Consider the following 56,968-nt stretch of genomic DNA (forward strand, 5'->3'; position numbering starts at 1 on the left):
CCCACCATGCCTTATCTAGCCATCCTGCTGTTTGCCATCCTGTATTTACTGGCCACTTTCTTTTTCCACATCCCCGTCCTCGTCGCCCTCGTGTATGGCGTGCTGAGCCTGTGCTGCTTCATCGCCTATGCGCTCGACAAGGCCGCCGCCAGGGAAGGACGCTGGCGCACGTCGGAGCGCACCTTGCTGCTGCTGGGATTATGCTGCGGCTGGCCGGGCGCCGTGCTGGCGCAGCAATGGCTGCGCCACAAGTCCGGCAAGCGCGCGTTCCGCGTGCTGTTCTGGCTCAGCGTCGCCATCAATATCGCGGCCTTCGTGTACTGCAGCATGCATTATGCGGCGCCCGATATCGGCACGGAAGTCGCCCCCATCGAGCTGTAAGGCCGCGTCCGGCCCCTTATTCGCCCAGCAGGCGCAACGATTCCAGCCAGTCGGCCTTCCACTCGCGCAGCAGGGGCTGCGTGGCGAACGCCTTCTTCAGGTGCGCCATCGGCACGCGGTGCACGTCGTGCAGGCCGAACGCCAGGGTGACGGGATGCCATACATGGCTGTTCTTGCCGCCGCGCGAATTCTTGCGCACGCGCGCGCCATCGTCGCCAAAGATGCCGACGCCACTGGCGAGCCCCTGCTCCAGATTCACTTTTCCCACGCCGGCAAAGGCAATCAGAATCTGTTCGCGGTCCAGGCCCTTCAAGGCGCTGGGCAAGACAAACGGCGCCTTGTCCGTTTCGGACTCGGCCGGCGGCGGCTGCAGCAGTTCCTTGACCAGACGCAACAGATCGCGCTCCTGGAAGTGCAAGCCGGCGTTGGACACGCGCATGCCCGGCGCCGGCAATTCGATGGCGATATTGCCGGAGTCGCGCGTCAGGCGCAGCCGCACGTCGTCGGCGCCCGACGCCAGGTGCCGCTTGTCCTCGATGAAGACGACGGGCGCCGCATAGCGCGTGACGCCGTCATGGAACAGCTGCGCCCACGCATCGCTGTAATCGAGCCAGACATAGGGCAAGCCGCCCTGCTCGAGCAGGCGTGCCAGGGTCCAAGGCGTGCCCGTCTGTTGCGCCAGCCAGGCGCAGGCTTCGGCAGCGGTGGCGCGGTATGGCAGGGATATGGTGGTCATGGCGGTTCCATCGATCAAAGTGGAGCGCAGTGTAGCAGACGCCGCCATGGCAGCCAAAGCCAGCGCATCGGGCGCGCCTTTTTCATGCGATGTGCTAGGCTGGATGCAGCTGCACATTTCTGCACGCGCCTGTGCCAGCCCGGCCGCATGGCGCACCATAGCGAGGGGAAGATCATGCAATCCAGTACCAACGCCGCCACCACGCCCACCCCGCCACCGGAACGCGATTCGCCCACGCCGGCCCGCGAAAGCCATGCCGAGGAAGCGCTCGATGAAGCACTGAAAGAAAGCTTTCCGGCCAGCGACCCGATCGCCATTGCCGTGCCGAAACCATCGAACAAGGCGCCGGCCTGACGGCCAGTCCTTCCAGCACCACACCAGCCACCGTTGCGGTGGCTTTTTTGTTGCTGGAGGAATCCGGCATCGAAGCAAAAAGCCCCGCCGGGCGGCGATGGTCTAGGCATCGCGCCGGGCGGGGCTCGTCAATCGCGAAGGCGATTAGTCGGACGTGTCGCGGTACTGCTCCGGCGTCGTGTCGCCGTCGGCTATTTCATACCACATCGCATTGAGCACGGCGAAGGTCGCCGCCAGAGGCAGGCCCAGTATCCAGGCGAAATACCACATAATTATTTCCTTTCGTTAATTCTTAGTAGGCGTGACCGCTGTCGTCTTCGATGGCCTTGCCGTCGACCTTGCCCCACAGCACTTTATATACCCAGGTCGTGTATGCCACGATCAGGGGAATGAAGATGGCCGTGACGACCAGCATGATGAACAGGGTCAGGTGGCTGGACGAGGAATCCCACACCGTCAGGCTGGCGCGCGGGTCGATCGACGAAGGCAGGATGAACGGGAACATGGCCGCACCCACGCCGAGGATGATGCCGGCGATGCCGGCCGCGCTGGCCAGCAGGGCGGGCACTTCGCGGCGCGCGCGCAGGAAGGCGAAGGCCAGCAAGGGGCCCAGCAAGCCCAGCGCAGGCGCGATCCAGATCCACGGATGGGCCGCGAAATTGTGGAACCAGGCGCCGACGTGCACTTCCGCCGTTTTCAGCAGCGGATTCGACGGTCCGTCGACAACGATGGCGCTGGTGATGCGGTAGCCATCGACCCACAGCCACAGGGCCACGCCGGCCAGCGCATACAGCGCCACGGTGGCAATGGCCGCCACACTGCCGTAGCGGCGCGCGCGCTCGGCCACGGCGCCATCGGTTTTCACCTGCAACCAGGTCGCGCCATGCAGCACCAGCATGGCGACCGACACCAGGCCGCACAGCAGCGCGAATGGGTTGAGCAAGGCAAAGAAGCTACCGTCATAGAAGATGTGCATGTCCGGCGAGAAGCGGAACGGCACGCCTTGCAGCACGTTGCCGATGGCCACGCCGCAGATCAGGGCCGGCACGAAACCGCCGACGAACAGGGCCGCGTCCCAGCGCGCGCGCCAGCGCGGATCTTCGCGCTTGCTGCGGAACTTGAAGGCCACGGGGCGCACGATCAGCGCCACGAGGATGACGAACATGGCCAGGTAAAAGCCCGAGAACGAGACGGCGTACAGCTGCGGCCAGGCGGCAAAGATGGCGCCGCCGCCGAGGATCAGCCATACCTGGTTGCCTTCCCATACGGGCCCGATGCTATTGATGACGACGCGGCGTTCGAGGTCCGTCTTGCCGACGAACGGCAGCAGGATGCCCGTGCCGAGGTCGAAGCCGTCCGTGATGGCAAAGCCCACCAGCAGCACGCCGATCAGCAGCCACCAGATCAGGCGCAGTGTTTCATACGAAATCATTTCATGCAAAATCATGGTCTGGCCCTCCTTAGGCGCGTTGAGTACGAGTGGCTGCGGCAGCTGGCGCGGGGGCCGGCGCATGCTCTTCCGGCCCCTTGCGTATGGCCTTGAGCAACAGCTTCATTTCGATAATCAACAGCACGGTGTAGATGGCGGCAAAGCCGGCGATCGTGATCAGCAAGGTCGTCGCACCCAGGTTGGAGACCGCCACGGCCGTCGGCAGCACGCCTTCGATGACCCACGGCTGGCGGCCCACTTCGGCCACGATCCAGCCAGCCTCAATGGCCACCCACGGCAGCGGGATGGCGAACACGGCCACTTTCAGCAGCCAGCGGTGCTTGTCTAGCGTGCGGCGCGTCGACAGCACGAAGAAAGTGCCAGTCAACAAGATAAAGAACATGCCCAGGCCCACCATCACGCGGAAGGACCAGAACAGGGGCGCCACGGGCGGCACGGTGTCGAGCGCGGCCTTGCGGATCTGCGCGTCCGTCGCCTGGCGCGGATCGTCCACGTAACGCTTCAGCAGCAAGGCATAGCCCATGGACTGGCCTTTCGACTCGAACATGTCCTTCGCCTCTTGCGGCACCGGGCCGCCCGGGGCCACGCCACGGATGGTTTGCAGCGCGTCATACGCCTTGATGCCGTCGCGTATCAGCAGTTCGCCGCGGTCGACCAGCTGCTCGATGCCGGGGATTTCCGTCGTCAGCGAACGCGTGCCGATCAAGCCCATGACCATCGGGATGTGCACGGCGTAGTGCGTCTCGCGCGCTTCCTGGTCGGGGAAGCCGATGGCCGTGAAGGCGGCGGGCGCCGGCTCCGTGGTCCACATGGCTTCGATGGCGGCCAGCTTCATCTTCTGGTGTTCGGACGACAGGTAGCCGCTTTCGTCACCGAGCACCACCACCGACAGCGAGGCGGCCAGGCCGAACGAGGCGGCCACCGTCATCGAGCGCTTGGCCAGCTGCACGTGGCGGCCCTTCAGCAGATACCAGGCAGAAATACCCAGCACGAAGATCGACGCTGCCGTATAGCCGGCCGACACCGTGTGCACGAATTTTGCCTGCGCCACGGGGTTGGTCAGCACGGCGCCGAAGTCGCTCACTTCCATGCGCATGGTTTGCGGATTGAAGGCGGCGCCGACGGGATTTTGCATCCAGCCGTTGGCGATCAGAATCCACAGGGCCGAGAAATTCGAGCCGATGGCCACCAGCCAGGTGGTGATCAGGTGTCCCCGCTTCGACAGCTTGTCCCAGCCGAAGAAGAACAGGCCGACGAAGGTCGCCTCCAGGAAGAAGGCCATCAACCCTTCGATGGCCAGCGGCGCGCCGAAGATATCGCCCACATAATGGCTGTAATAGCTCCAGTTCATGCCGAACTGAAATTCCATGACGATGCCGGTGGCCACGCCCATGGCGAAGTTGATGCCGAACAAGACACCCCAGAACTTGGTCATGTCGCGCCAGATGGGGCGGTTCGTCATCACGTACACGGTCTCCATGATGGCGAGGATGACTGACAGGCCGAGCGTCAGCGGAACGAATATAAAGTGGTACAGGGCTGTCAGCGCGAACTGCAGTCTGGATAAAGCGACAATATCGAAGTCCATATGATTTCCTTGGTGTTTCCCTACTGTAATTGTAAACTTGGTATCAACATGATGCTGTTTCGATTGGCATGCTTGTTGTAATGAAGTCAGCCGCTACGTCCGGCATCTGCATCAATCTCCGCGCAAGCCGGCCAGCGCCGCCGCGAAACCGTCCGTGCCCCGCTGCAGCTGCTCGACGATGCGCCCGTCGCGGATGCGGATCAGACGGTCGGCCAGCGCCGCTTCGCGCCGCAAGTGGGTTGCGATCAGCAAGCTGCGCCCTTCGCAGCGCGCGCGCAGGCGCTGCAGGACGTCGCCCGCCGTCTGCGCATTCAGGGCCTCGGTGGCCTCGTCCAGCAGCCACAAGGTCGACTCGTGCAGGAACAGCCGCGCCAGGGCCAGCCGGCGCGCCTGGCCGCCGGACAAGCCCAGTCCCCCTTCCCCCAGCATGGTGTCGAGGCCGCCCGCAAACGCGCGCACCTCGTCCTCCAGGCCGGCCGCCTGCAGCGCTTCCCACAGGCGCGCGTCGCTGGCGGACGGATCGGCCAGGCGCAGGTTGTCGCGCAGGCTGTCCTGGAACAGTTCCGTCTTCTGGGTAAACAGGCAGGCGCGCGGCGCATGCACCTTGCCCGACAGCGGCGCCAGTTCGCGCGCGGCGATGGCCAGCAAGGTGGACTTGCCGGCGCCGCTGGGGCCGATCAAGGCCACGCGTTCGCCGTCCGCGATATGCAGCGATACGTCATGCAAGATGGCAACATTGCTGCCCGCATGCGCGGCGCTGACGTGTTCCAGGCGCAAGCCCGGCGCCGTGCCAACAGGCGCCGCCGCCACATCGTGATGACCGAGGCGCGGCGCCAGGCGGCGCATGGCCAGCAGCATGCGCCCCGCTTCCAGCGCGCCGCGGCGCAGGCCGGCAAATGGCTCGACGGCCGTCAGCGCGACCAGCAGGGCCAGCGCCGCGGCCGGCATGCTCAGCGCCTGCTGCTCCACCAGCGCGGCCACGGCCAGCAGCATGCCGGCCAGGGTCAGGCTGCCTGCCACGCCGTAGGCGGCGCCGGCCGCCGTGTCCAGCTTCAGCAAGGCCACGTCGGCTTGCGCCAGCGACCGGTCGATCTGCGCCAGCGCCTGGCACTGGGCGTCGATACGGCCGGCCATCACCAGGTCCGTCTGCCCCGCCACCAGGTCGATGGCGCCCGAACGCAGCCTTTCGATGGCGCGCGAACGCACGATGGCGGGACGGCGCGCGCCGCGCACGACGCGCCAGCCGATGCCGCCGCCGGCGGCCAGCAGCCAGGCGGCCAGGCCGAGGCCCAGTTGCCACTGCATCACGCCCAGCGCCACGCCGGCCAGCAAGGCCGCGCACAGGGCGGAGAAAGCGGGTACCAGCAGGCGCAGGTACAGCGACTCGAGCGCGTCGATATCGGCCGTCAGGCGGAACAGCAGCTTGGCGGGCTGGCGCAGCAAACGGCTGGCCGCCTCGGGACGCGACCAGCCGCGAAACAGCTGCACCCGGATGCTGGCCAGCGCGGCGAACGTGGCGTCATGCGTGACGAGACGCTCCGCATAGCGCGAACCCGTGCGGCCGATGGCCAGCAGGCGGATGCCGGCCGACGGGCCGAACACATCGAACACGATGGCCGTCGAGGCATGCAGGCCGGCGACCGAGGTGGCCGTGATGAACCAGCCGGACAAGCCCAGCAACGCCATGCCGGCCACCACCGTCAGGGCCGCCAGCAAGGCGCCCCCGATCAGCTTGCCGGGCTGGGCCAGCAGCAATTGCCGCAGGACGGGATGCCATATGCGGGAAGTTGTCATGCGCGCGCCTCTGCCTTCTGCGCCAGGGAGCGGGCCGGCGCATCGACGCGCACCGTGCGCTGCAGCCGGCTGGCCAGCACGGGGTCATGCGTGGCGACGATCAGGGTCTTGCCCCTGGCCAGGAGCAGCAAGGCATCCGTGACGCGCGCCGCCGTTTCGCTGTCCAGGTGCGCCGTCGGTTCATCGACGAGCAGCAAGTCCGCATGCGGATGCAGGGCCACGCGGGCCAGCGCCAGGCGCACGGCTTCGCCACCCGACAGGCCCTGGCCGCCATCGCTGAGCATGACGGCCGGCTGCGCCTGCGCCACGGCGGCCAGGTCGGCCAGGTGCAGCGCCTGCGTCACTTTTGCCTGCGTCGCAACGGCGCTGGCATCGGTGCGGCCCAGCGTGACATTCTGGCTGACGGACGCGGCAAACACGTGCGGACGCTGGCCCATCCAGGCCATGCGCTGGCGCAAGGTATTGACGGTGCTGTCGTTCAGGCGCACGCCGCCGATGCGGATCTCGCCGCCGCTGGCGGGCAGCAGGCCGGCCAGCAGCGACAGCAAGGTGGTCTTGCCGGCGCCGCTGGCGCCCAGCAGGGCCACGTGCTCGCCGGCGCGCACGCTCAAGTCGAACTGCGCGAACACGGGCGCTTCGCCCGGGTGGGCAAAGCGCAGCTGATGGATGTCCACGGCGGGCGGCGCGGCCACCGCCATGGCGGCGGCGGAAACGGCGGCAACCGCCACGTCGGCGCCGGGCAAGGGCACGCCGCCCTCGGCCAGGTCGTGCAAGCCGGCCAGGCCCGCCTCGCCGGCCGCCTTGTCGTGCCAGACGGCGGCCAGTTCGCGCAGCGGCTCGAAAAAGGCGGGCGCCAGCAAGAGGATGAACATGCCCTGCGCCAGGCTCAGCTCCCTGCCCCAGGTGCCGAAATGGATGCTGCCCAGCAGCGAAAAACCGATGAAGGCGGCCACCATGGCCACGCCCAGCGCGGAAAACAGTTCCAGCACGGCGGACGACAGGAAGGCGATGCGCAGTACCACCATCGTGCGGCGGCGCACGGATTGCGACGATGCTTCCAGCCGTTCGGCGGTGGCGTCGACGGCATCGAGCGCGCGCAGGGTGGCCAGGCCGCGCAGGCGGTCCAGCAGGAAAGCGTTCATGCCGCCCATTTCCACCATCTGCGCGCGGCTGGCCGCCTGCGCGCCCATGCCCACCAGGGCCATGAAGACGGGAATCAGTGGCGCGGCGATCACGAGGATCAGCGCGGCGATCCACGACAGGGGCGCCACCACGGCCAGGATCACGAGCGGCACGAGCATCACTTTCCAGCGCGCGGGTTTGTAGCGCACCAGGTAGGGCACGATCGCTTCGGCCTGCTCGGCGATGACGCTGGCCGCCTGGCCCGACTGGGCCCGCTGGCGGTCCAGCGGCGAGCGCCGCGCCAGCGCCAGCGCCACCTGCGCGCGCAGGGCCGACAGGTGTGCGCGCGCCGCCGCATACATGCGCCGCGCGCCCCACGCTTCGCCCCAGGCCCGCAACACGCCCAGCAGCAGCACGCCGGCCGCCGGCGCCAGCGCGGCGCGCCAGCCGGCGCCGTCGAGCATGGCTTGCAGGGCCCAGGCCAGCAAGGCCGATTGCGGCAACCACAGCAAGGCGGCGCCGCCTTGCACCAGGCTGGCGACACGGGGAAGGATAAAGCGGGGCAAGGACAGTGGCGTGATAGGCATCTCTATACTTTTTGAGTTTTCAGAATTTTCTGTAAATTCGATTTTTTGTATAATACTGCGAAACATGACATATATCAATTGACCCTGCGGGTGTGGCGTGAAAAAATTCAGATAATTATGAAAACTCAAAATATCCACATGACGCCGCTGATCCTGACCTTCGTCAGCCATTTTGGCGAGATGGGCAGCCGCTGGGGCTTTAACCGCACGGTGGGTCAAGTGTACGCCTTGTTGTTTGTCGCAGAGCATCCTTTGCACGCGGACGAAATCGCGGAACACCTGAGTTTTTCGCGCTCGAACGTCAGTATCGGCCTGAAGGAATTGCAGGGCTGGGGCCTGATCCGCCAGTCGCGCATTCCCGGCGACAGGCGCGAATATTTTTCCTCGCTGGGCGACGTGTGGCAAATCTTCCGCGTGGTTGCCGCCGAGCGCCGCCGCCGCGAAGTGGCGCCCACCCTGACGGTGCTGCGCGAATCGCTGCTGGCGCCGGCCACGGAACCCGTGGACCAGTACGCGCAGGAACGCATGCGCGAAATGTATGAACTGGTCGACCTGGCCAACACCTGGTTCGACGACTTGCAGCGCCTGTCGCCCGAATCGATGGCGCAACTGATGAAAATGGGCGCCAAGGTACAGAAGCTGCTCAATGCCAAGGATCGCCTGTTTGGCGTCAGCAACAGCAGCGATTAACCCCCGCCATCCCTCCTCTCCCCTTCGCCCGGCACGCCATCGCGCCCGCCGCGGCGCCCCGTCACGCCAGCCTCGTCCGGCCCAGCGCCCTCCGTATCCTGGCGTACATAGCCGCACGCGATATTATCAACTTGACCAATAGTATTATTTAAATTGTATTAATTTAGATCAAGCCTAAGCTGGCATATGCGTACTCACGCACAGGGCAACCGGGCGACAGGATGAACTCCTCGACAGGAAGGAGCGCGCCTGGCGACGGTGAAATGACTGCAACAAAAAAAGGGGATTTTCATGAAAAGCATAAAGAGCATTGCCATCCGGGCATCCATGCTGGCCGCCGTGACGGCGCTGGCTGGCGCGGCACAGGCTGCCACATGGGTGGACGTGGGACCGGCCAGCGGTTTCGTCATCGGCGGCAGCACCGTCACCTACACGCCGTCGCCGGCGCTGATGGTGAAATACTATGACGACAATCTCACGCCGCAAAGCCCGTCCGATATCCAGGGCTATATCAACGGCGTCTTTGGCACCAGCCTGGGCGCCGCCGTTTCGTATTGCGACAATGCCACATCGGGCTGCACGGCCGGCACCACGGCGGGCCTGAGCGGCGGCGTCAATTCCTATACGAGCGCGGCCGCCTACGACTACCTGGCCATCCATTTCGGCCAGGGCGAGCTGGTGTTCCACTGGGCCGCCCCTGTCGCCGCCGGCACCACCTTCACGGTAGCGGGCCTGCCGAAAGACCTGAGCAATTACCGCGCCTACGTTTCCGCCATTCCGGAACCGGAAACCTATGCCATGCTGCTGGCAGGTCTGGGCCTGCTGGGCTTCCTGGCGCGCCGTCGCCAGGGGCAATAAGTATGCGCAACGCGGCAACGGCGCACTCGCGCCGGCTGCCGCCTTCGCGCCGCCCGCGCCCGTTGTTTACGCCCCGTTTGCGGCACGCACGCGACTCTTTACACCGTGTTTAGACCAGGCTCGCTATGCTCGATGGCATCGACCATCTCGCAGGGGAGCAAGCATGCACGAACCACCATTCCAGCCACGCGCACGCGGCGCGCTCCGCCAGCACTTGCCCATACGCGAACGGCTGCGCCTGGCGCGCCTGGCCAGCAGGAAAATGCTGTCGCTGGGCTCCGCGCTGCTGTGCGCGCTGCCGCTGCTGTATTTACTGAGTGAGGTATTGTGTGCGCAGCCATGAACCGGTGCGCAGAGAAAGGGCCAGTATGGAACTGGTCCGCCCAGAGGGAATCGAACCCCCATTCACGGTTTAGAAGACCGTTGTCCTATCCGTTGAACGATGGGCGGAAAGGTGCAGTATTTTAATGCATGCGCGCCAGCAATGAAATAGCGGCGCGGAATAGAAAACGGGCTGTCATTTCTGACAGCCCGCTTATGACTTTGGTCGGAGTACAAGGATTCGAACCTTGGACCCCCTGGTCCCAAACCAGGTGCGCTACCGGGCTGCGCCACACTCCGAAGACAAGATAATAACGCCCCTACCCAATTTCGTCAATTGCCATAGGCAAATTAGATGGAAATAACTATCGCTCCCGCTTGGGACGCTTGCCGAGAATGTTCGGGGCGAGGCGCGCGGCCGAAGACAGTACGCCAGTACGGCAAGGCCGTGCAACGCCGCCCCGGGCGTTTTCAGCTGGCGACCTTGTCGGCGATGCGGCGCGCCATGCTCTCCGCCTTGGCCGCATCCTTGGCTTCCACCATCACGCGGATCAGCGGCTCCGTGCCCGAAGCGCGGATCAGCACGCGGCCCGTGTCGCCCAGCTCCGCTTCCACCAGCTCCTTCTCGGCCACCATGGCGGCGTTCTTTTGCCAGTCGAAGCCTGGGGCCACGCGCAGGTTGATCAGGGTTTGCGGGAACAGCACCAGTTCGGCCAGGCATTGCTGCAGGCTCTGGCCGCTGCGCTTGAGCGCGGACAACACTTGCAGCGAAGATACGATACCGTCGCCCGTCGTGTGCTTGTCCAGGCACAGCAGATGTCCCGAACCTTCGCCGCCGAGCAGCCAACCCTTTTCCTTCATGATTTCCAGCACATAGCGGTCGCCCACCTTGGCGCGCGCAAAACCGATGCCCTGTTCCTTGAACAGCACTTCCAGCGCCATATTGGTCATCAACGTACCCACGGCGCCAGCCACGGGGCCCGTCGCCAGGCGGTCCTTGACCATCACATACAACAACTCGTCGCCGTTATACAAACGGCCCGTGGCGTCGCACATGATCAGGCGGTCCGCGTCGCCGTCGAGCGCGATGCCCAGGTCGGCGCCATGCTCGATGACGGCTTCGGTCATGGCTTTCGTTGCCGTGGCGCCAAAGCCCGCATTGATGTTGAAGCCATCGGGCTTGTTGCCGATGGAAATGACTTCCGCACCCAGTTCATGGAAGACGTGCGGCGCGATATGGTAGGCGGCACCGTGCGCGCAATCGACGACGATCTTCAAGCCGCGCAAGTCCAGTTCGTTCGGGAAGGTGCTCTTGCAAAACTCGATGTAGCGCCCCTGGGCGTCGTCGAGGCGCTTGGCGCGGCCCAGCTTGTCCGAGGGCACGCAAGCCATGGGGGCGTCGAGCGCCGCTTCGATTTCCAGCTCCACGCTGTCGGGCAGCTTGGTGCCCTGGCCGGAAAAGAACTTGATGCCATTGTCCTGATACGGATTGTGCGAAGCGGAAATGACCACGCCAGCCGCCAGGCGCAGCGCGCGCGTCAGGTAGGCAATCGCCGGGGTCGGCATGGGACCGGCCAGCATCACATCCACGCCGGCCGCCGACAGGCCCGCCTCCAGCGCCGCTTCCAGCATGTAGCCGGAAATACGCGTATCCTTGCCGATCAGCACGGTTGGACGCACCTTGCTGCCCTGCGACTTGGCCAGCACCGTCCCGGCCGCGTAACCGAGGCGCATGACAAAGTCGGGCGTGATCGGAGCAACACCTACCAGGCCACGGATGCCATCGGTACCAAAATATTTACGCGTCATAGTATTTCTCTTCTTGTTGTTTATAATAAAATTTTACAGGCTCACTGGGCCATGTGCCACACTTTCAGTGCATCGGTGGTTTCAGCCACATCATGCACACGGATAATTTCTGCGCCTTGCGCTACCGCAGCAAGCGCCCCGGCGAGGCTGCCGGCCAGGCGTTGCTCGACGGCACGGCCCGTGACGGCGCCTATCATCGACTTGCGCGACAGGCCAGCCAGCACAGGCAAGCCCAGCTCGCTGCGCAACTGGCGCGTGGCGCGCAGCAAGGCATAATTCTGCTCCACCGTCTTGCCGAAACCGAAGCCGGGATCGATGCACAGGCGCTCGCGTTCGATGCCGGCCGCCGTCATCGTCTCGACGCGCTCGTGCAGGAAGGCGATGACTTCGCGCACCACGTCCTCATACTGCGGCTGGATTTGCATGGTTTCCGGCACGCTTTGCATGTGCATGATGCACAGCGCGCAATCGCTATCCTTCACGGCTTCGATGGCGCCAGGCGCGCGAAAACCGTTGATATCGTTGATCATGTCGGCGCCGGCCAGGATGGCTTCGCGCATCACTTCCGGCTTGTAGGTATCGACGGAGAGCGGCTTGCCGCAGTCGCGCAAGGCATACAGCACCGGCATGACGCGCTGCAATTCCTCCTGCAGCGGCAGCGGCGGCGCGCCGGGACGACTCGATTCGCCGCCGATATCGATGATGTCTGCACCGTCAAGTATCATCTGCTCGGCGCGCGACAGGGCGAATTCCAGGTGTTGATACTGGCCCGCGTCGGAAAACGAGTCGGGCGTGACGTTCAGGATGCCCATCACCAGCGCTTGCGTGCCCTGCAGGTTGAAGCCGAAACGGCCGAATTGCAAATAGTGTCGCATGTAACTCTTTTTTATCATCAGGAAAAAACTGCTGCGGCAACGAAAAAGGGCAAGGATTGCTCCTTACCCTTCTTATTGCATGCCACCGATGAGGAGGCTGCAGCTATCAGGCTGGCGCCGTCGCGTTCGGCGAGATGCCGCCCGCGCCATTGTCGCCCGCATTGCGGCGTGGCGGAATGACTTTTGGCGGACGCGGCTCGAGGCCGGCCATGATGTCATTGATTTGCTCTGCGTCAATGGTTTCCCATTCCAGCAAGGCCTTGGTCATCACTTCCACCTTGTCACGGTTCTCTTCCAACAACTTGCGCGACAGCGCATATTGTTTGTCGAGAATGTTGCGGATTTCAGCATCGACCTTTTGCTGGGTCGCTTCCGAGATCGTCTTGGTGGCGCCACCGAAGAAACCTTCGTTTTCGCTGTCTTCGTAGACCATCACGCCCATGCTGTCGGACATGCCGAAGCGGGTCACCATGGAACGGGCCAGCTTGGTGGCGCGCGAGAAGTCGTTCGATGCACCGGTGGACATCTGTCCCACGAAAATCTCTTCGGCGATACGGCCGCCGAACAGGATGGAAATTTCTTCCAGCATCTTGTCCTTGTAGGCGGACAAGTTGTCGTGTTCCGGCAGCTGCCACGTCAGGCCCAGGGCCCAGCCGCGCGGCATGATCGTCACTTTATGCACGGGATCGGCTTTCGGCAGCAATTTGGCGACGACTGCGTGGCCGGACTCATGGTAAGCCGTATTGCGACGCTCTTCCTCGCGGATGATCATCGATTTACGCTCTGGACCCATGTAGATCTTGTCTTTCGCATCTTCGAAGTCGGCCATTTCCACCAGGCGCTTGCTGCGGCGGGCGGCAAACAGGGCTGCCTCGTTGACCAGGTTGGCCAGGTCGGCGCCCGAGAAACCGGGGGTGCCGCGGGCCAGGATATCGGCTTTCACGTCGGTGCCGATAGGCACTTTACGCATGTGCACGTTCAAGATCTGTTCGCGGCCGCGGATATCGGGCAAGCCGACGGAGACCTGGCGGTCGAAACGGCCTGGACGTAGCAGCGCTTTATCGAGCACGTCGGCACGGTTGGTGGCGGCCACGACGATGACGCCGGAGTTCGCTTCAAAACCGTCCATCTCGACCAGCAACTGGTTCAAGGTCTGTTCGCGCTCGTCATTGCCGCCGCCCATGCCGGCGCCACGGTGACGGCCGACAGCGTCGATCTCGTCGATGAAGATGATGCACGGCGAGTGTTTCTTGGCGTTTTCAAACATGTCGCGCACGCGGGACGCGCCCACGCCGACGAACATTTCCACGAAGTCGGAACCGGAAATCGAGAAGAACGGCACCTTGGCTTCGCCGGCGATGGCGCGCGCCAGCAGGGTTTTACCCGTGCCCGGAGGACCGACCATCAGCACGCCGCGCGGAATGCGGCCGCCCAGTTTCTGGAATTTGCTTGGATCCTTGAGGAAGTCGACCACTTCGTTGACTTCTTCTTTCGCTTCGTCGCAACCGGCGACGTCGGCGAAGGTGACGGTGTTGCTGGCTTCATCCATCATGCGCGCCTTCGACTTGCCGAACGAGAATGCCCCGCCCTTGCCGCCGCCTTGCATCTGACGCATGAAGAATACCCAGACGCCGATCAACAGCAGCATGGGGAACCAGGAAACGAAAATTTGTTGCAGGAACGACGCTTCCTCAGGCGGACGCACGTCGAAATGCACGCCATTGTCGCGCAAGTCGCCGATCAGGCCCTTGTCGAGGCTGGTGGCGGTGGTACGCACCTTGGTGTCGTCCATCAGCTTGGCGGTGATCGACGAACCTTCGATCACGACATCCTTGACGCGCTTGGCTTTGACTTCATCCAGCAAATCGGAATAAGCGATGGCCTTGCTGCCGCCTGTGGCGCCATGACTGTCGAATTGCTTGAACAGCATGAACAACAGCAGCAATACGACTACCCAGATGGCAGATTTGGAAAACATGTTATTCACGAAGACTCCTTGGATGCAGTGCGCATCTCTTTACCTATAGCTAGAAACACGATTTTACTCGCAATAAGCGGGCCGTGCCAAAGCCCGCCGATCCGTGCGCGCGAAAAAAATCGCGTTCACGCAAAAAAATGCAGTATAAACAATTTAGGCTTTTATACCACTGCCCACTACCGCACTTCTCGTTCCCATGTGCGGATCACGCCTTAAATATCAAGAGCGGAATCATCTTCTTCAACGGCATTTTTCAGCGGATTCTTGATCCCACGCCCCATCAGGAAGATTTCCGACGATTTATCGCGGCTAGCCTTGGGCTTTTTCTGCACCACGACCTTGAATTCGGCGCGGAATTTCTCCACGATCTGGCTGAAACCCATGTCTTTAAAGCATTTCACCAGCAGCACGCCGGACGGCTTCAAATGCAATTGCGAAAATTCGATGGCCAGGTCGATCAGATGTTCCATGCGCGCGGCGTCCGCCGTGGCGATGCCCGACAGGTTGGGCGCCATATCGGACAGCACCAGATCCACCTTGCGGCCCTGCAATACCACTTCCAGCTGGCGCAGCACGCGCGCTTCGCGGAAGTCGCCCTGGATGAAGTGGAAATCGGCAATCGGCTCCATTTCCAGCATGTCCAGGCCAATCAGGGTACCATTGACCCCGCCGCCGTCCTTGCCGGCCAGCTTGCGCCGCGTGTACTGGGCCCAGCTGCCAGGAGTGCAGCCCAGGTCGACAATTACCTGACCAGGTTTGATCAGTTTCTCGTCTTCATCGATTTCTTTGAGCTTGTATGCTGCCCGGGCACGGTAGCCCTCTTTTTGCGCCAACTTCACATAAGGATCATTTATGTGGTCGTGCAACCAGTTTTTGTTTAATTTCTTCTTTGCCATTCGCGTAGAATACTGCTTTTAAGGGAATTACTAAATATTATTATGCTAAAACTTACACCCGTAGAGCGCAGCGCACTGCGCGCCGAAGCACACGCGCTGAAGCCTATCGTCATCATTGGCGAAGCGGGCTTGACACCTGCTGTCCTCAAAGAGATCGACCTTGGCCTGGATTCGCACGGCCTGATTAAAGTCCGCGTGTTCGGCGACGACCGCGAAGCCCGCGTCGGAATGTACGATACGATTTGCGGCAATCTCGGCGCCGCCCCGGTACAACATATTGGCAAACTGCTGGTAATTTACCGTCCGAAAAAAGAAGTGGTTAAGGAGAAGGTCAGCGCCGGCAAAGGCATGCGCGAAGTGACCATCGTCAAGGCCAGCGCCAGCGGCACCAAGCGCCCGAGCGTGACGAAAGTCATGATCAAAGGCAATGAGCGCGTCACCGAAGGCGGTTCCATCAAGCGTGCCAAGCCACGTCAGAAGAGCGCCAAGAAAAGCGCACTGGGCAGCAAGTAAGCCTCTCTCGGCAGCCGCAAGGCTGTTGAAACAAGAAGCGGAGCACGGGATCTTCCCTGCTCCGCTTTTTTATTGCTATTACGGCATTGTCGGATTACGCGCCAGGCGCTAATCCGACCTGCCAGCAGCACCGCAGGTCGGATGAGCGTGGCCGCAGGCCACGCGTAATCCGACAACACGGCCCACGCTTACTGCTGTTTCCAGATCAAGACGCCCGCCAGCAAGCTCTGCACGGCAAAGATCACGGTCGACACGCCATGCAGCATGCCGAAACGGCTGCGCATGGCCTCGTCCATCACGCCGGCCGGCGCTTGCGCCTTCAGCTCGGCCATCAGGGGCGAAATGCCGAAATGGCTGACCAGCGCGCACACGAGCATGGACAGCACCAGCGCGCCCAGGAGGCGCCGGCGCTTCAGCGCCACGGCGCCAGCACCCCATTGCAGCAAGGCCAGCAGCACCAGGGCACAGGCGATGGACAGCCACGCCTCGGCGCGGAACATGCTGCCGGCGATATTACCTGCCAGCACGCGGTCGCTCAAGGTCGCGAACAAGGTCGGCGCCACGATGAAGCCGATGGTCCACAGGCTGCCGGCCCACAGGGTGGCGACGAGGAAGCGCAGGCGGCTCAGCATCAGATGTACAGCACTTCCAGGATTTCGTATTCGCGCGGGCCGGACGGCGCCTGCACTTCCACCACGTCGCCGGCATACTTGCCGATCAGCGCGCGGGCGATCGGCGACGTGACGGAAACCTTGTTCATTTTCAGGTCGGCTTCATCGAGGCCGACGATCTGGTACGTGACTTTCTGGCCCGATTCCAGGTCTTCCAGGTTCACGGTCGAGGCAAACACCACGCGGCCTTCCGCGTCGAGCGCGGTCGGGTCGATGATTTGCGCAGCGCCCAGCTTGCCTTCGAGTTCGGCGATGCGGCCTTCCACGAACGCCTGGCGCTCCTTGGCGGCGTCGTACTCGGCGTTTTCCGACAGGTCGCCGTGCGAACGCGCTTCGGCGATCGCATCGATGACGATGCGGCGTTCCTTGGTCTTCAAATGATGCAGCTCTTCTTTCAAGAGTTCTGCGCCGTATTTGGTCAATGGGACTGAGGTCATGTTATCTCTACTATCTGCTAGTTATCGGCGCCGTTGCCAGTGTTTTATCAAGGTTAACGGACTTACCAAGTGAAAACCACAGAGGCCGCGCGCTGCTCTGCACGGAACTCTGTGGTTGATAAGCATGCAGTGTACCGCCTAACGGCGGCCACTGCAAATAACACGCGGACTACTAAGCTTGTTGCAGGGTCTTGTGCAGGCCTTGCAGATCGTACACGCGCAACTCATCGAGGTGACGGATGCCTTCGACGGCCGCTTCCGCGCCGGCGATGGTCGTGTAGGTCGTCACGCGCGAGGCCAGGGCCGACGTGCGGATGGCCCGCGAATCGACGATGGCGCTGCGTTTTTCTTCCACGGTGTTGATCACCAGCACGATTTCATGGTTCTTGATCATGTCGACCACGTGCGGACGGCCTTCGATCACCTTATTCACTGGCGTGACGGCGATGCCGGCAGCAGCGATCACGGCGGCCGTGCCCTTGGTGGCGACGACGGTGAAACCGGAGTCGACCAGGTCGCGCGCCACTTGCACGGCACGCGGCTTGTCCGACGCTTTCACGCTGATGAAGACCTTGCCCGATTTTGGCAGGTTCACGCCGGCGCCCAGTTGCGATTTCACAAACGCTTCGCCGAACGTCAGGCCCACGCCCATGACTTCGCCCGTCGATTTCATTTCAGGGCCCAGGATGGTGTCCACGCCAGGGAACTTGACGAACGGGAACACGGCTTCCTTGACGCTGAAGTATGGCGGCACGACTTCCTGCGTGATGCCTTGCGAGGCCAGCGACTGGCCGACCATGCAGCGCGCGGCGATCTTCGCCAGTTGCAGGCCCGTGGCTTTCGAGACGAAAGGCACGGTGCGCGAAGCGCGCGGATTGACTTCCAGCACGAAGACGACGTCTTTCATCTGGCCGTCGATCTCTTGCTTCTGGATCGCGAACTGCACGTTCATCAGGCCGACCACGTTCAGGCCCTTGGCCATCAGCGCCGTCTGGCGTTTCAGTTCTTCAATGGTTTCCGGTGCCAGCGAATACGGCGGCAGCGAGCAAGCCGAATCGCCCGAGTGGACGCCAGCCTGCTCGATGTGTTCCATCACGCCGCCGATGAAGGTGGTTTCGCCGTCGGAGATGCAATCGACGTCGCACTCGATGGCGTCGTTCAGGAAGCGGTCCAGCAGCACGGGCGAATCGTGCGAGACCTTGACGGCTTCGCGCATGTAGCGCTCGAGGTCGCGTTGCTCGTGGACGATTTCCATGGCGCGGCCACCGAGCACGTACGATGGACGCACGACCAGCGGGTAGCCGATTTCCTGCGCCAGCGCCAGGGCGTCGGCTTCCGTGCGCGCCGTGCGGTTAGGCGGCTGGCGCAACTCCAGGGTATGCAGCATTTGCTGGAAGCGCTCGCGGTCTTCGGCCGCGTCGATCATGTCGGGCGAGGTGCCGATGATGGGCACGCCATTGGCTTCCAGGTCCAGCGCCAGTTTCAATGGCGTCTGGCCGCCGTACTGCACGATCACGCCCACCGGTTTTTCGATGGCGACGATTTCCAGCACGTCTTCCAGGGTCAGCGATTCGAAGTACAGGCGGTCCGAGGTATCGTAGTCGGTCGAAACGGTTTCTGGGTTGCAATTGACCATGATGGTTTCGTAGCCGTCTTCGCGCATGGCGAGGGCAGCGTGGACGCAGCAATAGTCAAACTCGATACCCTGGCCGATACGGTTCGGGCCACCGCCCAGCACCATGATCTTTTTCTTGTCGGTCGGGTTCGATTCGCACTCTTCGTCGTACGTGGAATACATGTACGCCGTGTCGGTCGAGAACTCGGCCGCGCACGTGTCGACGCGCTTGTAGACGGGACGGATGTTCAGCGCATGGCGCTGCTGGCGCACGGCCGTGTCGGTCGTCTGCAGCAGGAAGCCCAGTCGACGGTCCGAGAAGCCCTTCTGTTTCAACTTGTACAGGGTGTTCTTGTCCAGGTTTTCCAGCTTCTGCGTGTCGAGCCACAGTTCCAGGTCGACGATTTCCTTGATCTGGATCAGGAACCATGGGTCGATCTTCGTCAGGTTGTGCACTTCTTCCAGGGTGAAACCCTGGGCAAACGCATCGCCCACGTACCAGATGCGCTCGGGACCAGGCTCACCCAGTTCCTCTTCGATCTTTTCGCGGTCCTTGGTCTTTTCGTTCATGCCGTCCACGCCCACTTCCAGGCCGCGCAAGGCTTTCTGGAACGATTCCTGGAAGGTACGGCCGATCGCCATCACTTCGCCGACGGATTTCATCTGCGTCGTCAGGTGGTGGTCGGCGGTCGGGAATTTCTCGAACGTGAAACGGGGGATCTTCGTGACGACGTAATCGATCGACGGCTCGAACGATGCCGGCGTGGCGCCGCCCGTGATTTCATTGCGCAGCTCGTCCAGGGTGAAACCGACGGCCAGCTTGGCGGCGATCTTGGCGATCGGGAAACCCGTCGCTTTCGATGCCAGGGCCGACGAACGCGACACGCGCGGGTTCATCTCGATGACGATCATGCGGCCATCGACGGGGTTGATCGAGAATTGCACGTTCGAGCCACCGGTGTCGACGCCGATCTCGCGCAGCACTGCCAGACTGGCATTGCGCATGATCTGGTATTCCTTGTCCGTCAGGGTTTGCGCTGGCGCAACCGTGATGGAGTCGCCCGTGTGCACGCCCATCGGGTCCAGGTTTTCGATCGAGCAGATGATGATGCAGTTGTCCGCCTTGTCGCGCACCACTTCCATCTCGTACTCTTTCCAGCCCAGCAACGATTCTTCGATCAGCAGCTCTTTCGTCGGCGACGCTTCCAGGCCGCGCTTGCAGATGGTTTCGAATTCTTCTTCGTTGTAGGCGATGCCGCCGCCGGAACCGCCCATGGTGAACGATGGACGGATGATGGTCGGGAAACCCAGGGTGCGCTGCACGGCCCACGATTCTTCCATCGAGTGCGCCACGCCGGAGCGTGCCGAACCGAGGCCGATCTTGGTCATCGCGTCCTTGAACTTGGAACGGTCTTCGGCCTTGTCGATGGCTTCCGGCGACGCGCCGATCAGCTCGACGTTGTATTTTGCCAGCACGCCATTGTTGAACAGGTCCAGCGCGCAGTTCAGCGCCGTCTGGCCGCCCATCGTCGGCAGGATGGCGTCAGGACGCTCCTTGGCGATGATGCGTTCGACGACCGACCAGGTGATCGGTTCGATGTACGTCACATCGGCCATTTCCGGATCCGTCATGATGGTCGCAGGATTGCTGTTGACCAGGATGACCTTATAGCCCTCTTCGCGCAGGGCCTTGCACGCTTGCGCGCCGGAATAGTCGAATTCGCAGGCCTGGCCGATCACGATCGGGCCAGCGCCAATAATCAGAATACTTTTAATATCTAAACGTTTAGGCATTTTTCTTTTTCTCCTCCGCAGCCATCAGGTTGATGAAGCGGTCAAACAGGTAAGCAACATCCATCGGGCCCGGCGACGCTTCAGGGTGGCCCTGGAAGCAGAAGGCCGGCTTGTCCGTGCGGGCAAAGCCCTGCAGGGAGCCGTCGAACAGCGATTCATGGGTCACGCGGCAGTTCGCGGGCAAGGTTGCCGCGTCGACGGCGAAACCGTGGTTTTGCGAGGTAATCAAGACCTGTTTCGTTTCCAGGTCCTGCACCGGGTGGTTGGCGCCGTGGTGGCCGAACTTCATCTTCAGCGTTTTCGCGCCGGAGGCCAGGGCCATGATCTGGTGGCCGAGGCAGATGCCGAAGGTCGGGATGCCCTTCTCGATCAGCTCTTTCGTCGCCGCAATGGCGTAGTCGCACGGTTCCGGATCGCCGGGACCGTTCGACAGGAAGATGCCGTCCGGGTTCAACGCTAGGGCGTCGGCGGCGGAGGCTTGCGCCGGCAGCACGGTGACCTTGCAGCCGCGCGCCGTCAGCATGCGCAGGATGTTGCGCTTGACGCCGTAGTCGAAGGCGACGACGTGGTATTTCGCGTCGGCGTCGGCCAGCTGGCCATAGCCTTCGCCCAGGGTCCATTCCGTTTCGCGGTATTCGTAGGCTGCCTTGCTCGATACGACCTTGGCCAGGTCCATGCCGGCCAGGCCGGGGAAGGAACGGGCCAGTTCCAGCGCTTGCGCGGCCGATGGCTCATTGCCTTGCGTGCCGACGAGGATGGCGCCGCCCTGCGCACCTTTTTCACGCAGGATGCGCGTGAGCTTGCGTGTATCGATGCCGGCGATGGCGACGATATTTTCAGCTTTCAGGTAGTCGGACAGGGAAAGGGTGGAACGGAAATTGGATGCCAGCAAAGGCAGATCGCGGATGATGAGGCCAGCGGCGTGAACCTTGGAAGATTCGACATCTTCCGGATTGACGCCCGTATTGCCGATATGGGGATAGGTCAGGGTGACCATCTGGCGGCAATAGCTTGGGTCGGTAAGGATTTCCTGATACCCGGTCATCGAGGTATTGAAAACAACCTCGCCCGTGGTATGACCGGCGGCACCGATCGAAAAACCTTTGAAAATCGTTCCATCAGCAAGCGCTAATATGGCTGGAACGGCAGGGCCAGAAAAAAATGGCGGCAAGGGCAACTCCTGATAAAGTTACCGTAGCTGCGCCACGTCAGACCGACCGCCTAGATACCCGAGCTGCATGCACTCAGGGCGTTTCAACGGTCATTTTGAATGAGGGGATGGGTAGTCGCTACGGTATATGTGTGATTGGCTAAACCTTTGAATTATAACCAAAAGGAAGCTTTTCCACAAGGAAGAAAATTCAGAAAGCACGGCATTTTTTTGCGCAGCAACAAAAACCCCCGCCCCATGAAAAAAGCCGCCCGGCGTGTGCGGAGCGGCTCATTCATTCTTCCCAATCCGCAATAGCGGCTACTACTTATCTTCCGCTCAGCCTGTTGCCAGCTTCACGGCACCTGGCAAAACCGTAGCGCGCGGAGATGATTTGTGGCCGAGAAGCGCAAGCGTACTAAAGTACGGTGAGCATCGCCGGCCGCACAGCGCGCCGCGCAGCAGGTTTGGCCACGTGTCCATCACACCAGTGCGGCGATACCTGCTTTGGCGATTTGCGCGTCTTCCGCCGATTTGACGCCCGAGACGCCGACGGCGCCCACATAGTGACCGTCGAACACGATGGGCACGCCGCCTTCGAGCAAGCCGTCGATTTCCGGCGCGCTCAGGAACGAGACGCGGCCGCCATTGATCATCTCTTCATAGATGCGCGATTCGCGGCGGCCCAGGGCGGCCGTCTTGGCTTTCGACGGGGCGATGTGCGACGAGATCGGCGCCACGCCGTCCATGCGCTGCAACCACAGCAGGTGACCGCCGTCGTCGACGATGGCGATCACGACCGCCCAGTTATTCTTGACCGCTTCCGCTTCGGCGGCGGCGGCGATTTTCTTCACGTCATCCAGGGTCAAAATCGGTTTCGATTGCATGATGCTTCCTTGTTATGTTGAATCAAAATTGTATACGAAATGCGCGGCGGCGCTATCCCCTACTGCTCGCGCTTGGCTTTCAGCTTTTGCTTGAGCTGCGCCATCACGGCAAAGGTCGCCTGCTCGCCCGCCAGGATCGCCTGGTTGCGGCTGTTGAAATCGTTGCCCTTCATGGTGCCCAGGCTGGGCTGGATCACCACGTCCGCATCCTTGAGTTCGAACTGGTTGATGCGCTGGCCCATGATGGCAAACGTCTGCATGATCACTTCCATCGAGCTGATGGCCTTCTGTGTATCCGTTTGCGACGAAATATTCACGGCGATGATGAAATCGGCGCCCATGTCGCGCGCAAAGCGCACGGGCACGGGAGCGACGAGGCCGCCATCGACATAGGTGTGGCCCGCAATCGTCACGGGCTGGAATACGCCCGGCACGGCCGACGAGGCGCGCACGGCCATGCCGGTATTGCCGCGCTGGAACAGGATCGGCTGGCCGTTCTTCAAGTCCGTGGCCACCACGCCAAACGGTATCTTCAGCTTTTCCAGCGGCACGTTGTTGACTGCCTTGTTGACATAGCTTTGCAGCGCTTCACCCTTGAGCACGCCGGACGACTTGCCGAACAGGGGCAAGGCCCAGTCGGAAATGGCCGCCTCGTCCATGTCGAACGCCATCTTTTGCAAGGCAAAGCCGGAGTTGCCCGCCGCATACAAGGCGCCCACCACGCTGCCGGCGCTGGTGCCCGTGACGAGGTCGGCGACGATGCCCTGCGATTCGAGCGCCTTGATCACGCCGATATGCGCGAAACCGCGCGCCGCGCCGCCGCCCAGCGCCAGGCCGATCTTGATCTTGCGCGGCGGCACGACGATGGGCTCGGGCGGCGTCAAGACTTGTACGGGTTTCGGGGTGGTGGTATCGCAGCCGGCCAGCGCAAAGGCGGCCAGGGCAAGCAGGGTCAGGCGTTTAGGAAACATGGTGGCGAGGGGGAACCGCACGCGGCAGTGGCAATAAAGGAGAGCCGATTGTAGCGCAAGCGGGGCCGCCGGCACTGAAGCCTGTCTTAAATGTTTATAAATGACAATGTTTGTGCGCACCGCGGTTGCCACCAAACTGCTGCTAGACTGGCGCCTGATTTTTTTACCTGCTTCCGATATGACAGAACATCAATTTGCCGACAGCCGCGCCCTGCACGCACCGTTTGCGCAACAGTTATCGGCCTGTCCGGCCGACGGCGCCCTCGCCTGGCTGACCGCCATCCTCGCCACGCAGGCGCCCGCACTGCGCTCCGCGAACGCCATCTTGCTGGCCTACACGGGCAACCATGCCGCCATCGACTGGATCGACGCCAATGTCGGCTCGCCGGTGGCAGGGCAATGGGGCGTGGCGGCGGCCCTGCTGGACACGCCCTGGCCCCGCATCGCCGGCTGGCTCGGACAAGGCGGCGCGCACCGGCTGATGGCGCTCGACGCCCTGCTCGCGTATCGCAAGCCGGCGGTCAACATGTCGCCGCTGGAACAGATCGCCGCTCCCGTGCTGGCGCAGGCACCCGCGCGCGCGGAACTCGACGCGGCACTGGCCGCCTGCCTGGCCGCGTCCGCCACGCCACGCATGCAGGCGGCGGTGAGCTCCATCAGCAAGCATGCCGGCGAGATCCTGCGCGGCGGCCCACGCGGCGTGGCGGTGCTGGACTTGCCGCGCCTGTACCTCGACCCGGCAGCGTTCCAGGATGCGCCTGCCATCCTGGAGCGCCACGAGACGGTGGTGGGCGGCATGCGGCAAAACCTGCAGAACTTGCTCAAGGGCATATTATGAGCAGGCCGGCCCATGTCCGCATCGACTTGAGCGAGATCCACTCGCCGCGCCAGTTGCATGCGGCCCTGGCCGCCGCGCTGGGATTTCCCGCCATCTACGGCATGAACTGGGACGCCTTCTGGGATGTCGTCACGGGCCTGGTGGACATGCCGCAACAGCTGGACTTCGCCGGCTGGCAGGCACTGGAAGCGCGTCTGCCGCGCGAGGCCGCCGTGCTGCGGCGCAGCCTGGCGCGCCTGGCCGCCGAGTTCCCCGCGCTGGCCGCCCACGTGCGTTACGCCTGAAGCAAGGCGTCACCAGTAAACGCTTGACAGCCTGCCCCAACCTCCCTTACATTAAGTGCATGTCCTCCCTCAAACTTCATTCCCCTTCCCTGCTGTCGCTATCGCGACTACTACTAGCACGCGCATAAGTTTGCCGCATTGCTTCGCCTGGCCACACGCCGGCGTGTTTCAAAAACCCTGGAAGGTTTGATGATGTTTGCACCATCCCCCGCTACACCCGTAACTTCTGACGCGACCGCCGCTGGCGCCGTTGCCGTGCTTTGCCTGCTAAAACTACCGATCGCTTGCCTGGCCTAGTGTCTCGTGGCCGCCCGGCAAGCTTGCGCCACAACCATTGATTTCCCCCTATCTTCAGGAGTACCCGATCATGATGTTGCAGAACCCAGCTTCCAAGTACCGCGCCTTCCCTCCCGTCAAATTGACCGACCGTCAATGGCCGAACCAGATCATCAGCAAACCGCCTATCTGGATGAGCACCGACTTGCGCGATGGCAACCAATCGCTGATCGAGCCGATGAGCGCGGAAAAGAAGCTGCGGTTCTTCGACATGCTGATCGCCATCGGCCTGAAGGAAATCGAGGTGGGCTTCCCTTCCGCCTCGCAGACGGATTTCGACTTCGTGCGCAAGCTCGTCGATGAAAACCGCATCCCGGACGACGTCACCATCATCGTGCTGACGCAGTCGCGCGAAGAGCTGATCCGCCGCACGGTGGAATCCGTGGCCGGCGCCAAGCGCGCCATCGTCCACCTGTACAACTCCGTGGCGCCCGTGTTCCGCAAGGTCGTGTTCGGCATGTCGCGCGAGGAAATCACGAACATCGCCACCACCGGCACCACGCTGGTGAAACAACTGGTGGCGCAGCATCCGGAAACGGAATGGGGTTTCGAATACACGCCGGAATCGTTCTCCACCACGGAACTCGATTTCTCCAAGCATATCTGCGACGCCGTCAGCGCCATCTGGAAGCCGACGCCGACCAACAAGATGATCATCAACCTGCCGTCGACCGTGGAATGCAGCACGCCCAACGTGTATGCGGACCAGATCGAATGGATGTCGCGCAAACTCGCGCGCCGCGATTCCATCATCATCAGCGTGCACCCGCATAACGACCGCGGCACGGCCGTCGCGTCGGCCGAGCTGGCCGTGATGGCGGGCGCCGACCGCGTGGAAGGCTGTTTGTTCGGCAATGGCGAACGCACCGGCAATGTCGACCTGGTGACCCTGGCCATGAATCTGTACACGCAAGGCGTGCATCCGGGCCTCGATTTCTCCGACATCGACAGCGTGCGCAAGTGCGTCGAGGAATGCAACCAGCTGCCCGTCCACCCGCGCCACCCGTATGCGGGCGACCTCGTGTTTACGGCATTCTCCGGTTCGCACCAGGATGCGATCAAGAAAGGTTTCGCCAAGCAAGAAGCTGGCGCCATCTGGGAAGTGCCTTACCTGCCGATCGACCCGGCCGACCTGGGCCGCAGCTATGACGCCGTGATCCGCGTCAACAGCCAGTCCGGCAAGGGCGGCATGGCGTACTTGCTGGAACAGGAATACGGCCTGGTCTTGCCGCGCCGCCTGCAGATCGAATTCTCGCGCGCCGTGCAAGCCGTGGCCGACGCCACGGGCCGCGAAATCGCCGCGCACGATATCCACGACATCTTCCAGAAGGAATACCTGGAGCAGACGGCGCCATACGCCTACGCTTCGCACCGCATGGTGGAAGACACGAGCAGCGATGAATCCGTGCAGATCGACATCAGCCTGTCGCACCGCCAGACGCCACTGGCCCTGCAGGGCGGCGGCAACGGCCCCATCGACGCCTTCGTCAATGCGCTCGGCCTCGACATCAAGCTGATGGATTACCATGAGCATTCGATCGGCTCGGGCGCCAATGCGCAGGCCGCCTGCTATGTGGAATTGCGTCTCGATAACGGCCCGACCCTGTTCGGCGCCGCCATCGACAGCAATATCGTCACCGCCTCGTTCAAGGCCGTGCTGTCGGCCGTGAACCGCCGCATCAAGCAGACGGACGCGGAAAAAACAACGGCAGCCGAGGTGGCGGCGAACGCCGTCTGAGTCCTCGTCACGCGCCCCTCATAGGGAGAAAAAGCGGTACGGCTTGATCGCGGTGCCGCTTTTTCATTTCTATAGGGCAATTAGTAGTGCCAATCAGGTATTGCCCGCCGTATAATCAATTCATAACAAGACCACCGGAGACAGATCATTAGCTACCGAGGGAATCACAATGAAATTGACGGATATGAAGATAGGCGCGCGCCTGGGCGCCGCGTTTGGCGTGGTACTGCTGCTGATGGCGGCACTGGTATTGACGGGCTTGTTGCGCCTGGACAAGATCGGCGCGCTCAGCGACTCCATCATCGAACGCGACTGGGCCAAGGCGGACGCCATCGCTACCATCCGCAGCACCACGCGCTCGAACGCGGCGCTCGTGCTGGAACTGTTCATCCATGAAGATCCGGCCAGGGCGGCGGCCATCCACACGGAAATCGACGCCAACAAAGTCACCATCACGCAGGCGCTGGACATTCTCGACCGCCTGATCGTCTTGCCAGAAGCCAAGCAACTGCTGGCCACCCTGAAACAGCAGCGCAAGGCCTATGTCGTTTCGTTCAGCCAGGCCGACAAGTTGCTGGTGGCGGGAGAGCGCGCACAGGCGGCCACGCATGTGCGCGACGATACCCTGCCGGCGCTGAGCCGCCTGCAACAAACCGTCAATACCCTGAACGACGTGCAGCGCGGCGTGGTCGTGCATGGCGGCGACTTGATACACCAGAATATTTCAGCGGCGAATGTGCTGATGGCCAGCTTCGGCGCCACCGCCCTGTTGCTGGGCATCCTCTTTGCCTGGCGGGTCACGCGCTCGATCACGACGCCCGTCGCCTACGCCTTGCGCGTGGCGCAAGCCGTGGCCGCGGGCGACTTGAGCAGCAAGATCGTGGCCGAGGGCAAGGATGAAACGGCCCAGCTGCTGCATGCGCTGCGCGAGATGAACGACAACCTGGCCACTCTGGTGGGGCAGGTGCGCGGCGGCACGGGCACGATTGCCGTGGCGTCGAGCCAGATTGCCAGCGGTAATGCCGACCTGTCGGCCCGCACCGAGGCGCAGGCCAGCGCGCTGGAAGAGACGGCGTCGTCGATGATCGAACTGACCGGCACCGTGCGCAGCAACAGCGACAATGCGCGCCAGGCGGACAGCCTGGCCCGTTCCGCCTCCGCCATCGCCCAGCGCGGCGGCACGGCCATGGCCCAGGTGGTCGACACCATGGACGCCATCAATGCATCTTCGCGCAAGATCGTCGACATCATCGCCGTCATCGACGGTATTGCCTTCCAGACCAACATCCTGGCCCTGAACGCGGCCGTGGAAGCGGCGCGCGCCGGCGAGCAGGGGCGCGGCTTCGCCGTCGTGGCGTCCGAAGTGCGCAACCTGGCGCAGAGGTCTGGCCAGGCGGCCAGGGAAATCAAGGAACTCATTGCCGACTCCGTCAACCGTGTCGGCCAGGGCGCGCAGCTGGTCAGCCAGGCCGGCGCCACGATGGATGAAGTGGTGGCCAGCGTGGGCAGAGTGAGCGCCATCGTCGGCGACATCAGCGTCGCCAACCACGAGCAGAGCGAAGGCATCGAACAGATCAATGCCGCCATCATGCAGATGGACCAGACGACGCAGCAGAACGCGGCCCTGGTCGAACAGGCGGCCGCGGCGGCGGCGGCCATGCATGAACAGGCGGGCGACCTGGAAACCCTCGTCAGCCAGTTCAAGCTGGAACAAGGCGGCAAGGACCTGGCGCCGTCCCGCCCTGCACCGGCCGTGCCGCGCTTGCAGTAAGCGACTTACTCCACCTGGCGCGCCAGGCGGATGCCGGAAAATTGCCAGCGCGCGCCGGCCGGGAAGAAATTGCGGTAGCTGGCGCGCGCATGGCCGGCCGGTGTGGCGCAGGACGAGCCGCGCAGCACATACTGGTTCAGCATGAACTTGCCGTTGTATTCGCCGAGCGCGCCCGGCGCCGTGCGGTAGCCCGGATATGGCGCGTAGCTGCTGCTGGTCCATTGCCAGCAATGGCCGAACAGTTGCCGCAGGCCCGTGCCGGGCGTGGCGGCGGCCGGATGCAGCTGGCCGACCTCGACGACCATGCCTTGCGCGGCCACTTCCCACTCCGCTTCCGTCGGCAGGCGCGCGCCCGCCCAGTGCGCATAGGCGTCCGCCTCGAACAGCGACAGGTGCGTGGCCGGCGCCAGCGGATCGAGCGGGCGCAAGCCGAACAAGGTGAATTCCTGCCAGCGGCCCGCCTCATCGCGCTGCCAGTACAGCGGACACTGCAGTCCCTGGCTGCGCACCCAGTCCCAGCCTTCGGCCAGCCACAGGTGCGCCGCGCGGTAGCCGCCCGCCTCGATGAAGGCCAGGTACTCGCCATTCGTCACCAGCGCGCAGGCCAGCTGGAACGGCGCCACGTATTGCGGATGGCGCGGCAATTCATTGTCGAAGCAAAAGCCGTCGCCCGCGTGGCCGATCTGCGCCAGGCCGCCGTCAAAGGCGACCCAGTCGACGGCAACGGCCGCCTGCTGACCGGGCGCGGCAATGGCGCTGTCCAGGTAGGCGGGAAACAGGGGGCTGTGCGCCAGCAGGTGTTTGACGTCCGTCAACAGCAATTCCTGATGCTGCTGCTCGTGTTCGAGGCCCAGCGCCAGCAGCATGGTCAGCCGTTCGCGCTCGGGGCGCGCCAGTTCGCCGGCCAGCAGGCGAGCGATGCGCGCATCGACATCCATCCGGTAGGCGCGCACGACCTCCATGCCGGGCCGCGTCAGCAAGCCCCGCTGCGCGCGCGGATGCTTGTCGCCGACGCCGTTGTAATAGGAATTGAACAGCACGCGAAAGGCCGGATGGAATGGCGCGAACGCCGCTTCCATGCTTTCCAGGATAAACGTTTCGAAAAACCAGGTGGTATGCGCGAGGTGCCATTTCACGGGGCTGGCATCCGGCATCGATTGCGCGCCGCAATCCTCGTCCGACAGCGGTTCGGCCAGCAGCAGCGAGTGCCGGCGCACCTTGTTGTAATGATCGATCAGCATCTTTTTCTTAATCCCTGATGACGCGCGCGTAAATCACGGCAAACCACTGCTGCGCGTCCATCCAGACTTGCGCCGTGGAAAACCCCGCCTGCTCCAGCAAGCCGACGAAACCGGCCCGCGTGTATTTATAGCTGTCTTCTGTATGGATGCGCTCGCCTTTCGCGAAGCGGCGCTGGCCGCCCTGCCAGCGCACCAGCTGCTCGCTGCGCGCTTCCAGGTGCATCTCGACGCGGCTTTCGTCGGCATTGAAAAAGCCGTGGTGGCGCCACGCGCGCACGTCGAAATCGGCGCCGATCAAGCCGTTCACGTGGCGCAGCATGTTCAGGTTGAAGGCGGCCGTGACGCCGAGCGCGTCGTCGTAGGCCGCGTCAAGGATGGCGTCGTCCTTGATCAGGTCGACGCCGATCAGCAAGCCGCCATCGCCGTCGGCATTCGCGCGCAGCCGGCGCAAAAAGGCGATCGCTTGCTCAGGAGCAAAATTGCCGATCGACGAGCCGGGATAAAAGAACAGGCGCCGCGCGTCGCGCACGCTGGCCGGCAAATCGAGGCGACTGGAGAAATCGAGGCCCAGGCCGCTCATTTCGATATGTGGGAAGCGCTGCTGCAAGCGGCTCAATGATTCACTGAGGAAATCATAGGAGATGTCCACGGCCACGTACTGGGCCGGGTGCAGCAGCGGGAACAGGCTGGCCGCCTTGGCGCAATTGCCCGCGCCCAGGTCGATCAGGGTGCTGCCCGGCCCCACCGCATGCGCGATCTCGGCGCCGTGCTGCGCAAAGATGGCCGCCTCCGTGCGCGTCGGGTAATACTCGGGCAAGGCGCAGATGGCCTCGAACAGTTTCGAGCCCAGCGCGTCGTACAGGTACTTGGGCGAGGTCCAGGCGGCCTGCGCCAGCAAGCCGCTGGCGATCTCGGCGACGGTGGCGGGCGTGGCGCTGGCCGTTGCCCGGCTGGCGGATGGAAAATCGGACTGCTGCTGCGCGAATGGCATGGTCATGGGCTGGCGTCGTCTCTCAAGGTTCTCGATGGGCTTGCTTGACTTGCACCTGGCAACACCCCTGCCGCAGCCTGCGCTGCAAGCCCTGGCGGGCGCCTTTGCCGATGCCTTTTTCCCATCATAGCGGAATCCTTCAAAGCCAGCCGTGCGGCAGGTAACTTAAGGTCAACACGGGGCCGCGCGAGGCGGCGCGCACGCAAAAGTGGTATTGCCAAGCAAAAAGGGCAAGCCTGTCGTATACTACACATTGCCGGCCAAACAATCCGCGCGCCATTGTAGTCCCCAGGCCCCCCTCTCCCCCGCGTGCCTCCCTTTACGATAGTCGTTAACACCATGCTCGAATTGCGCCATCTGTCGAAGTCCTATGCCAATGCCCGGCCCGTCCTGGCGAATATTTCCTGCCGCTTCAAGGCGGGGGAATTCATCGCCATCATGGGCGACTCGGGCGTCGGCAAGTCGACCCTGCTGAACCTGATCGCCGGCCTCGATACGCCCGACGCGGGTGCCGAAGCGCACCCTATCCTGGTGGACGGCATCGCCATGTCCAGCCTCGATGACGCCGCCGCGACCCGGCTGCGTCGCGCCCGCATGGGCTTTATCTTCCAGGCTTTCCACGTCTTGCCGCACCTGACCCTGCTGCAAAACGTGGCCCTGCCGCTGCTGCTCAACGGCCTGCCCCAGGAGCGTGCCGCCAGCATGCTCGAGGCGGTCGGACTGGGCGGACGCGGCGGCGATTTTCCGCAGCAATTGTCGGGCGGCGAAATGCAGCGCGTGGCGATCGCCCGCGCGCTCGTGCACAAGCCCGCGCTGGTGCTGGCCGACGAGCCGACCGGCAACCTCGACCCGGACACGGCGCACGGCATCCTGCAATTGCTGCGCGCCGAGATCAAGGCCAACGGCAGTTGCGCCATCATGGTCACGCATTCGCTGGCCGCCGCCGAAATGGCGGACAGGACCATGATATTGACCAAAAGCGGATTACAAAATACAACAATCGTCAACCGAATTGATCAAACAATCAGTTAATTTAACTGACCATGTGTCACAAGTTTTGTTATCGTAGTATTATTGAAAACACTTGCCTGGTTATCAATGTTTTAACGCGAATGTTGTACTACGTCAGCCAGAGAGCCGTACTGCGATGACGAACTATAGCCGGGGCCCGTTTTCCGGGCTCCGTCCCTTGCATAACCTGAAGGAGGAGTAAATGAACGTTCGGCAAAAGAAGCTGGAAATGATTGAAGCGATGAACCGGGCGCGTGCGCTCGAACCATCGAGTTTTGTGCCCAACAAGCTGCTCGATACCCTGATCGAGAAGATGAATCTGAAAAATGATGCGGAACTGTGCAGAGTACTGGAAGTCCAGCCTCCCATCATCAGCAAGATTCGGCACGGCAAATTGTCGGTCGGTGCAACGATTTTATTGCGCATGCATGAAAAATCGGACATCACCATCCGCGAACTGAAGGAACTATCGGCTACCCCGGTACACTGAAACACCACGCTGTTGTCTTGCCATGCCAGGCACCCAGGTCCCCGGCGCCATGAACTTTTGCCATGAAATTCGCGTAGTTCGCTCACAGCAGAGCACCCTTTACCGAAGAAACCCAGCCCAAACCATGCTGCCTGTTTCTCCGACCATGCGCTCCAGCGCAACATCTGCCCTGCCACTCCCTCCCGCAGTACCGTCCGCCCGCCACATTCCCGCTTCGACTTGATCTGACGCAACACGCATTGCCGCCTCCCGTATCAAGGTCAGCTTTTAGCCCATTCCTTCGATAGCATGTCCAGCGACCACACCGCGCCGGGCGCGCCGCCCGTGCTGCGCCTGACGCTCACGCGCGATGCCCTCGCCAGTGCCGGCGACGGTCCCGTCGCGCCCGGCTGGCATAGCGAAACGCATGTGCTGTCGGGCGCGCGCGGCATCGGCAGCTGCCGCGTGGCGCTCGATATCGGCCCGGGCGACGTGGTGGAGCTGCTGCTGTGCGACGGCAACTCCTTGCTGGCGAGCAGCCTCGACCTGCCCCGTTACCTGGGCCCGCCCGGCGCCGCGCGCGACGGCGTCCCGGCCAGCATCGAGGTGGGCCTGGCCCTGCGGCCGCAGGCGCCGCGCCAGCCGCCGGGCGCCAGCCGCGACGGCCTGGGCGCCTGGATGCTGCGCGCGCTGCGCGTGTACCGCAGCGGCGTCGGCGCCATGACGGCGCTGGCGGCGGCCGGGGCCTTCCAGGATCGCCAGCTCGAGCAGCGCCTGGGGCTGTACCGCTGCGGCATGGAGCCGGGCAGCCTGATACAGGTCGCCAGCGTGCCGGCCGGGCCCGAACCCGTGCTGTTGCTGCTGCACGGCACGGCCTCGTCGACGCCGCGCAGCTTTGGCGGCCTGTGGCGCGCCGGCCTGGCGCCGCAGCTGATGGCCCTGTATGGCAACCGCATCTATGGCTATGAACACCGCAGCCTCAGCGAAAGTCCCATCCACAATGCGCTGATGCTGGTGCGCCAGCTGCCGCACGGCGCCGTGCTGCACCTGCTGGCCCATTCGCGTGGCGGGCTGGTGGGCGAATTGCTGGCGCGCGCGCAACGGATCGACAGCCGCGGCGCCGTCGACCTGGCCGACGACGGCCTGGGCCGCCTCGGTGAAAACACCGTGGGCGGCGAAGCGTTCAACGGCCACGATATCGAGCATTTCACGGCGCAGTCGCAGCTGTGCGGACGCGGCGGCCATGCCGGCGATGCGGCCTGCCTGCGCGAACTGAGCATGGAACTCAAGACGCGCGCCATCCGCGTCGCCCGCTTCGTGCGCGTGGCCTGCCCCGCGCGCGGCACCACCTTGCTGTCGGGCCGCCTCGACCGCTGGGCCAGCGTGATGTTCAACCTGGCCAGGCCGGCGGCGCGCGTGGACGGCGGCGGCGCGGCGCTGGCCGAGGCGGCCGATGGCTGCGCCGCCTTCCTGCTGGCCGTGGTGCAGCAGCGCTGCGACGCGCGCATCCTGCCGGGGCTGGCGGCGATGATGCCCGACTCGCCGCTGGTGGCCCTGCTCAACGCGCCCGACGTGCGCGTGGCCAGCCCCCTGCATGTGCTGGCCGGCGCGTGCAGCGGCGACAGCTTGCTGGGCTGGCTGGGCGACTGCCTCGGCAGCATTTTCTATGGCGGCCAGAGCGACCTCGTGGTCAATTGCGCCTCGATGGCCGGCGGCGCCACGCGCAGCACGCCCGTGCGGCAACTGCTGCTGTGCGGCCCGCAGGTACACCACCTGAACTACTTCGAACGCGCGCCATCGAGCATGGCTACCCTGCGGGCGCTGGCCGGCGACGACGCCGCCTACCAGTCCCTGCCCGGCATCGAGCACGGCATGCTGGCGCGCGGCGGCGAAGTGCCGAAGCGGCGCGCGCAGGCGCCCATCGTGCTGCTGCTGCCCGACATCATGGGCAGCCATCTGCAGGTGGGCAGCAACCGCATCTGGTTCGACCCCGTCAACCTGGTCGAAGGCCGCATCGAACGCCTGGCCGTGGGCCAGCCGCACATCGTCAGCGCCGGCTGGCTCGAGCCGTGCTACGAACCGTTTGCCCGTTTTCTCGCGCAAAGCCAGGAAGTGCGGCCATTTACCTATGACTGGCGCCTGTCGCTGCGCGATGGCGCCGCCGCCTTCCTGCCCGTGCTCGACGCCGCCCTGCGCGATGCCGGGGAACGCGGCCAGCCGCTGCGCATCGTCGCCCACGGCATGGGCGGCCTCGTGGCGCGCCTGGCGCTGAAGGAACGCTGGCAGCGCCTGGGCGAGCTGCCCGGCAGCCGCCTGCTGCAGGTGGGCACGCCCAACGGCGGCACGCAGGCCATGGTGCAAGTGCTGCTGGGACGCGATCCGCTGGTGCAGATGCTGGCCAGCTGGATAGGCTGGAAGCACACGCGGCGCCAGTTCCTCGGCTTCGTGCGGGCCTTTCCCGGCGTGCTGGAAATGCTGCCGTGGCCGCGCGCGCAGGCAGGGCGCGATGCCATCGATTATTTCGACCCGGCCGCCTGGCGCCAGCTGGCGCAGGGCGACCACGCAGCGGACCTGCCCGGCGGCTGGCAGGCGCCCGAGGCGCAGGCGCTGGCGGCGGCGCGCGCCACCGTGGCCCTGCTGGAAGCGGCCCCGCTCGAGGCGCGCCACTGCAGCTACCTGGCCGGCTGCGCCGACACGCCGGTGGCGCTGCGCCTGCGCGATGGCGGCATCGAAGTGGCGTGGTCGCCGGACGGCGACGGGCGCACGGCGTGGGAAGGCGCCATCCCGGCCGGCGTGCGCGCCTGCTATGTGCCGGCCGCGCATGGCGACCTGCTGCTGCAGAAGGAGCTGTACCCGGCCATCGCGCAGCTGCTCGACAGCGGCCATGCGCCGCAGCTGGCCGGGCACCCGCCGCACCAGCCGGGCAGCATGCCGCCCCGCTTCCGTCCGCACGCGCCGGACGCGGCGCCGCTGTATCCGCTGCCGCAGGAATTGCTCGACGCGGCCATCGGCGCCGCCCGCCCCGCCGCCGCGCCGGAGAACCAGCCGCCGCGCCTGAGCATTTCCGTCATCCACGGCAGCATGGCCTCGGCCGACGCGCCCGTCATGAGCGGCTGCTATGCGTATGAATCGCTGCGCGGCAGCATGAGCTTTCTCGACCGCCTGCTGGGCGGCAAGCTGCAGGAAATCCATGCGCTGGGCCGCTTCCCGCAGCGCCCCGACGCCGCGCTGGTGGTGCTGCAGCCCGACGCGGCGCGCCGGCCCGGCGGCGCCATCGTCATCGGCCTGGGCGCGCTGGGCGAACTGACGCCCGGCGAACTGGCGCGCGCCTTTGCCGGCGGCCTGCTCGAATACGCGTGCGTCTGCCTGCAGGTGCGCGCCGCCGGCCAGCTGGCCGCGCCGCCCATGGCCGAACACGGCTTGCGCGTGGCCAGCCTGCTGTCCGGCTCGGGCTATGGCGGCTTGAGCATCGCCCTGTGCGCGCGCGCCCTGATCGACGGCGCGCGCAGCGCCAACCGGCGCCTGGAAGACGCGGGCATGGCGTGCCGCATCGGCCATATCGGCATCTACGAGCAATCCGAGGCGCGCGCCATCGCCGCCGCCGTGGCCATCGAACAGATCATGGCCGAAGCGCGCTACCAGGACAGCTTCGCGTTCGAGCGGCGCATCCGCCACAGCCCCGGCGGCTACCGGCGCATCCTGCCCAGCCTGAGCGGCGACAACGGCTGGCGCCGCGTGCAGATCGTCGCCGCCGATCTCTCCGGCGCGCTGCGCTTCACCCTGCTGACGGACCGCGCCCACAACAGCGTCGACGAGGAACCGAACCAGCGGCAAGCCGTCGATGGCCTGATCATGGACGCCACCGACAACACCACCGACCAGCCGGGCCTGTCGCGCGCCCTGTACGAACTGATGCTGCCAAACGGCCTGAAGGCGGCCATTCCCGAGATGCGCGGCCTGATCCTGGCCGTCGACCAGAGCGCCGCCATCTACCCGTGGGAGCTGATGCGCGACGAGGCGGGCAGCGAGGAAAGCCCGCTGTCGACGCGCATCGGCATGGTGCGCCAGCTGGCCAGCCTGCGCGAACAGCCGCCCGCCATCAGCCCGCCCAGCAACAGCGTGCTGGTGATCGGCGACACGGATTCCGGCCTGCCCGAGCTGCCCGCCGCGCAAGCCGAGGCGCAGGACGTGGCGCGCATGTTCGGCGCGTATGGCTACCAGGTGCGCGAGCTGCTGCGGCCGCAGGCGCAGCGCGTGCTGGTGCACCTGTTCGACGAGCGCTATTTCGCCATCCACCTGGCCGGCCATGGCGAAGTGGCCGGTCCCGGCATCGCCCATACGGGCCTGGTGCTGGGGCCGAAGACGCGCCTGACGGCGGCGCAGGTGAGCAAGCTGAAACGCGTGCCGCAATTCGTCTTCGTCAATTGCTGCCACCTGGGCGACATGCGCCCGGACGCCATCGCGCCGTGGTCGAAGCTGGCCGCCAGCCTGGCCACGGCCTTCATCGAAATGGGCGCGCAGGCGGTGATCGCGGCCGGCTGGCGCATCGACGACCAGGCGGCCAGCATCTTCGCGCACAGTTTTTATCACGCCATGCTGAGCGGCGAATATTTCGGCGACGCCGTGCGCCTGGCGCGCGAGGCGACCTACCTGCAGTTTCCCGCCTCGAACACCTGGGGTGCCTACCAGGCCTATGGCGATGACCGCTACCGTTTTCCGAACACGCAAAGCCGGCCCTGGCAGGCGCCCGACTACCGCTACCACGGCCATTTGCTGGCCGACCTGGAAACCCTGCACGCGCGCCTGGCCGGCGCCGATGCGGCGCGGCGCGCCGCCATCGAGAAAAAGCTGTCGAGCATCGAGGAAGCCGTGCGCGCGCGCTTCTTCGGCTGCGCCGACATCCGCGAAAACATGGCCGCCACGCGGGCCGGCCTCGGTGGCCTGGACAACACCCTGCGCGCCATCGAACATTACCGCGCGGCGCACAGCGCGGCCGACGGCAAGGTGGCCTTGCGCGCCATGGCGCACTGGGCCGAACTGGAAATACGCCAGGGCGCGGCCCTGTGCGGACTCGATGCGGGCGCCGGCATCGACGTGCCGGCCACGCCCGACCCCGAGCAGGGCCGGCAGCTGATGCAGGACGGCAAGCAGCATATCGACCTGCTGGTGGCACTGGCGCCCACGGCGCAGCGCCTGGCCCTGCTGGGCCGCTACTGGGCCTACGTCGCGCGCCTGGCCTGCAGCGGGGGGAGCTCGGGCGCGCCGGCCCTGCGCGCCATGACGGATGCCTGCCTGGCCGCGCTGGACGAGGCGCGGCTGCGCAGCGGCGTGGCCGACTGCGACCTGATTTTCCAGGTGCTGGCGGGCGCCGTGCTGCTGAAGGTCCATGGCGACGACAGCGCCTGGCGCGCGCTGCACCCGCAGCTGGGCGAGCTGCTGCACGACGCCATCGCCTATGCGCGCCAGCGCCATGCGGACGAACACCGCGCCATCGACGCCGGCGCCCCCGTGCGCGCCGCCCTGCTGGCGGCCCTGTGGCAGGTGCCGGACGGCCAGCCCTTCGATGCGCCGGCGCGCGCCGCCTTCCTGGCGCTGTACCACGACGCCGTGCGGCGCCACGGCAGCATCGGCGAACCGGAAGCGCTCACGCTGCCCGTACGCTTCCTGCTCGAACTGCTGCCGCCCGACGGCGCGGACGCCGGCCTGCGCGCCGCGCTGCAGGCGCTGGCCGGCCAGCTACGGCCGTGAGATGCGCAGGCGACGCCTAGTTGGCCGGCACCACGCCGTAATGGCGCGCATAGCGTTCATCGAGATTCGCCAGCGGCATCATCATGAACATGTCGGCGCTTTCGAAATCGGGATCCCACGCCGGTTCGCCGCAAATCCATGCGCCCGAGCGCAGGTAGCCCTTGATCAGCGGCGGCACTTGCGGCTTGTGCGCCGCTTCCACCTGGTGGATGGGGAACGGCAGGTGCGGCGTGACGCGGTATTCGGCCGGCGCCATGTGCTTTTCCGCCAGCGCCTGGTACACGGCGACGGCATTGTGGCCGCCATCGGCCAGGCTGATGCTGGCGCAGCCGACCAGGTAGTCGCAGCGTTCGCGGCGCATGTACTCGGCCAGGCCAGACCACAGCAGCATGATCACGCTGCCGCCCCGGTATTTCGGGTGGATGCAGGCGCGGCCCGCTTCGACCATGCGCCCGCGCAGGTTGTTCAGGCGGCTCAGGTCGAATTCGTTTTCCGAGTACAGGCGGCCGATCTTGGCCGCCTTGGCCGCGCTCAGCACGCGGTAGGTGCCCACCACCTTCAGGGTATCGGCGTCGCGCACGATCAGGTGATCGCAATGGGCGTCGAATTCATCGCTGTCGAGGCCATCGGCGTTCGCCAGCGACGTCAGGCCCATGGTCTCGATAAACACCTTGTAGCGCAAACGCTGCACTTCGCGCAATTCTTCGGCCGTACTGGCCTGGCTCAGCACCAGCTGGACCGGCCGGGCCTTGGCTTCGGCCGATGCGATTATGTTTTGCATGGTTTCATCCCCTGTGATCAAGACGACTCCAGCGTACTTGCCTAATATGTCAGGAAAATGACAGCCAAATGTCATTTCCATGACGCAAGTCAAAACCGTGGGCAGATCGTGCATAATTACCACACTCGCCCAGCAGGAAGACACCATGAAAGACGCAGACGCCGCCCCGGAAGCGGCCCCGGAAGCCGCCCACATCACGCCCTACACGAAGCCGGCCGCCGGCTGGGACGCGCTGAAACACGTGGCCATCAGCCTGCGCCAGGAACGCGTGGCGCCCGGCAACCTGAAGGCGCTGCTGGCGCAAAACCAGCCGGACGGCTTCGACTGCCCCGGCTGCGCCTGGCCCGACCGCAACTACGCTTCCACGTTCGCATTTTGCGAAAACGGCGCCAAGGCCGTCGCCGCCGAAGCGACCAGCCGCCGCGCCGGCCCCGAGCTGTTTGCCAGCCATACCGTGACGCAGCTGCTGGCGCAGTCCGACTATGCGCTCGAGCAGCACGGCCGCCTGACGCAGCCGATGGTCTACGACGCCGCCAGCGACCGCTATGTGCCGATCGCCTGGGACGACGCCTTCGCCCTGGTGGGCCGCCACCTGCGCGCCCTGCCCGACCCGAACCAGGCCGCCTTCTACACGTCGGGGCGCGCCAGCAACGAAGCGGCCTTCCTGTACCAGCTGATGGCGCGCCTGTACGGCACCAACAACTTCCCCGACTGCTCGAACATGTGCCACGAGGCGACCAGCCGCGGCTTGCCGGCCACCGTCGGCATCGGCAAGGGCACGGTGACCCTGGACGATTTCGACCTGGCCGACACCATCCTCATTTTCGGCCAGAACCCCGCCACCAACCATCCGCGCATGCTGGCCGAGCTGCGCGGCTGCGCGCGGCGCGGCGGCAGCATCGTTTCCATCAATCCCCTGCGCGAGCGCGGGCTCGAACGCTTCATGGACCCGCAAAGCGCGCTGGAAATGGCGACCCTGGGCAGCACGCGCCTGGCCGGCCTGTTCGTGCAGCCGACCCTGGGCGGCGACTTCGCCCTGATCAAGGCCGTCGCCAAGCGCGTGCTCGAACACGACGACGCGGCGCTGGCGGCCGGCGCGCCCGCCATCATCGATCACGCGTTCATCGCGGAGCACTGCAGCGGCTTTGCCGCCTTTGCCGACGACCTACGCGCAGAGAACTGGCAACTGCTCGTGGCGGAATCGGGCGTGGCGCGCGCGCAGATCGAGGCGCTGACGGACATCTTCGTCAACGGCCAGCGCATCATCGCCACCTGGGGCATGGGCTTGACGCAGCACAAGCACAGCGTGGCGGCCATCCGCATGCTGTCGAACCTGATGATGCTGCGCGGCCAGGTCGGCAAGCCGGGCGCCGGGCTGTGTCCCGTGCGCGGCCACTCCAACGTGCAGGGCGACCGCACGGTGGGCATCGAGGAAAAGCCGAGCGCTGCATTCCTCGACCGCCTGGGCCAGGTCTATGGCTTTGCGCCGCCGCGCGCACACGGCCACGACGTGGTGGCCACCATCGAAGCGATGCAGCGCGGCGACGTCAAGGTGTTCATCGCCCTGGGCGGCAATTTCGCCGCCGCCTCGCCCGATACGCCCGTCACCTGCGCCGCCCTGCGCAACTGCGCGCTGACGGTGCAGGTGGCCACCAAGCTCAATCGCAGCCACCTGGTGATCGGCCGCGCCGCGCTGCTGCTGCCCACGCTGGGACGCACGGAGATCGACCTGCAGGGCGGCGTGGCGCAGGGCGTGACGGTGGAAGACTCGATGAGCATGGTGCATATCTCGTATGGCCGCAACGCGCCCGCCGCGCCGCAACTGCTGTCGGAAGTGGCCATCGTGGCCGGCATGGCCGAAGCGACGGTGGGCAACGGCCTGGTCGACTGGCGCGCGTATGCGGCCGACTATGCGCGCATCCGCGACGACATCGAAAAGGTCTTCGATGACTTTTACGACTACAACGCCAGGGTGGCGCAGCCGGGCGGCTTTCATTTGACGGTGGCGTCGCGCCAGCGCGTGTGGAAGACGGCCAGCGGCAAGGCCAGCTTCCTCGTCGCGCCGCTGGACCTCGACACGCCGCTGCACCGCGCCCGCAAGCGCCATGGCGAGCGCCTGATGGTCCTGATGAGCACGCGCTCGCACGACCAGTACAACACCACCATCTACGGCATGGACGACCGCTACCGGGGCGTGTACGGCACGCGCCGGGTGGTCTTCGCGAATCCGGACGATATCGCCATGCTGGGCTTTGCCGATGGCGACCTGGTGGACCTGCTCGGCGCCTGGGATGACGGCGTGGCGCGCCGCGCCGACGGCTTCCGGCTGGTCGCCTATGACATCCCGCGCGGCTGCCTGGGTGCCTATTATCCGGAGACGAACGCGCTGGTGCCGCTGGCCAGCACGGCCGACGGCGCCGGCACGCCGACGTCGAAGTCCGTGCCCGTGCTGCTGCAGCGCAGTGCCGCCTAAATGCTGATACCGGGCGTGTAGTCGACGTACGCATCCTGGCGGCAGAAGCCCACCAGCTTCATGCCGGCCTGGGTGGCGATGGAAATGGCCAGCGAGCTGGGAGCGGAGATCGTCGCCAGCAGCGGAATCTGCATGCGCGCCGCCTTGCGCGCCAGCTCGTAACTGCCGCGGCTGGACAGGAAGACGAAGCCACGCCGCAGGTCGACATCGTGCAGCGCGAGATGGCCGATCAGCTTGTCCAGGCCATTGTGGCGGCCGATATCCTCGAACACGTGCACGATGGCGCCGTCGGGCGCGCACCAGGCGGCCGCATGCACGCCGCCCGTGGCCAGCATCAGCGCCTGGTGCTCGCGCAGGCCGGCCGACGCGCGCGCCAGCGCGGCGGGCAGGTCGACGTGGATCAGGGCCGGCGGCAGCGCTTGCGGCTGCAAGTCGAGCATCTCGATGCTGTCGATGCCGCACACGCCGCAGCCGCTGCGGCCCGTCAGCGCGCGGCGGCGGTCCTTCAGGCGCACGAAATCCTCCTGGGCGATGGTCAGCGCCACCTCGGCCGAGTCAGGACGCAGGAACACTTCGCAGTCGAAGATGGCGTCGGCGGAGGCGACCACGCCTTCCGTCAGCGCGAAGCCATACGCAAACGCTTCCAGGTCGCGCGGGGTGGCCATCATGACGACGTGGGAAATGCCGTTGAAGACCAGCGCGACGGGAATTTCCTCGGCGACGTGGTCGATGGCGGCAGTGGATTCGCCGCCGCGGTGGCGGACGATGGCGCGCTCGACGAAGCCGGCGCGTTCGATCTCTGTATCTTCTGACATGGCAACCATGGGGGAACTATCACAGGCCCCATGGTAAACCAGAATGGCGCAAGCGGCATGGGAAGCCGCCCGGCCTCCCGCCCGCCGCCATCAATCCTTCTTCGGGCGGCCCGTTTTCAGCTGTGGCAAGCCGGCCAGCACGTTTTGCAGGGTCGCCAGGTCGATCTGGCTGATCAGCGCCACGCCGATGCGCAGCAATTCGCTTTTCTTGATCTCGAAACCGGCCTTCAGGCAGGCTTTCTTGACCTGGCCCAGGACTTCATATTCCGCTTCCGGCATGGTGAAGCTGTCGCGCACCAGCTTCGGCTTGCGGGCCTTTTCCTTGACGGCTGCGACCTTGGCGGCCGGCGCTTTTTTCACGGCGGCAGGCTTGGCGGCGGCTTTCGCTGCCGGCTTGGCGACGGCCCTGGCCGCTGGCTTGGCGGCCGGCTTGGCGGCGGCTTTGGCCAGCGGCTTCGCGACAGCCTTGGCAGCTGGCTTGGCTACGGCTTTCACCTGGACCTTGGCGGCCGGCTTGGCGGCCGGTTTGGCTGCAGCCTTGGCGACAGGCTTGGCAACAACGGCCTTGGCCGCTGGCGCCTTGGCCACGACAGGTTTGGCGGCAACAGGCTTGACCGCCGCCGGTTTCGCTGCCGCTGGCTTGGCAGCCGGCTTCGCGGCGGCTTTGACCACCGGCTTGGCTGCCGGTTTCGCGGCAGGCTTGGCCGCCGGTGCTGCCTTGGCGGCTGCGGCGTTGATCGAGGCGCTGGTGGGGAACATCGAGACGGGCGCGCTGTCGGCTTTTTTGGCTGGAACGGGTTTGGTCATGGGTTTTCCAATCTAATAAATAATATAAACAATATATACTGTTTTTCAAAACCTTGCTTGCTGCACATCAAGTTGCGCCAATATTATCCCCTCCTCACGCGCTTGCGCGTATCGTGAAATCGACCCCGACTTCGTCCCAGAACTCCTGCTCCTTCTCGATCCAGAACGAGACGGTGGGATGGTGTGCCACCCAGCCGCGCTTGATGTCGAGTTCGATGCGGCTCTTCATGCGCAGGCGCAGTTCGCTGAAATCGGCCTCGATACGCGCATGCATGAGCAGGATCGACAGACGCAGCGCCAGCACGGCCTTGGCGAAATCGGGATCGGACAGCACTTCGCCGATCTTGCGCAAATTGCCCTTCTGCGCCAGGATCAGACGGCTCATGGTCTTCTGCTCGCGCGTCGTAAAGCCGGGCAAATCCGCATTTTCAACGATATACGCCGCGTGCTTGTGATAGCCCGTCTGCGACACGGCCAGGCCCACCTCGTGCAGCAGGCTGCTCCAGCGCAGGCATTTCACCAGGGCTTCGGATGTGGGCTTGAGCTGCGCATACATGGCCAGCGCCTGCTGCGCCACCTTGCCGGCGCGCTGCTGGTCGATATGGAATTTGTCCATGCAGCCCTGCACCGACTGCTCGCGCCGGTCGCGCTTGGTGGAGCGCAGGTACAAGTCCCACATCACGCCCATGCGCAAGCCTGCCTCGATCGGCGTCATGGCGGGAATATCGAGTTCGCGGAACAGGCCGATCAGGATGGCCAGGCCGCCGACGATGGTGCTGGCGCGGTCGGGCCGCAGGCCGGGCATGTCGATCCGGCTCGTGTGACCGAGTTCGATGAAGCGGCGCGCCAGCGCATCGAGGCTGGCGCCCGTGAGCAAGCCATCGCCCAGCTTGTTGCGGGCGATAATATCGGCGATCGTGCGGATGGTGCCGGACGAACCGTAGGCCGTCGTCCAGTGCTGCGGGCGGTATGGCGGCGCGGCATCCTCGAAATGGCTGCGCGCCGACAGGATCGCCGCCTCGAACGACGGCGCGTCGATGCGCCCGCCGATGAAGAACGACAGGCTTTGCTTGACCGTGCCCAGGCTGAACGACTCCACGCGCTCGATATCGTGGCCGCGCCCGAGTATCAATTCGGTGGAGCCGCCGCCGATATCCATCACCAGCCGGCGCTCGCCGGGGACGGCCAGCGAATTGGCCACGCCCATGTAGATCAATCGCCCCTCTTCCTCGCCCGAGATGATTTCGATCGGGTAACCGATGGCTTGTTCGGCCAGCGGCAGGAAGACGGCGCCATTGCGTGCCACGCGCATGGCCGACGTGGCCACCACGCGCACGGCTTCCAGCTCAAAACCGGCCAGGATGGCGCGGAAACGCTGCAGGCAGGCCAGCGCCGCCTGCATGGCCGCCTCGGTCAGGTCGCCATTGGCGTCCAGACCCGCGGCCAGGCGTATCGGATCGCGCACGCTCTTGACCACGCGTATCGTGTCGCCATCATGCTTGCCGACGTGTAAACGAAAACTGTTGGACCCCAGGTCCACCGCTGCATACATACTGGCCTCTTGTCTTGTCATTGCTGCACCAACCGCGAAAAAGTTGGCAAACTCAGTTGCTAAACTATATAAATCATTTAAACGATTTAAAAATCCTACCACACTACCCCATCGTATGACAGCGGCATGACAGGATTGTGACAGGAAGTCGCGTAGTAGTAACGTTTAAGAACGCCTGACAAAACCGTAGCCAGCAGAAGGAAGTTGTGGTTAAGAAGCGCAACTGTACGAAGAAGGTACAGTGAGCATCGCAGACCACAAATTCCGACGCGCAGTAGGTTTTGACAGGTGTTCTACGGTACGATGGTCGTGAACAGGTAAACCGCGAAAATCACCAGGTGCACCGTGCCCTGCATGACCGTGGTGCGGCCCGTGCCCAGCGACAGCGTGGCCACCATCAGCGACAGCAGCAGCAGCACTGTCGATTTGATATCGAGTCCCAGCGTGATCGTCAGGCCCGTGGCCAGCGACACGACGACAACGGCGGGAATCGTCAGGCCGATGCTGGCCAGCGCGGAGCCGAGCGCCAGGTTCAAGCTCGTTTGCAGGCGGTTCGCGCGCGCGGCGCGCACGGCGGCCAGGCCTTCGGGCAGCAGCACGATGGCGGCGATGACGATGCCGACCAGGGTTTTCGGCGCGCCCATGGCCGCAATCGCCGTTTCCAGCGCCGGCGCCAGCGACTTGGCCAGCAGCACCACGGCGCCCAGGCACACCAGCAGCGCGCCGGCGCTGATCCAGGCCACGGCCGGCGTCGGCGGCGCGGCGTGCACCTCCTCGTCGCCCACGGCTTCCTTGGGCAGGAAGTAATCGCGGTGGCGCACCGTCTGCACCAGCACGAAGGTGCCGTACAGGACCAGCGAGATCACGGCGATGAAGATCAGCTGGCTGGAGTTGTAATACGGGCCGGCGGCGCTCGACGTGTAGTTCGGCAGCACCAGCGTCAGAATGGCGATGGCCGCCAGCGTGGCCAGCGAGGCGCTCACGCCCAGCAGGCCGAAGGTCTGCTCCTTGTGGCGTCCGGCGCCCAGCAGCAGGCAGATGCCGACGATGCCGTTCAGGATGATCATGATGGCGGCAAACACCGTGTCGCGCGCCAGGCCCGTCGTTTCCGGCCCGCCGGCCAGCATCAGCGAGACGATCAGCGCCACCTCGATCAGGGTCACGGCCAGCGCCAGCACCAGCGTGCCATACGGTTCGCCGATGCGGTGCGCCACCACTTCCGCGTGGTACACGGCGGCCAGCACGCTGCCGATCAGGCCGGCGACCAGCAGAATCTGGTAGGCGCCGCCAAAGTTGAACGTGGAGCCGAACAGGAACAGCCAGCCGGCAATCGGCGCGGCAAGGGGCCATACAGGCAGGGATTTAAGAATTTTCATTATGGGCCTGACAAGAGTAAAAAAGGGGAACTGCGGCGCGGACGGCAAAGGCAAGCAAGCGTGCGCCCCACAGCATAACTTGCTTAGCTTAAATGAAAGTTAGGGAATGCACACGTCTTGCATGCTGGCGCCCCGCCCCTTGGCCATCTTGCTGCGGCGCACCTGCTCGCTACCAGTAACTATAGTCCCTTTGGTAACATGCAGTTTCAATTTTCTTGTCTTTTTACTTCTTCATGCCGTCATACTAGGGGGACGCCTTCCCGGCATAGCTTAAGGAGAGACCATGATTTCAGTACGCAGCACAGCCGCGCGCGCGGCGTTGTTCGTCTTCGCAGGCGGCTTGCTCTGCGCCGCCGCCCAGGCAAGCACACAGGCGCCACGCGCGGACGCCAGCACGGGCACGCCGCCGGCGCGCCTTGACGTTGATGCGGACTGGGCCACGCCGCCCGCGCCCGCCGCCCTGCCAAAGCGGGTGGACCTCGACAGCCTGCCGCCCGCGCCACCGGTGTCGCCACGCGAAGAAAAGATACTGCCCAGGAGCGAGTGGCTAAACGTGGAGCCGATGAAGGCGCCTGACCGGCGCTGCGATCCCGGCCTCGACGCCCTGTTCCTGAGCAAGGAATGCGGCAAGGACCCCAGCTGGCTGGGCTCGCACAAGAAGTAAGGCGGGCCTACGCGTCCAGCGTGCTGGCGCCCTGCGCCTCGACGACCCTGTTGCGGCCGCTCCGCTTGGCCGCCTGCAGCGCTTCGTCGGCGCGCTGGAACAGGCTGACGGTGCTGTCCTCGGCGCGGATGGTGGTCACGCCCAGGCTGGCCGTCAGCTGCAGCACGGCGCGCTCCGTCTTCACGGGCAGCGCCTCGACGGCGGCGCGGATGCGCTCGGCCACCATCAGCGCATCGGCCAGGCTGGTGCGCGGCAGCTGGATGGCGAATTCGGCGCCGCCCAGGCGACCCATCAGGTCGCTGTCGCGCAACTGCTGGCGGCACGTGTCGACGATGGCTTTCAGCACGGCGTCGCCCACCGGATGGCCGTAGCTGTCGTTGACGCGCTTGAAATGGTCGATATTGAGCACCACCAGCGCCGTCGGCAAGCCGGGCCGGCGCGCCAGCGCCATCCACGGCGCCAGCGCCTGGTAAAAGCCGCGCCGGTTCGGCACGCCCGTGGCCGTGTCCAGCACTTCCAGCCGCGCCAGCTCGCCGCCCAGCTTTTCACGCGACAGCAGCAGGTAGCCGAAGGCATTCGTCAGCATCATCAGGTACAGCGCGCCGAAGCCGGCCAGCTGCATCAGTTCCGCGTCAAAATCGGGCACGGCCGCCGCCAGCACGCCGCGCGCGGCGATCAGCAGCGACAGGATGCCCATGCTGACGACGAGGAAGCGGCGCAGCATGCTCGCTTCGCGCCATTTCAGGCACAGGGCGGCCACGCCGGCCAGGAAGAAGCCGGCGACGATCAGCGAGCCGCCGGCGCTGCGCAGCAGCGGCGCCACGTCGAACAGGTAGCAGGCGGCAAACAGCGCGACCGACACGCCCAGCGCGGGCAGCACGTAGCGGCGCCAGCCGCTGCGCCCGGCCGCCTGCCACAGGGCGCCCGCGTCGAGCGCCATGCCGGCGAACAGCAGGCTGTTGCCCAGCAAGATGGAGAGGAAATCGGGCAGCACGCCGCGGAAGTACAGCAGGCACCAGGCCACGGCCTGGCACTGCTTGGCCACCGCCCAGGTGGACATGCTGAGCGACTTCTTGCGCTCGTACTCGAAGAAGAACAGGGCCGCGCACAGGCTCAGGTTGCCGAGTGCCAGGGCCAGTACCAGGGTCTTGATTTCCATGGGCTAGGCAGGCGCCGCGGCGACGCGGCGCATCAGGTCAGATTTCGTGTTCGACATTGGTGCTGCCGTCGCCGACCTTGCTGGCCCAGGCCTGCACGAAGTACTGCTTTTCCGCGTCGCTGGGCGCCTCATGCCAGAAGACGATGAGGGTGCCCTTGTGATCGTGGATCTGCGCCACTTTTTCGATAAAGACGAAATTGTCGGCCTGGTCGGCCAGCGCCGCCGCGTAGCCATACACGCGCGTCAGCCGCTCGATGCGGTCCGGCTCCGTAAAACTGTTCGTCGCCGTAATGATGGGGTGATCCAAAAACATGCTTGTCTCCATGGTGCCCGACCGCGCGGCCCTGCCGCTGCGCGCCGTATGCTGCCTTGCGCTGCCTGCCATCCCGCGCGCGAAAAAAAGCGGGAGGCCAGCCCGCCGCCGCTGCACGCGGACGCTGTGTGCGGATTAATCGGGTATGCTCATGGGAGCTTATCAGATTTCTCTGAATGCAACAAAACATCGAGCCCAAGTTTACTCAGCGAAGTCGTCCTATGTCGGAAAGCAAATTCACCACGCTGCGCGCCCCGCAAGTGCATACCTGCGGCGACCGGCGCCGCCTGGAATTCGAGCCCGGCATGATCCAGAGCGAAATGCTGCTGTCGCGCCCCGACCACCTGCTGCTGCGCTATGCGCGCGCCATGATGTGCTTTACCCTGTTCGTGCCGCGCCCGCGGCATATCCTGATGGTGGGCCTGGGCGGCGGTTCGCTGCTGAAGTTCTGCCACCGCCACCTGCCGCACGCGCGCATCACCGTGCTGGAACTGCGCGCCGACGTGATCGCCCTGCGCGAGCAGTTCATGCTGCCGCCCGACGACGCGCGCCTGCGCATCATCGAGACGGACGCCGTCAGCTACATCCGCCAGCATCCGGGCTGCGCCGACGTGCTGCTGCTCGACGGCTACGACGAGACGGGCTTGCCGCCGGCCCTGGGCAGCGCGCGCTTTTATGCGGACTGCCTGCGTGCCCTGCTGCCCGGCGGCGTGCTGGTGGCCAACCTGTTCAGCTATGACCGCCAGTATCCGGCCATGCTGGAGCGCCTGATGCTGACCTTCCGCGGCGCCGTCTGCAGCTTCGATGGCATCGCCGGCAACAACCGCATCATCTTCGCGGCCAGGCCGGACAAGCTCGGGGCCGGCCGCGCCCTGCGCGTCGTGCGCCTGGCGCGCTGGCGGCGCGCCTGCGGCATGGGCTTCCTGAACCGGCTGCTGCCGGCGTGGCAGCTGTGGCGCCTGCGCCGGCAAGCGGATGCAGGCACGGGTGCAGGCAGCGACCGATAGTCGTCTTCCCCGGCCATAGATTTTGTTGCTTATTAGCAGTAATTTGGTGCAAAATCAGCATGATGGATGTGGTTTATGACAAACTACGGCCTGCGCGGGCCGGCCCGCGCGCTGCCGAACAATTGTCACCATGAAGTGAAATAGGAATCCCCCCATGTTGCGTGGCCGCCTGCCATTCTCGATTTCCGCCGCGGCCGCACTGACCTTTGCCTGCGGCGCCAGCGTGACGGCCGTGCTGTTCGCCGCCATCAGCCAGCTCGAATACGACAAGATGAGCCTGAGCCTGCAACAGCGCGCCGGCGCGCGCGTGGCCGCCATCGAACAGGGACTCGACGACGCGGTGGAAGTGCTGACCACCACCAACCAGCTGTTTGCCGCCATCGTGCCCGTCACGCGCGAACAGTTCCACGACTTCACCACGCCGCTGCTGCAGCGCCACCCCTTCATCCAGGCCTTCAATTTCCACCGCTTCGTGCCGCACGCGCAGCGCGCCGAATTCGAGGCCGGCCTGCGGCGCATCGTGCCCGACTACGCGATGACGGAAATGCGCAATGGCGCCGTCGTGCCGGCCGCCGCGCATGCCAGCTACCTGATGGTCGACTACCTGGAACCGCTGGAAGGCAACCGTCCCGCCTTCGGCCTGAACGTGCGCCCGGACGGCTTGCTGGCCGGCGCGCTGGAACAGGCCATCATCAGCGGCCAGACCACGGCCACCGGCCTGCTGGCCCTGGCGCAGGGGCCGCAGCGCGGCTTCGTCATCCTGCGCCCCGTGTACCGCCATGGCATGCCGCTGCAAACCATACAGCAGCGGCGCGCGGCGCTGATCGGCGATACGGCGGCCGTCATCCGCGGCAGCGAACTGGTACAGAAAATCCTCGCCGGCGCCGACCTGCTGAGCGATCCGCAGCTGGAAATCAGCGTCTATGCGGACGCGGGCGCCGACCCGCGGCACATCATCTTCCGGCATGGCAAGGCCACAACCGACCAGCCGGCCAGCGCCTGGGAATCGCTGCCGCGCTGGCTGCAATTCGCCTACCACAACGGTTATGACAGCGCCTTTGCCGCCGCCGGCCGGCCCTGGCATGTGCGCGTGGTAGCCCATCCGCGTCCTTTCCTGGCCGACCACCTGGGCTCCCTGTTCACCCTGCTCACGGGATTGCTGTTCAGCGTGCTGACGACCGCCTTCGTGCAAACGCTGACACAGCGCTCGCGCCGCGTGCAACTGCTGGTCGAGCAGCGCACCGCCGACCTCAAGCGCAGCAATGAACTGCTGAGCGCCGACGTGCGGGCGCGCCAGCGTACCGAGCGGGCGCTGCAGGAAAGCGAAAAGCGCTTCCGCCGCCTGCTGGCCCTGTCCTCGGACTGGTACTGGGAGCAGGATGCCCATTTCTGCTTCACCCACATCACCAGCGGTTTCACGGACAAGTCGAACATGCCGCTGGAACGCTTCATCGGCATGACGCGCTGGGACAACAACCCGGAGATGCGCAATTCACGCTGGGGCAAGCAGCATATCGCCAACCTGGAAGCCCACCTGCCCTTCTTCAACCTCGAATATGCGATGAACGACCGCGATGGCCAGCTGCGCTGGTTCAGCATCAACGGCGAACCGCTGTTCAATGAGCTGGGCGAATTTCGCGGCTACCGGGGCACGGGCTCGGAAATCACGGAACGCAAGCTGGCCGAGCAGCAAATCCAGCATATCGCCCACCACGACGTGCTCACGGGCCTGCCCAACCGCGCCCTGCTGCGCGACCGCCTGGCGCAAGCCATGGCCCTGTCGCGCCGCAAGAACCGCGCGCTGTGGGTGCTGTTGATCGACCTCGACCGGTTCAAGTTCGTCAACGACAGCCTGGGCCACAAGGCCGGCGACCTGCTGCTGAAAACCATCGCCGCGCGCCTGCAGGCCAGCCTGCGCGAAAGCGATACCGTGGCGCGCCTGTCCGGCGATGAATTCGTCACCATCCTGTGCGAGCAGGCCGACGAAACCCTCAGCAGCGCCATCGTGCAGCGCGTGATGGATGCCGTGGCGCAGCCGGTCATGCTCGACGGCAAGGAGTTTTTCGTCACCTGCAGCATCGGCGTGGCCGTCTACGACATGCCCGGCGACGTGACCTTGAATGGCGAGACGCAGAACCTGATCGAACAGGCCGACATCGCCATGTACTGCGCCAAAAAACAGGGCCGCAACAACATCAAGTTCTACACGCCGGCCATGAACCAGGCCACGCTGGAGCGCCTGCGCATCGAGACGGCGCTGCGCAACGCCCTCGAACGGGAGCAGTTCGTGCTGCATTACCAGCCGCAGCTGGACCTGGCCAGCGGCCGCATCGTCGGCCTCGAAGCGCTGCTGCGCTGGCAGCATCCTGACCTGGGCATGGTGGCGCCGCAGCGCTTCATCGCGCTGGCCGAGGATACGGGCCTGATCGTGCCGATCGGCGCCTGGGTCATGCGCCAGGCGTGCACGCAGATGCAGGCCTGGCATGCGGCGGGACTGGGCCGGCTGCGCCTGGCGGTGAACCTGTCGGCGCGCCAGTTCAACGAGCCGAACCTGGTGGCCTCGATCGCCGACGTGCTGGCCGAGACGGGCCTGGCGCCGGCCTGCCTGGAACTGGAGCTGACGGAAAGCCTGTTCATGCACGACGTGGCGCTGGCCGTCAGCCAGCTGCACGACATGAAGGCGCTGGGAGTGCAGCTGTCGATCGACGATTTCGGCACCGGCTACTCGAGCTTTGCCTACCTGCGCACCTTCCCCATCGACGTGCTGAAGATCGACCGCAGCTTCGTCAACGACGTCGCCAGCGACGCCGACGACGCGGCCATCGTCGTCTCCATCATCGCCCTGGCGCACAACCTGAAGCTGCGCGTGGTGGCCGAAGGCGTGGAGACGGCCGAACAGCTCGACTACCTGCGCCGCCACGGCTGCGACGAGGCGCAAGGCTTTTATTTCAGCCATCCGCTGCCTGCGCACGAGGTGGAAGCGCTGCTGCGGGCGGAAGAAGCGGCCGTCGCGCCCTAGCCCGCGGCGCCAGGACTACGCTGCCGGCAGCCTGGCGATGATGTCGAGTTCCTGCCATTCCCCGTCCAGGCCCGCTTGCGCCAGGAACGAGGCCACATCCGTGGCGCGCGCCGCATCGATGTGCCGGTCCGCATGCGGCCACAGCAGATCGCACTCCGTGCAGACGATGACTTCCTGTCCTGTTTTCCGGACCCTTGCGCGTACCAGGTCGCCGTACGCGTCGCAGGTCGGACACTGCATGCCGTTCTCCTTCATGGCCGGGCTACAGCTTTTGCTGCAGGAATTCGAGGAAGCAGCTGATGCGCTGCGCCAGCTGCGTATTGCGGTAGTACACGGCGTGGATCTGCTGCCGGTAGCCCGTGTAGTACGGCTGCAGCACCTGCACCAGGCGGCCGGCGGCGATATCGTCCTTCGTCATGAAGTCGGACAGGCAGACGATGCCCTGGTCGTGCAGGGCCAGCTGGCGCAGGGTCTCGCCGCTGGACGCGGCCAGCGCCGGCACGATCTGCAGGCTGTTGCCGGCCGCGTGGCGCAGCGGCCAGTTGTTGCCCAGCTCGTACTGGGCAAAACCCAGCAGCGCATGGCCGGCCAGCTCTTCCGGCGTCGCCGGCGTGCCGTGACGCGCCAGGTAGGCCGGCGTGGCCAGCACGTGCAGGGGGCTGGCACTGAGCGGACGCGCATGCAGGGTCGAGTCGACCAGGGCGCCGATGCGGATGGCGATATCGGTGCGGTGCTCGAGCAGGTCGGCGATCTGGTCGTTGCTGGTCAGTTCCAGGCGGATGTCCGGGTACATGGCGCGAAATTCGGCCACGTGCGGCACCACGCAATGCAGCATGAAGGGCGAGGCGGCGTCCACGGACAGGCGGCCGGCCGGTTTCTGGCGGCGGATGCGGATCGACTCTTCCACGTCTTCCATCGAGGCGAGGATGGCGCGCGCCTTTTCCAGGAACAGCTGGCCCTCTTCCGTCAGCTCCATGCGCCGCGTGGTGCGCGTCAGCAGCGACGTCGCCAGCTTGTCTTCCAGGCGGGACAGGGCGCGGCTGACGCCCGAGGTGGTTTGTCCAAGGTGCACGGCGGCCGCGCTCAGGGTGCCGCTGTCGATGACGGTGACGAAGATTTTCAGATCGTCGGAATTGATATCCATTCTAGCCTTATTATTGCCTGTATTTCACATATTGCGCCATTATAATGGAATCATGGCAACAGTGAAGGCGACGGCCAACGTCAGGCTACGTAGAATAAAATGGCGATAAAATGGCAGCTGCTGCCGGCCAGCACGAACAGGTGCCAGATGCCGTGGCCATGGCGCAGCTTGTGGTCGGTGGCGTAGAAGGCGATGCCGCCCGTGTAGCACAGGCCGCCCGCCACCAGCCACAGGAAACCGTCCCATTCCAGCGCGGCCAGCAAGGGCTTGATGCCGATGACGATCAGCCAGCCCATCGCCACGTAAATCACCAGCGAGAGGATGCGCGCGCCCCTGGCATACACATATTCCTGCACGATGCCGATCAGCGCCAGCCCCCACACGACGCCGAACAGCGACCAGCCCCACGGCCCGCGCAGGGTGACCAGCATGAACGGCGTGTAGGTGCCCGCGATGAGCAGGTAGATGGCGCAATGGTCGAGCCGCTGCAGCACGGCCTTGGCCTTGCCGCGCACGCTGTGGTACAGGGTGGATGTGAGGTAGAGGGTCAGCAGCATGGCCGCATACACGCTGCAGCTGACGATTTTCCACGGGTCGCCCGTGCGGGCCGCCACGACGATCAGGATGACGCCGCCGATGGCCGCCAGCGCGGCGCCCACCGTATGGGAAATGCTGTTGAAACGTTCACCGTAATACATGCACCACCGCCCGCCCCGTTGAAAACAGGCTCATCGTACACGCTTGGGGACCAGGTGAAGCAACTTCACCCAATAGAAATGCCGGGATCGGCCCCTGAGGGTCCGACCCCGGTACCTGCTTTGGGGCTGTCAATCAAGCCGCTTCCGCCTTCTTGCGCGCCGGCGTCTTGCGCGGCGCCTTGGCCGGCTTGTCTTCGGCCACGGGGGCGATTTCCACCGGTGCCGCTTCGACAAGCACTGGCGCTGCCTCGACCACGGCGTCTACCGCCTTCTTGGCCGGCTTTTTCGCCGCTGCCGCCTTGCGGGCCGGCGTGCGCGGCTTGGCCTTCGGCTTCGCTTCGGCTACCGCTTCCACGACCGGTTCAGGCTCAGGCTCAGCCACTGGCGCAGGCACGGCTTCCGGCACGGGCGCTGCCTCGACAACGTCGGCGCGCGCTTCGCGGGCGCCATCGCCATTCTTGCGGCCGCCACGGCCATTGCGGCGCGCACCGCGCTTGGCATTGCCTTCGTCGGCCGCCGCTTCGGCCACTTCATGCACCACGTCCGGCTGCGGTGCCGGCGCATACTGTTCCACGACGACCGCTTCGGCGTCGGCCACCGGCACGAAGGCCTGTGGCGCGGCTTCGCCGCGGCGATGTTCGTTCTGCTTGCGGCCGCCACGGCCATTGCGGCGCGAATCGCGGCGGCTGCCGCCCTCGCGGCTGCCCTCTTCCGTCACGGCCGTCTCGCCGGCGACGGCGGCGTCGCTGCCCGTCTCCGCGCTGAGCGGCGCCGCTACCGGAACCAGGCCGCTGCTGCGGTAGACATAGGCGCCCGATTTCTCGTCGCGGCCGAACTCCAGCAAGCCGCGCGTCTGCGCTTCTTCCAGCAGGTTGCCGAAGGTGCGGAAGCCGTAATACGACTCGCTGAAATCGGGTTTGCGGCGCTTGATCGCCTCTTTCAGCATCGATGCCCAGATCTTGCCGCTGTCGCCGCGCTCGGAAACGAGCGCGTCGAAGGTCTCGACGGCCATCTCGATCGCTTCCGTCTTGCGCGACTCGTATTTTTCCTTGCGGCGCACTTCCTCGTCCGGCGAGCGCTTGGCGGCCGGCGTTTCGCGCGCGTCGCGCTTGGCGGCCGTGCGGCGGCTTTCGCGCACCAGGTCGTCGTAGAAAATGAATTCGTCGCAGTTGGCCACCAGCAGGTCGGAAGTCGACTGCTTGACGCCCACGCCGATCACCTGCTTGGCGTTTTCGCGCAGCTTCGACACCAGCGGCGAAAAATCGGAATCGCCGCTGATGATGACGAAGGTGTTGACGTGCGCCTTGGTGTAGCACAGGTCCAGCGCATCGACCACCAGGCGGATGTCGGCCGAATTCTTGCCGGACTGGCGCACATGGGGAATTTCGATCAGCTCGAAGTTCGCTTCGTGCATGGTGCCCTTGAAGCTTTTATAGCGGTCCCAGTCGCAATACGCCTTCTTGACGACGATGCTACCCTTGAGCAACAAGCGTTCCAGGATCGGTTTGATATCGAATTTTTCGTAATTTGCATCTCGCACGCCGAGCGCGACGTTCTCGAAGTCGCAAAACACGGCCATGCTGAGGTTTTCTGGGGATGACGCCATAAGGGTGAATTCTCGCTTGATGATAAGGGCGGACGGGAAGCGCAACGCCTCCCTTTTCGCCTAGTATATTCGCCCGCCGCCCGTTTCGGCGACAACTATCGTGCGCGCCCGCCTATTCCGCGCCGCCGGCGGCGCTCGCGCCACTACGGTTTCCCGTCCAGACGACGCTTTCATCGACCGAATACAGCTGGCACGGCGCGCTGCTGCGCTGCTGGCACGACGCCAGCGCGCGCACATCGGGACTTTCGCCCTCCGCCGCCCAGCCCCAGGCGCCGCTGGCCGAAACGGCAAAGGCGCGCGGCGCCGTGTTGTCAAGGAAGACGCGGTAGGCGGCGCGGCCCGGCTCGGCCAGGTAGGGCACGGCGGCGATATCATCGAACGGCGCGAAATGCGTCTCGCAAGGCGGCGGCGGATCGGCCACGGCGTACACTTGCCGCACCGGCATGCCGATCTTTTGCAGGAAGCGCTCGGTGGCCGGCAGCCACACGGCCACGCCATCGCGGCTGCCCAGGGTCAGGTGGGCATCGCGCTTGAACGGCCCATACGCGACCAGTTCCCCCTTGCCGCCCGAACCGCGATACGAGTTGAACAGGCGCCGCGCCAGCGCCGGCCCGAAATAGGAGTCGTTCGCGCCGTACAGCCACAGGCTGGGAATGCGGCTGTAGGCGCCCAGCGTGGCAAAGGCCCTGGCCAGCGCCGAAGGCCAGTCGCAGCCGGGCGCATCGACGCGCAGGCCGCCGGCAAAATTGAGCACGCCGCGCACGCCGGGCAGCGCCCGTGTCGCCAGCGCCAGCGCCGCCATGCCGCCATACGACTGGCCGGCCACGACGATGCGCGCGGGGTCGACCCAGCTCTGGCGGCGCGCATAGGCCAGCGCGTCGAGCGCGTCGCGCGCCTGGCCCTGGGCATTGGCCAGCATGTCGCAGCCGGCATCGCGGTACGCCCCCGTGGACTGCGCGTACCCGGCGCGCATGGGCAGCATGACGGCATAGCCGCGGCGCACGAATTCCGTGGCCATGTAAATGAAGCGCTCGCGCTGCTGCAGCCGCGCCGGCCCCGCCGACTTGCCATGGTTCATCAGCAACAGGGGAAACGGGCCGGGACCGGACGGGCGGAACAGCGTCGTTTGCAGCGCCTCGCGCCTGCCGTCGCCGGCCGGCACCAGGATGACCTGCTCGTTCAAGCGGGCGTCGAGCGGCAATGGCAGCGTGGAAGCCTGGGCGTGCAGGGACAGGCAAGACAAGCCGAGCAGCAAACTCGGGAGCAAGTGGCGGACAGGGCGGAAAATGACGCACTCCATGGATGACTACCCGGCCAGTCTAGGCAGCGCCATGCCACAGAACAAGATCAAAAAGTTACGTCAGATAACTATTTTTCGCCGGAATCAAACCGCCGGCGAATTGTTGCCTTGCGCCAACCATTTTTACCCGATACGGGAGTAAACTGGCGGTATTCTGAAGGAGTCGCCATGTCCATATCCGCCCTCACCACCGGCACCTCGGGGCTGACCGCCAACCAGCGCGCGCTGGACGTGGCCGCCCATAATGTCGCGAATGCGAATACGCCAGGCTTCCAGCCGCAGGAAGCCCGCTTCCAGGAAGCCAGCCCGGCCGGCACGGGCGTCACCCTCTCCGTCGAGGGGCGCAAGCT

General features: G+C 64.9%; 48 protein-coding genes and 2 tRNA genes (1 of these 50 only partly in view). 18 read left to right on the forward strand and 32 right to left on the reverse strand.

The features are described from left to right. The first annotated feature begins 6 nt into the window (after window positions 1-6). A complete protein-coding gene (locus O0880_RS22060; protein WP_071326541.1) occupies window positions 7-381 on the forward strand; it encodes a DUF1294 domain-containing protein in 375 nt (124 codons plus the stop codon). A 16-nt stretch (window positions 382-397) separates the two neighbouring features. Here the strand turns inward: O0880_RS22060 and O0880_RS22065 are convergent, their stop codons facing one another. After that, a complete protein-coding gene (locus tag O0880_RS22065) occupies window positions 398-1,117 on the reverse strand; it encodes a hypothetical protein (RefSeq protein WP_289888791.1) in 720 nt (239 codons plus the stop codon). Between the two features lie 174 nt (window positions 1,118-1,291). On the opposite strand from O0880_RS22065, the gene O0880_RS22070 reads away from it, so the two are divergent. Further along, a complete protein-coding gene (locus tag O0880_RS22070; protein ID WP_289888792.1) occupies window positions 1,292-1,471 on the forward strand; it encodes a hypothetical protein in 180 nt (59 codons plus the stop codon). Between the two features lie 144 nt (window positions 1,472-1,615). Here O0880_RS22070 and cydX read toward each other — a convergent pair whose 3' ends face one another. The 5 genes from cydX to cydD form a co-directional block, all read right to left on the reverse strand. Next, window positions 1,616-1,741 (reverse strand): cytochrome bd-I oxidase subunit CydX, encoded by a 126-nt coding sequence (gene cydX, locus O0880_RS22075; RefSeq protein ID WP_071324206.1) that lies wholly within the window; start codon window positions 1,739-1,741, stop codon window positions 1,616-1,618. A gap of 22 nt (window positions 1,742-1,763) precedes the next feature. Further along, window positions 1,764-2,918, reverse strand: coding sequence for a cytochrome d ubiquinol oxidase subunit II (gene cydB / locus O0880_RS22080; protein WP_289888793.1), 1,155 nt, complete (start codon window positions 2,916-2,918; stop codon window positions 1,764-1,766). Window positions 2,919-2,931: 13 nt separating this feature from the next. Continuing rightward, entirely contained in the window at window positions 2,932-4,509 is a 1,578-nt protein-coding gene (locus O0880_RS22085; RefSeq protein WP_289888794.1) for a cytochrome ubiquinol oxidase subunit I, read from the reverse strand. 111 nt (window positions 4,510-4,620) lie between these two features. Continuing rightward, the gene (locus O0880_RS22090) at window positions 4,621-6,303 is read right to left on the reverse strand and encodes an ATP-binding cassette domain-containing protein (RefSeq protein WP_289888796.1); all 1,683 of its coding nucleotides are present in this window, start codon (window positions 6,301-6,303) and stop codon (window positions 4,621-4,623) included. Beyond that, the gene (gene cydD, locus O0880_RS22095) at window positions 6,300-8,012 is read right to left on the reverse strand and encodes a thiol reductant ABC exporter subunit CydD (RefSeq protein ID WP_289888797.1); all 1,713 of its coding nucleotides are present in this window, start codon (window positions 8,010-8,012) and stop codon (window positions 6,300-6,302) included. The genes O0880_RS22090 and cydD overlap by 4 nt, the downstream gene beginning before the upstream one ends. 117 nt (window positions 8,013-8,129) lie before the next feature. On the opposite strand from cydD, the gene O0880_RS22100 reads away from it, so the two are divergent. From O0880_RS22100 to O0880_RS22110, 3 genes are all read left to right on the forward strand, one after another. After that, window positions 8,130-8,702: a GbsR/MarR family transcriptional regulator gene (locus O0880_RS22100; protein WP_232250916.1), complete on the forward strand. Its 573-nt coding sequence runs from the start codon at window positions 8,130-8,132 to the stop codon at window positions 8,700-8,702. 291 nt (window positions 8,703-8,993) lie between these two features. Next, window positions 8,994-9,560, forward strand: coding sequence for a PEP-CTERM sorting domain-containing protein (locus tag O0880_RS22105; protein WP_232250917.1), 567 nt, complete (start codon window positions 8,994-8,996; stop codon window positions 9,558-9,560). A gap of 163 nt (window positions 9,561-9,723) precedes the next feature. Next, window positions 9,724-9,903: a hypothetical protein gene (locus O0880_RS22110; protein WP_289888798.1), complete on the forward strand. Its 180-nt coding sequence runs from the start codon at window positions 9,724-9,726 to the stop codon at window positions 9,901-9,903. Between the two features lie 32 nt (window positions 9,904-9,935). On the opposite strand, the gene O0880_RS22115 is transcribed toward O0880_RS22110, so the two are convergent. The 6 genes from O0880_RS22115 to O0880_RS22140 form a co-directional block, all read right to left on the reverse strand. Next, a tRNA-Arg gene (locus tag O0880_RS22115) sits at window positions 9,936-10,010 on the reverse strand. A gap of 94 nt (window positions 10,011-10,104) precedes the next feature. Then, window positions 10,105-10,181 (reverse strand) — tRNA-Pro (locus O0880_RS22120). 171 nt (window positions 10,182-10,352) lie between these two features. After that, on the reverse strand, window positions 10,353-11,690 hold the full coding sequence (glmM, locus tag O0880_RS22125; protein ID WP_071324212.1) for a phosphoglucosamine mutase: 1,338 nt from the start codon (window positions 11,688-11,690) through the stop codon (window positions 10,353-10,355). Between the two features lie 41 nt (window positions 11,691-11,731). Continuing rightward, the gene (gene folP, locus O0880_RS22130) at window positions 11,732-12,565 is read right to left on the reverse strand and encodes a dihydropteroate synthase (protein WP_289888799.1); all 834 of its coding nucleotides are present in this window, start codon (window positions 12,563-12,565) and stop codon (window positions 11,732-11,734) included. Window positions 12,566-12,671: 106 nt separating this feature from the next. Further along, the gene (gene ftsH, locus O0880_RS22135) at window positions 12,672-14,552 is read right to left on the reverse strand and encodes an ATP-dependent zinc metalloprotease FtsH (RefSeq protein ID WP_071324214.1); all 1,881 of its coding nucleotides are present in this window, start codon (window positions 14,550-14,552) and stop codon (window positions 12,672-12,674) included. A 203-nt stretch (window positions 14,553-14,755) separates the two neighbouring features. Then, window positions 14,756-15,439, reverse strand: coding sequence for an RlmE family RNA methyltransferase (locus tag O0880_RS22140; protein ID WP_034757436.1), 684 nt, complete (start codon window positions 15,437-15,439; stop codon window positions 14,756-14,758). Between the two features lie 42 nt (window positions 15,440-15,481). On the opposite strand from O0880_RS22140, the gene O0880_RS22145 reads away from it, so the two are divergent. After that, window positions 15,482-15,952: a YhbY family RNA-binding protein gene (locus O0880_RS22145; protein WP_010397237.1), complete on the forward strand. Its 471-nt coding sequence runs from the start codon at window positions 15,482-15,484 to the stop codon at window positions 15,950-15,952. 188 nt (window positions 15,953-16,140) lie between these two features. Here O0880_RS22145 and O0880_RS22150 read toward each other — a convergent pair whose 3' ends face one another. The 6 genes from O0880_RS22150 to O0880_RS22175 all read right to left on the reverse strand — a co-directional run bounded on the left by O0880_RS22150 (window position 16,141) and on the right by O0880_RS22175 (window position 23,477). Continuing rightward, a complete protein-coding gene (locus O0880_RS22150; protein WP_198043715.1) occupies window positions 16,141-16,584 on the reverse strand; it encodes a DUF4149 domain-containing protein in 444 nt (147 codons plus the stop codon). Continuing rightward, a complete protein-coding gene (greA, locus tag O0880_RS22155; RefSeq protein ID WP_034757428.1) occupies window positions 16,584-17,060 on the reverse strand; it encodes a transcription elongation factor GreA in 477 nt (158 codons plus the stop codon). Before greA ends, O0880_RS22150 begins: the two co-directional genes overlap by 1 nt. Window positions 17,061-17,232: 172 nt before the next feature. Next, window positions 17,233-20,469 (reverse strand): carbamoyl-phosphate synthase large subunit, encoded by a 3,237-nt coding sequence (gene carB, locus O0880_RS22160; protein ID WP_289888806.1) that lies wholly within the window; start codon window positions 20,467-20,469, stop codon window positions 17,233-17,235. After that, window positions 20,462-21,640 (reverse strand): glutamine-hydrolyzing carbamoyl-phosphate synthase small subunit, encoded by a 1,179-nt coding sequence (gene carA / locus O0880_RS22165; RefSeq protein WP_071324217.1) that lies wholly within the window; start codon window positions 21,638-21,640, stop codon window positions 20,462-20,464. The genes carB and carA overlap by 8 nt, the downstream gene beginning before the upstream one ends. A 461-nt stretch (window positions 21,641-22,101) precedes the next feature. After that, entirely contained in the window at window positions 22,102-22,506 is a 405-nt protein-coding gene (locus O0880_RS22170) for a heme-binding protein (protein ID WP_071324218.1), read from the reverse strand. 59 nt (window positions 22,507-22,565) lie between these two features. Then, a complete protein-coding gene (locus O0880_RS22175; protein WP_289888810.1) occupies window positions 22,566-23,477 on the reverse strand; it encodes a patatin-like phospholipase family protein in 912 nt (303 codons plus the stop codon). A 178-nt stretch (window positions 23,478-23,655) separates the two neighbouring features. On the opposite strand from O0880_RS22175, the gene O0880_RS22180 reads away from it, so the two are divergent. The 4 genes from O0880_RS22180 to O0880_RS22195 all read left to right on the forward strand — a co-directional run bounded on the left by O0880_RS22180 (window position 23,656) and on the right by O0880_RS22195 (window position 28,444). Then, a complete protein-coding gene (locus O0880_RS22180; protein ID WP_289888811.1) occupies window positions 23,656-24,315 on the forward strand; it encodes a hypothetical protein in 660 nt (219 codons plus the stop codon). After that, the gene (locus tag O0880_RS22185; protein ID WP_289888812.1) at window positions 24,312-24,599 is read left to right on the forward strand and encodes a barstar family protein; all 288 of its coding nucleotides are present in this window, start codon (window positions 24,312-24,314) and stop codon (window positions 24,597-24,599) included. The genes O0880_RS22180 and O0880_RS22185 overlap by 4 nt, the downstream gene beginning before the upstream one ends. Before the next feature lie 367 nt (window positions 24,600-24,966). Continuing rightward, window positions 24,967-26,673, forward strand: a complete 1,707-nt coding sequence (leuA, locus tag O0880_RS22190; RefSeq protein WP_289888813.1) for a 2-isopropylmalate synthase — start codon at window positions 24,967-24,969, stop codon at window positions 26,671-26,673. Window positions 26,674-26,842: 169 nt separating this feature from the next. Beyond that, window positions 26,843-28,444: a methyl-accepting chemotaxis protein gene (locus O0880_RS22195; protein WP_289888814.1), complete on the forward strand. Its 1,602-nt coding sequence runs from the start codon at window positions 26,843-26,845 to the stop codon at window positions 28,442-28,444. Between the two features lie 5 nt (window positions 28,445-28,449). Here O0880_RS22195 and egtB read toward each other — a convergent pair whose 3' ends face one another. After that, the gene (gene egtB / locus O0880_RS22200) at window positions 28,450-29,685 is read right to left on the reverse strand and encodes an ergothioneine biosynthesis protein EgtB (RefSeq protein ID WP_289888815.1); all 1,236 of its coding nucleotides are present in this window, start codon (window positions 29,683-29,685) and stop codon (window positions 28,450-28,452) included. Between the two features lie 7 nt (window positions 29,686-29,692). After that, on the reverse strand, window positions 29,693-30,682 hold the full coding sequence (gene egtD, locus O0880_RS22205; RefSeq protein ID WP_289888816.1) for an L-histidine N(alpha)-methyltransferase: 990 nt from the start codon (window positions 30,680-30,682) through the stop codon (window positions 29,693-29,695). A 333-nt stretch (window positions 30,683-31,015) separates the two neighbouring features. Between egtD and O0880_RS22210 the strand changes: the two genes are divergently transcribed. The 3 genes from O0880_RS22210 to O0880_RS22220 all read left to right on the forward strand — a co-directional run bounded on the left by O0880_RS22210 (window position 31,016) and on the right by O0880_RS22220 (window position 37,904). Further along, complete coding sequence (locus O0880_RS22210) at window positions 31,016-31,708, forward strand: ABC transporter ATP-binding protein (protein ID WP_071324224.1); 693 nt, start codon at window positions 31,016-31,018, stop codon at window positions 31,706-31,708. 181 nt (window positions 31,709-31,889) lie between these two features. Continuing rightward, on the forward strand, window positions 31,890-32,177 hold the full coding sequence (locus tag O0880_RS22215) for a hypothetical protein (RefSeq protein ID WP_034786045.1): 288 nt from the start codon (window positions 31,890-31,892) through the stop codon (window positions 32,175-32,177). A gap of 288 nt (window positions 32,178-32,465) precedes the next feature. After that, a complete protein-coding gene (locus O0880_RS22220; RefSeq protein ID WP_289888819.1) occupies window positions 32,466-37,904 on the forward strand; it encodes a CHAT domain-containing protein in 5,439 nt (1,812 codons plus the stop codon). A gap of 16 nt (window positions 37,905-37,920) precedes the next feature. On the opposite strand, the gene O0880_RS22225 is transcribed toward O0880_RS22220, so the two are convergent. Continuing rightward, window positions 37,921-38,685, reverse strand: coding sequence for a GNAT family N-acyltransferase (locus O0880_RS22225; RefSeq protein WP_071324226.1), 765 nt, complete (start codon window positions 38,683-38,685; stop codon window positions 37,921-37,923). A gap of 145 nt (window positions 38,686-38,830) precedes the next feature. On the opposite strand from O0880_RS22225, the gene O0880_RS22230 reads away from it, so the two are divergent. Beyond that, a complete protein-coding gene (locus O0880_RS22230) occupies window positions 38,831-41,158 on the forward strand; it encodes an FdhF/YdeP family oxidoreductase (RefSeq protein ID WP_289888820.1) in 2,328 nt (775 codons plus the stop codon). On the opposite strand, the gene fdhD is transcribed toward O0880_RS22230, so the two are convergent. The 4 genes from fdhD to O0880_RS22250 form a co-directional block, all read right to left on the reverse strand. Then, window positions 41,155-41,973 carry a formate dehydrogenase accessory sulfurtransferase FdhD gene (gene fdhD, locus O0880_RS22235; protein WP_289888821.1) on the reverse strand — a complete coding sequence of 273 codons (819 nt, stop codon included), beginning with the start codon at window positions 41,971-41,973 and terminating at the stop codon, window positions 41,155-41,157. The two genes, O0880_RS22230 and fdhD, sit on opposite strands and share 4 nt — an antisense overlap. Before the next feature lie 90 nt (window positions 41,974-42,063). Beyond that, complete coding sequence (locus O0880_RS22240; RefSeq protein ID WP_289888822.1) at window positions 42,064-42,780, reverse strand: hypothetical protein; 717 nt, start codon at window positions 42,778-42,780, stop codon at window positions 42,064-42,066. A 94-nt stretch (window positions 42,781-42,874) separates the two neighbouring features. Beyond that, window positions 42,875-44,332 carry a Ppx/GppA phosphatase family protein gene (locus O0880_RS22245; RefSeq protein ID WP_071324229.1) on the reverse strand — a complete coding sequence of 486 codons (1,458 nt, stop codon included), beginning with the start codon at window positions 44,330-44,332 and terminating at the stop codon, window positions 42,875-42,877. A 293-nt stretch (window positions 44,333-44,625) separates the two neighbouring features. Further along, complete coding sequence (locus O0880_RS22250; RefSeq protein WP_071324230.1) at window positions 44,626-45,708, reverse strand: ionic transporter y4hA; 1,083 nt, start codon at window positions 45,706-45,708, stop codon at window positions 44,626-44,628. Between the two features lie 283 nt (window positions 45,709-45,991). On the opposite strand from O0880_RS22250, the gene O0880_RS22255 reads away from it, so the two are divergent. Next, on the forward strand, window positions 45,992-46,372 hold the full coding sequence (locus O0880_RS22255; RefSeq protein WP_289888825.1) for a hypothetical protein: 381 nt from the start codon (window positions 45,992-45,994) through the stop codon (window positions 46,370-46,372). Window positions 46,373-46,379: 7 nt separating this feature from the next. Here O0880_RS22255 and O0880_RS22260 read toward each other — a convergent pair whose 3' ends face one another. Then, window positions 46,380-47,531 carry a GGDEF domain-containing protein gene (locus O0880_RS22260; RefSeq protein WP_289888826.1) on the reverse strand — a complete coding sequence of 384 codons (1,152 nt, stop codon included), beginning with the start codon at window positions 47,529-47,531 and terminating at the stop codon, window positions 46,380-46,382. A gap of 37 nt (window positions 47,532-47,568) precedes the next feature. Beyond that, window positions 47,569-47,844: a hypothetical protein gene (locus O0880_RS22265; protein ID WP_071324233.1), complete on the reverse strand. Its 276-nt coding sequence runs from the start codon at window positions 47,842-47,844 to the stop codon at window positions 47,569-47,571. Window positions 47,845-48,065: 221 nt separating this feature from the next. Between O0880_RS22265 and O0880_RS22270 the strand changes: the two genes are divergently transcribed. Beyond that, entirely contained in the window at window positions 48,066-48,851 is a 786-nt protein-coding gene (locus O0880_RS22270; protein ID WP_071324234.1) for a transferase spermidine synthase, read from the forward strand. 154 nt (window positions 48,852-49,005) lie between these two features. Further along, window positions 49,006-51,870: an EAL domain-containing protein gene (locus O0880_RS22275; RefSeq protein ID WP_289888829.1), complete on the forward strand. Its 2,865-nt coding sequence runs from the start codon at window positions 49,006-49,008 to the stop codon at window positions 51,868-51,870. A 15-nt stretch (window positions 51,871-51,885) separates the two neighbouring features. On the opposite strand, the gene O0880_RS22280 is transcribed toward O0880_RS22275, so the two are convergent. From O0880_RS22280 to O0880_RS22300, 5 genes are all read right to left on the reverse strand, one after another. Further along, window positions 51,886-52,110 carry a hypothetical protein gene (locus O0880_RS22280; RefSeq protein WP_156894880.1) on the reverse strand — a complete coding sequence of 75 codons (225 nt, stop codon included), beginning with the start codon at window positions 52,108-52,110 and terminating at the stop codon, window positions 51,886-51,888. Between the two features lie 22 nt (window positions 52,111-52,132). Next, window positions 52,133-53,014 (reverse strand): LysR family transcriptional regulator, encoded by an 882-nt coding sequence (locus O0880_RS22285; RefSeq protein WP_071324237.1) that lies wholly within the window; start codon window positions 53,012-53,014, stop codon window positions 52,133-52,135. Between the two features lie 80 nt (window positions 53,015-53,094). Then, entirely contained in the window at window positions 53,095-53,712 is a 618-nt protein-coding gene (locus O0880_RS22290) for a hemolysin III family protein (protein ID WP_071324238.1), read from the reverse strand. Between the two features lie 133 nt (window positions 53,713-53,845). Then, a complete protein-coding gene (locus O0880_RS22295; RefSeq protein WP_289888834.1) occupies window positions 53,846-55,318 on the reverse strand; it encodes an NYN domain-containing protein in 1,473 nt (490 codons plus the stop codon). 112 nt (window positions 55,319-55,430) lie between these two features. Then, window positions 55,431-56,585 (reverse strand): CocE/NonD family hydrolase, encoded by a 1,155-nt coding sequence (locus O0880_RS22300; RefSeq protein WP_289888835.1) that lies wholly within the window; start codon window positions 56,583-56,585, stop codon window positions 55,431-55,433. Window positions 56,586-56,786: 201 nt separating this feature from the next. Here O0880_RS22300 and O0880_RS22305 point away from each other — a divergent pair, with 201 nt between their 5' ends. Continuing rightward, window positions 56,787-56,968, forward strand: partial view of a flagellar basal body protein gene (locus tag O0880_RS22305; protein ID WP_071324241.1) — the 5' end (the start) only. Its footprint extends 190 nt past the window's final position; 182 of the gene's 372 nt are visible here — the first part of the coding sequence; it begins with the start codon at window positions 56,787-56,789; the stop codon falls past the right edge of the window.

Origin of the sequence: Janthinobacterium sp. SUN118 (genome assembly GCF_030397695.1) — a bacterium.
GTDB lineage: Bacteria > Pseudomonadota > Gammaproteobacteria > Burkholderiales > Burkholderiaceae_D > Janthinobacterium.

Excerpts from the sequence above, each read along its gene's own strand:
- O0880_RS22060 (WP_071326541.1), top strand. The coding sequence starts at position 7 with ATGCCTTATCTAGCCATCCTGCTGTTTGCCATCCTGTATTTACTGGCC.
- O0880_RS22065 (WP_289888791.1), bottom strand. The coding sequence starts at position 1,117 with ATGACCACCATATCCCTGCCATACCGCGCCACCGCTGCCGAAGCCTGC.
- O0880_RS22070 (WP_289888792.1), top strand. The coding sequence starts at position 1,292 with ATGCAATCCAGTACCAACGCCGCCACCACGCCCACCCCGCCACCGGAA.
- cydX (WP_071324206.1), bottom strand. The coding sequence starts at position 1,741 with ATGTGGTATTTCGCCTGGATACTGGGCCTGCCTCTGGCGGCGACCTTC.
- cydB (WP_289888793.1), bottom strand. The coding sequence starts at position 2,918 with ATGATTTTGCATGAAATGATTTCGTATGAAACACTGCGCCTGATCTGG.
- O0880_RS22085 (WP_289888794.1), bottom strand. The coding sequence starts at position 4,509 with ATGGACTTCGATATTGTCGCTTTATCCAGACTGCAGTTCGCGCTGACA.
- O0880_RS22090 (WP_289888796.1), bottom strand. The coding sequence starts at position 6,303 with ATGACAACTTCCCGCATATGGCATCCCGTCCTGCGGCAATTGCTGCTG.
- cydD (WP_289888797.1), bottom strand. The coding sequence starts at position 8,012 with ATGCCTATCACGCCACTGTCCTTGCCCCGCTTTATCCTTCCCCGTGTC.
- O0880_RS22100 (WP_232250916.1), top strand. The coding sequence starts at position 8,130 with ATGAAAACTCAAAATATCCACATGACGCCGCTGATCCTGACCTTCGTC.
- O0880_RS22105 (WP_232250917.1), top strand. The coding sequence starts at position 8,994 with ATGAAAAGCATAAAGAGCATTGCCATCCGGGCATCCATGCTGGCCGCC.
- O0880_RS22110 (WP_289888798.1), top strand. The coding sequence starts at position 9,724 with ATGCACGAACCACCATTCCAGCCACGCGCACGCGGCGCGCTCCGCCAG.
- glmM (WP_071324212.1), bottom strand. The coding sequence starts at position 11,690 with ATGACGCGTAAATATTTTGGTACCGATGGCATCCGTGGCCTGGTAGGT.
- folP (WP_289888799.1), bottom strand. The coding sequence starts at position 12,565 with ATGCGACACTATTTGCAATTCGGCCGTTTCGGCTTCAACCTGCAGGGC.
- O0880_RS22140 (WP_034757436.1), bottom strand. The coding sequence starts at position 15,439 with ATGGCAAAGAAGAAATTAAACAAAAACTGGTTGCACGACCACATAAAT.
- O0880_RS22145 (WP_010397237.1), top strand. The coding sequence starts at position 15,482 with ATGCTAAAACTTACACCCGTAGAGCGCAGCGCACTGCGCGCCGAAGCA.
- O0880_RS22150 (WP_198043715.1), bottom strand. The coding sequence starts at position 16,584 with ATGCTGAGCCGCCTGCGCTTCCTCGTCGCCACCCTGTGGGCCGGCAGC.
- greA (WP_034757428.1), bottom strand. The coding sequence starts at position 17,060 with ATGACCTCAGTCCCATTGACCAAATACGGCGCAGAACTCTTGAAAGAA.
- carB (WP_289888806.1), bottom strand. The coding sequence starts at position 20,469 with ATGCCTAAACGTTTAGATATTAAAAGTATTCTGATTATTGGCGCTGGC.
- O0880_RS22170 (WP_071324218.1), bottom strand. The coding sequence starts at position 22,506 with ATGCAATCGAAACCGATTTTGACCCTGGATGACGTGAAGAAAATCGCC.
- O0880_RS22175 (WP_289888810.1), bottom strand. The coding sequence starts at position 23,477 with ATGTTTCCTAAACGCCTGACCCTGCTTGCCCTGGCCGCCTTTGCGCTG.
- O0880_RS22180 (WP_289888811.1), top strand. The coding sequence starts at position 23,656 with ATGACAGAACATCAATTTGCCGACAGCCGCGCCCTGCACGCACCGTTT.
- O0880_RS22185 (WP_289888812.1), top strand. The coding sequence starts at position 24,312 with ATGAGCAGGCCGGCCCATGTCCGCATCGACTTGAGCGAGATCCACTCG.
- leuA (WP_289888813.1), top strand. The coding sequence starts at position 24,967 with ATGATGTTGCAGAACCCAGCTTCCAAGTACCGCGCCTTCCCTCCCGTC.
- O0880_RS22195 (WP_289888814.1), top strand. The coding sequence starts at position 26,843 with ATGAAATTGACGGATATGAAGATAGGCGCGCGCCTGGGCGCCGCGTTT.
- egtB (WP_289888815.1), bottom strand. The coding sequence starts at position 29,685 with ATGCTGATCGATCATTACAACAAGGTGCGCCGGCACTCGCTGCTGCTG.
- egtD (WP_289888816.1), bottom strand. The coding sequence starts at position 30,682 with ATGACCATGCCATTCGCGCAGCAGCAGTCCGATTTTCCATCCGCCAGC.
- O0880_RS22210 (WP_071324224.1), top strand. The coding sequence starts at position 31,016 with ATGCTCGAATTGCGCCATCTGTCGAAGTCCTATGCCAATGCCCGGCCC.
- O0880_RS22215 (WP_034786045.1), top strand. The coding sequence starts at position 31,890 with ATGAACGTTCGGCAAAAGAAGCTGGAAATGATTGAAGCGATGAACCGG.
- O0880_RS22220 (WP_289888819.1), top strand. The coding sequence starts at position 32,466 with ATGTCCAGCGACCACACCGCGCCGGGCGCGCCGCCCGTGCTGCGCCTG.
- O0880_RS22225 (WP_071324226.1), bottom strand. The coding sequence starts at position 38,685 with ATGCAAAACATAATCGCATCGGCCGAAGCCAAGGCCCGGCCGGTCCAG.
- O0880_RS22230 (WP_289888820.1), top strand. The coding sequence starts at position 38,831 with ATGAAAGACGCAGACGCCGCCCCGGAAGCGGCCCCGGAAGCCGCCCAC.
- fdhD (WP_289888821.1), bottom strand. The coding sequence starts at position 41,973 with ATGTCAGAAGATACAGAGATCGAACGCGCCGGCTTCGTCGAGCGCGCC.
- O0880_RS22240 (WP_289888822.1), bottom strand. The coding sequence starts at position 42,780 with ATGACCAAACCCGTTCCAGCCAAAAAAGCCGACAGCGCGCCCGTCTCG.
- O0880_RS22245 (WP_071324229.1), bottom strand. The coding sequence starts at position 44,332 with ATGTATGCAGCGGTGGACCTGGGGTCCAACAGTTTTCGTTTACACGTC.
- O0880_RS22250 (WP_071324230.1), bottom strand. The coding sequence starts at position 45,708 with ATGAAAATTCTTAAATCCCTGCCTGTATGGCCCCTTGCCGCGCCGATT.
- O0880_RS22255 (WP_289888825.1), top strand. The coding sequence starts at position 45,992 with ATGATTTCAGTACGCAGCACAGCCGCGCGCGCGGCGTTGTTCGTCTTC.
- O0880_RS22260 (WP_289888826.1), bottom strand. The coding sequence starts at position 47,531 with ATGGAAATCAAGACCCTGGTACTGGCCCTGGCACTCGGCAACCTGAGC.
- O0880_RS22265 (WP_071324233.1), bottom strand. The coding sequence starts at position 47,844 with ATGTTTTTGGATCACCCCATCATTACGGCGACGAACAGTTTTACGGAG.
- O0880_RS22270 (WP_071324234.1), top strand. The coding sequence starts at position 48,066 with ATGTCGGAAAGCAAATTCACCACGCTGCGCGCCCCGCAAGTGCATACC.
- O0880_RS22275 (WP_289888829.1), top strand. The coding sequence starts at position 49,006 with ATGTTGCGTGGCCGCCTGCCATTCTCGATTTCCGCCGCGGCCGCACTG.
- O0880_RS22280 (WP_156894880.1), bottom strand. The coding sequence starts at position 52,110 with ATGCAGTGTCCGACCTGCGACGCGTACGGCGACCTGGTACGCGCAAGG.
- O0880_RS22285 (WP_071324237.1), bottom strand. The coding sequence starts at position 53,014 with ATGGATATCAATTCCGACGATCTGAAAATCTTCGTCACCGTCATCGAC.
- O0880_RS22290 (WP_071324238.1), bottom strand. The coding sequence starts at position 53,712 with ATGTATTACGGTGAACGTTTCAACAGCATTTCCCATACGGTGGGCGCC.
- O0880_RS22295 (WP_289888834.1), bottom strand. The coding sequence starts at position 55,318 with ATGGCGTCATCCCCAGAAAACCTCAGCATGGCCGTGTTTTGCGACTTC.